General features: G+C 43.1%; 53 protein-coding genes (1 of these 53 only partly in view). 27 read left to right on the top strand and 26 right to left on the bottom strand.

Translation table 11 applies throughout. The features are described from left to right. Positions 1-103 precede the first annotated feature (103 nt). The 3 genes from pdxY to QV280_RS15900 all read right to left on the bottom strand — a co-directional run bounded on the left by pdxY (position 104) and on the right by QV280_RS15900 (position 2,588). On the bottom strand, positions 104-961 hold the full coding sequence (gene pdxY / locus QV280_RS15890; protein ID WP_152820017.1) for a pyridoxal kinase PdxY: 858 nt from the start codon (positions 959-961) through the stop codon (positions 104-106). Positions 962-988: 27 nt separating this feature from the next. Then, complete coding sequence (locus QV280_RS15895) at positions 989-2,098, bottom strand: porin (protein WP_172972791.1); 1,110 nt, start codon at positions 2,096-2,098, stop codon at positions 989-991. A gap of 106 nt (positions 2,099-2,204) precedes the next feature. Further along, on the bottom strand, positions 2,205-2,588 hold the full coding sequence (locus QV280_RS15900) for a Rid family detoxifying hydrolase (protein WP_152820019.1): 384 nt from the start codon (positions 2,586-2,588) through the stop codon (positions 2,205-2,207). Between the two features lie 824 nt (positions 2,589-3,412). On the opposite strand from QV280_RS15900, the gene QV280_RS15905 reads away from it, so the two are divergent. The 3 genes from QV280_RS15905 to QV280_RS15915 all read left to right on the top strand — a co-directional run bounded on the left by QV280_RS15905 (position 3,413) and on the right by QV280_RS15915 (position 6,675). Continuing rightward, entirely contained in the window at positions 3,413-4,567 is a 1,155-nt protein-coding gene (locus tag QV280_RS15905) for a winged helix-turn-helix domain-containing protein (protein ID WP_152820020.1), read from the top strand. Positions 4,568-4,686: 119 nt separating this feature from the next. After that, positions 4,687-5,589, top strand: coding sequence for a LysR family transcriptional regulator (locus QV280_RS15910; RefSeq protein WP_152820021.1), 903 nt, complete (start codon positions 4,687-4,689; stop codon positions 5,587-5,589). Positions 5,590-5,721: 132 nt separating this feature from the next. After that, the gene (locus QV280_RS15915) at positions 5,722-6,675 is read left to right on the top strand and encodes a LysR family transcriptional regulator (protein WP_152820022.1); all 954 of its coding nucleotides are present in this window, start codon (positions 5,722-5,724) and stop codon (positions 6,673-6,675) included. 4 nt (positions 6,676-6,679) lie between these two features. Here QV280_RS15915 and cra read toward each other — a convergent pair whose 3' ends face one another. After that, positions 6,680-7,747, bottom strand: a complete 1,068-nt coding sequence (gene cra / locus QV280_RS15920) for a catabolite repressor/activator (protein WP_367869573.1) — start codon at positions 7,745-7,747, stop codon at positions 6,680-6,682. A 296-nt stretch (positions 7,748-8,043) separates the two neighbouring features. Between cra and fruB the strand changes: the two genes are divergently transcribed. From fruB to fruA, 3 genes are read left to right on the top strand one after another with little or no spacing between them, the layout of a single operon-like run. Further along, positions 8,044-9,177 (top strand): fused PTS fructose transporter subunit IIA/HPr protein, encoded by a 1,134-nt coding sequence (fruB, locus tag QV280_RS15925; RefSeq protein ID WP_152820024.1) that lies wholly within the window; start codon positions 8,044-8,046, stop codon positions 9,175-9,177. Between the two features lie 4 nt (positions 9,178-9,181). Beyond that, entirely contained in the window at positions 9,182-10,138 is a 957-nt protein-coding gene (pfkB, locus tag QV280_RS15930) for a 1-phosphofructokinase (protein ID WP_152820025.1), read from the top strand. 10 nt (positions 10,139-10,148) lie between these two features. Next, on the top strand, positions 10,149-11,879 hold the full coding sequence (gene fruA / locus QV280_RS15935) for a PTS fructose transporter subunit IIBC (protein WP_152820026.1): 1,731 nt from the start codon (positions 10,149-10,151) through the stop codon (positions 11,877-11,879). A gap of 262 nt (positions 11,880-12,141) precedes the next feature. Here fruA and QV280_RS15940 read toward each other — a convergent pair whose 3' ends face one another. The 4 genes from QV280_RS15940 to QV280_RS15955 all read right to left on the bottom strand — a co-directional run bounded on the left by QV280_RS15940 (position 12,142) and on the right by QV280_RS15955 (position 16,808). Next, positions 12,142-13,992, bottom strand: a complete 1,851-nt coding sequence (locus tag QV280_RS15940) for a M3 family metallopeptidase (protein WP_152820027.1) — start codon at positions 13,990-13,992, stop codon at positions 12,142-12,144. 870 nt (positions 13,993-14,862) lie between these two features. Beyond that, complete coding sequence (locus QV280_RS15945) at positions 14,863-15,417, bottom strand: hypothetical protein (protein WP_152820028.1); 555 nt, start codon at positions 15,415-15,417, stop codon at positions 14,863-14,865. Between the two features lie 26 nt (positions 15,418-15,443). After that, on the bottom strand, positions 15,444-16,346 hold the full coding sequence (locus tag QV280_RS15950; protein ID WP_023403047.1) for a LysR substrate-binding domain-containing protein: 903 nt from the start codon (positions 16,344-16,346) through the stop codon (positions 15,444-15,446). A 3-nt stretch (positions 16,347-16,349) separates the two neighbouring features. Further along, a complete protein-coding gene (locus QV280_RS15955; protein ID WP_253912528.1) occupies positions 16,350-16,808 on the bottom strand; it encodes a methyltransferase family protein in 459 nt (152 codons plus the stop codon). Between the two features lie 141 nt (positions 16,809-16,949). Here QV280_RS15955 and QV280_RS15960 point away from each other — a divergent pair, with 141 nt between their 5' ends. The 5 genes from QV280_RS15960 to QV280_RS15980 all read left to right on the top strand — a co-directional run bounded on the left by QV280_RS15960 (position 16,950) and on the right by QV280_RS15980 (position 19,557). Then, positions 16,950-17,669 carry an SDR family oxidoreductase gene (locus QV280_RS15960; protein WP_152820029.1) on the top strand — a complete coding sequence of 240 codons (720 nt, stop codon included), beginning with the start codon at positions 16,950-16,952 and terminating at the stop codon, positions 17,667-17,669. Positions 17,670-17,827: 158 nt separating this feature from the next. After that, complete coding sequence (locus tag QV280_RS15965) at positions 17,828-18,178, top strand: DUF805 domain-containing protein (protein WP_152820030.1); 351 nt, start codon at positions 17,828-17,830, stop codon at positions 18,176-18,178. Positions 18,179-18,816: 638 nt separating this feature from the next. After that, entirely contained in the window at positions 18,817-19,059 is a 243-nt protein-coding gene (locus QV280_RS15970; protein WP_152820031.1) for a type II toxin-antitoxin system Phd/YefM family antitoxin, read from the top strand. A 7-nt stretch (positions 19,060-19,066) separates the two neighbouring features. Beyond that, positions 19,067-19,366, top strand: coding sequence for a type II toxin-antitoxin system RelE/ParE family toxin (locus tag QV280_RS15975; protein WP_023403041.1), 300 nt, complete (start codon positions 19,067-19,069; stop codon positions 19,364-19,366). Between the two features lie 44 nt (positions 19,367-19,410). Then, positions 19,411-19,557 carry a hypothetical protein gene (locus QV280_RS15980; RefSeq protein ID WP_172972792.1) on the top strand — a complete coding sequence of 49 codons (147 nt, stop codon included), beginning with the start codon at positions 19,411-19,413 and terminating at the stop codon, positions 19,555-19,557. A 196-nt stretch (positions 19,558-19,753) separates the two neighbouring features. On the opposite strand, the gene QV280_RS15985 is transcribed toward QV280_RS15980, so the two are convergent. Next, positions 19,754-20,335, bottom strand: a complete 582-nt coding sequence (locus tag QV280_RS15985) for a hypothetical protein (protein ID WP_152820032.1) — start codon at positions 20,333-20,335, stop codon at positions 19,754-19,756. Positions 20,336-20,797: 462 nt separating this feature from the next. Here QV280_RS15985 and QV280_RS15990 point away from each other — a divergent pair, with 462 nt between their 5' ends. Then, positions 20,798-21,097, top strand: a complete 300-nt coding sequence (locus QV280_RS15990) for a hypothetical protein (protein WP_152820033.1) — start codon at positions 20,798-20,800, stop codon at positions 21,095-21,097. Here QV280_RS15990 and QV280_RS15995 read toward each other — a convergent pair. Together QV280_RS15995 and QV280_RS16000 are read right to left on the bottom strand one after the other, a co-directional pair. Then, positions 21,053-22,099 (bottom strand): tetratricopeptide repeat protein, encoded by a 1,047-nt coding sequence (locus QV280_RS15995; RefSeq protein ID WP_152820034.1) that lies wholly within the window; start codon positions 22,097-22,099, stop codon positions 21,053-21,055. The genes QV280_RS15990 and QV280_RS15995 overlap by 45 nt on opposite strands. Continuing rightward, positions 22,099-23,457, bottom strand: a complete 1,359-nt coding sequence (locus QV280_RS16000; protein WP_152820035.1) for an anaerobic sulfatase maturase — start codon at positions 23,455-23,457, stop codon at positions 22,099-22,101. Before QV280_RS16000 ends, QV280_RS15995 begins: the two co-directional genes overlap by 1 nt. A gap of 138 nt (positions 23,458-23,595) precedes the next feature. Between QV280_RS16000 and QV280_RS16005 the strand changes: the two genes are divergently transcribed. The 6 genes from QV280_RS16005 (at position 23,596) to QV280_RS16030 (ending at position 31,721) form a co-directional block, all read left to right on the top strand. Beyond that, positions 23,596-24,381: a formylglycine-generating enzyme family protein gene (locus QV280_RS16005; protein WP_152820036.1), complete on the top strand. Its 786-nt coding sequence runs from the start codon at positions 23,596-23,598 to the stop codon at positions 24,379-24,381. 38 nt (positions 24,382-24,419) lie between these two features. Next, positions 24,420-26,129, top strand: coding sequence for an alkaline phosphatase family protein (locus tag QV280_RS16010; protein ID WP_447026280.1), 1,710 nt, complete (start codon positions 24,420-24,422; stop codon positions 26,127-26,129). 227 nt (positions 26,130-26,356) lie between these two features. Further along, a complete protein-coding gene (locus tag QV280_RS16015; protein ID WP_172972793.1) occupies positions 26,357-29,620 on the top strand; it encodes a S41 family peptidase in 3,264 nt (1,087 codons plus the stop codon). A 279-nt stretch (positions 29,621-29,899) separates the two neighbouring features. Next, positions 29,900-30,127: a hypothetical protein gene (locus QV280_RS16020; RefSeq protein ID WP_240432771.1), complete on the top strand. Its 228-nt coding sequence runs from the start codon at positions 29,900-29,902 to the stop codon at positions 30,125-30,127. A gap of 192 nt (positions 30,128-30,319) precedes the next feature. Beyond that, the gene (locus tag QV280_RS16025; protein ID WP_152820038.1) at positions 30,320-31,042 is read left to right on the top strand and encodes an SDR family NAD(P)-dependent oxidoreductase; all 723 of its coding nucleotides are present in this window, start codon (positions 30,320-30,322) and stop codon (positions 31,040-31,042) included. A 349-nt stretch (positions 31,043-31,391) separates the two neighbouring features. Then, positions 31,392-31,721, top strand: a complete 330-nt coding sequence (locus QV280_RS16030) for a hypothetical protein (protein WP_152820039.1) — start codon at positions 31,392-31,394, stop codon at positions 31,719-31,721. A gap of 70 nt (positions 31,722-31,791) precedes the next feature. Here QV280_RS16030 and QV280_RS16035 read toward each other — a convergent pair whose 3' ends face one another. From QV280_RS16035 to QV280_RS16065, 7 genes are read right to left on the bottom strand one after another with little or no spacing between them, the layout of a single operon-like run. Further along, positions 31,792-32,700 carry a LysR family transcriptional regulator gene (locus tag QV280_RS16035; RefSeq protein ID WP_152820040.1) on the bottom strand — a complete coding sequence of 303 codons (909 nt, stop codon included), beginning with the start codon at positions 32,698-32,700 and terminating at the stop codon, positions 31,792-31,794. 60 nt (positions 32,701-32,760) lie between these two features. Further along, positions 32,761-34,056, bottom strand: a complete 1,296-nt coding sequence (locus QV280_RS16040; RefSeq protein WP_152820041.1) for a BatD family protein — start codon at positions 34,054-34,056, stop codon at positions 32,761-32,763. Continuing rightward, positions 34,046-35,764: a vWA domain-containing protein gene (locus QV280_RS16045; RefSeq protein ID WP_152820042.1), complete on the bottom strand. Its 1,719-nt coding sequence runs from the start codon at positions 35,762-35,764 to the stop codon at positions 34,046-34,048. Before QV280_RS16045 ends, QV280_RS16040 begins: the two co-directional genes overlap by 11 nt. After that, positions 35,757-36,779: a vWA domain-containing protein gene (locus QV280_RS16050; RefSeq protein ID WP_152820043.1), complete on the bottom strand. Its 1,023-nt coding sequence runs from the start codon at positions 36,777-36,779 to the stop codon at positions 35,757-35,759. The genes QV280_RS16045 and QV280_RS16050 overlap by 8 nt, the downstream gene beginning before the upstream one ends. After that, positions 36,772-37,332 (bottom strand): DUF4381 domain-containing protein, encoded by a 561-nt coding sequence (locus tag QV280_RS16055; RefSeq protein WP_152820044.1) that lies wholly within the window; start codon positions 37,330-37,332, stop codon positions 36,772-36,774. The genes QV280_RS16050 and QV280_RS16055 overlap by 8 nt, the downstream gene beginning before the upstream one ends. Next, the gene (locus QV280_RS16060; RefSeq protein WP_152820045.1) at positions 37,329-38,267 is read right to left on the bottom strand and encodes a DUF58 domain-containing protein; all 939 of its coding nucleotides are present in this window, start codon (positions 38,265-38,267) and stop codon (positions 37,329-37,331) included. The genes QV280_RS16055 and QV280_RS16060 overlap by 4 nt, the downstream gene beginning before the upstream one ends. A gap of 15 nt (positions 38,268-38,282) precedes the next feature. Continuing rightward, positions 38,283-39,287, bottom strand: coding sequence for an AAA family ATPase (locus QV280_RS16065; RefSeq protein WP_152820046.1), 1,005 nt, complete (start codon positions 39,285-39,287; stop codon positions 38,283-38,285). A 406-nt stretch (positions 39,288-39,693) separates the two neighbouring features. Between QV280_RS16065 and QV280_RS16070 the strand changes: the two genes are divergently transcribed. Together QV280_RS16070 and QV280_RS16075 are read left to right on the top strand one after the other, a co-directional pair. Further along, positions 39,694-41,262 carry an arylsulfatase gene (locus tag QV280_RS16070; RefSeq protein WP_152820047.1) on the top strand — a complete coding sequence of 523 codons (1,569 nt, stop codon included), beginning with the start codon at positions 39,694-39,696 and terminating at the stop codon, positions 41,260-41,262. Positions 41,263-41,512: 250 nt separating this feature from the next. After that, positions 41,513-42,352 (top strand): hypothetical protein, encoded by an 840-nt coding sequence (locus QV280_RS16075; RefSeq protein ID WP_152820048.1) that lies wholly within the window; start codon positions 41,513-41,515, stop codon positions 42,350-42,352. 268 nt (positions 42,353-42,620) lie between these two features. On the opposite strand, the gene QV280_RS16080 is transcribed toward QV280_RS16075, so the two are convergent. From QV280_RS16080 to nrfB, 5 genes are all read right to left on the bottom strand, one after another. After that, a complete protein-coding gene (locus QV280_RS16080) occupies positions 42,621-43,043 on the bottom strand; it encodes a cytochrome c-type biogenesis protein (protein WP_152820049.1) in 423 nt (140 codons plus the stop codon). Next, positions 43,040-45,073, bottom strand: coding sequence for a heme lyase CcmF/NrfE family subunit (locus tag QV280_RS16085; protein ID WP_253912529.1), 2,034 nt, complete (start codon positions 45,071-45,073; stop codon positions 43,040-43,042). Before QV280_RS16085 ends, QV280_RS16080 begins: the two co-directional genes overlap by 4 nt. Positions 45,074-45,164: 91 nt before the next feature. Continuing rightward, positions 45,165-46,112 (bottom strand): cytochrome c nitrite reductase subunit NrfD, encoded by a 948-nt coding sequence (nrfD, locus tag QV280_RS16090; RefSeq protein ID WP_152820050.1) that lies wholly within the window; start codon positions 46,110-46,112, stop codon positions 45,165-45,167. Position 46,113: 1 nt separating this feature from the next. Then, positions 46,114-46,800: a cytochrome c nitrite reductase Fe-S protein gene (nrfC, locus tag QV280_RS16095; RefSeq protein ID WP_152820051.1), complete on the bottom strand. Its 687-nt coding sequence runs from the start codon at positions 46,798-46,800 to the stop codon at positions 46,114-46,116. Positions 46,801-46,808: 8 nt separating this feature from the next. Continuing rightward, the gene (gene nrfB, locus QV280_RS16100) at positions 46,809-47,393 is read right to left on the bottom strand and encodes a cytochrome c nitrite reductase pentaheme subunit (RefSeq protein ID WP_152820052.1); all 585 of its coding nucleotides are present in this window, start codon (positions 47,391-47,393) and stop codon (positions 46,809-46,811) included. Between the two features lie 490 nt (positions 47,394-47,883). Between nrfB and nrfA the strand changes: the two genes are divergently transcribed. From nrfA to QV280_RS16120, 4 genes are all read left to right on the top strand, one after another. Then, positions 47,884-49,308 carry an ammonia-forming nitrite reductase cytochrome c552 subunit gene (gene nrfA, locus QV280_RS16105; protein ID WP_152820053.1) on the top strand — a complete coding sequence of 475 codons (1,425 nt, stop codon included), beginning with the start codon at positions 47,884-47,886 and terminating at the stop codon, positions 49,306-49,308. A gap of 114 nt (positions 49,309-49,422) precedes the next feature. Further along, entirely contained in the window at positions 49,423-50,058 is a 636-nt protein-coding gene (locus QV280_RS16110) for a TPR domain-containing protein (RefSeq protein WP_152820054.1), read from the top strand. A 213-nt stretch (positions 50,059-50,271) separates the two neighbouring features. Beyond that, on the top strand, positions 50,272-51,633 hold the full coding sequence (locus QV280_RS16115; RefSeq protein WP_367869548.1) for an APC family permease: 1,362 nt from the start codon (positions 50,272-50,274) through the stop codon (positions 51,631-51,633). A 376-nt stretch (positions 51,634-52,009) separates the two neighbouring features. Beyond that, a complete protein-coding gene (locus tag QV280_RS16120) occupies positions 52,010-52,618 on the top strand; it encodes an acetate uptake transporter (RefSeq protein ID WP_023403011.1) in 609 nt (202 codons plus the stop codon). Between the two features lie 160 nt (positions 52,619-52,778). Here QV280_RS16120 and QV280_RS16125 read toward each other — a convergent pair whose 3' ends face one another. Next, on the bottom strand, positions 52,779-53,975 hold the full coding sequence (locus QV280_RS16125; protein ID WP_152820055.1) for a DEAD/DEAH box helicase: 1,197 nt from the start codon (positions 53,973-53,975) through the stop codon (positions 52,779-52,781). 198 nt (positions 53,976-54,173) lie between these two features. After that, entirely contained in the window at positions 54,174-54,953 is a 780-nt protein-coding gene (locus QV280_RS16130; protein WP_152820056.1) for a glutathione S-transferase family protein, read from the bottom strand. 513 nt (positions 54,954-55,466) lie between these two features. On the opposite strand from QV280_RS16130, the gene QV280_RS16135 reads away from it, so the two are divergent. The 3 genes from QV280_RS16135 to QV280_RS16145 all read left to right on the top strand — a co-directional run bounded on the left by QV280_RS16135 (position 55,467) and on the right by QV280_RS16145 (position 57,641). Further along, a complete protein-coding gene (locus QV280_RS16135; RefSeq protein WP_152820057.1) occupies positions 55,467-56,087 on the top strand; it encodes a hypothetical protein in 621 nt (206 codons plus the stop codon). A gap of 335 nt (positions 56,088-56,422) precedes the next feature. Next, the gene (gene ylqF / locus QV280_RS16140) at positions 56,423-57,367 is read left to right on the top strand and encodes a ribosome biogenesis GTPase YlqF (protein WP_023403007.1); all 945 of its coding nucleotides are present in this window, start codon (positions 56,423-56,425) and stop codon (positions 57,365-57,367) included. 112 nt (positions 57,368-57,479) lie between these two features. Continuing rightward, on the top strand, positions 57,480-57,641 hold the full coding sequence (locus QV280_RS16145; protein ID WP_023403006.1) for a hypothetical protein: 162 nt from the start codon (positions 57,480-57,482) through the stop codon (positions 57,639-57,641). Here the strand turns inward: QV280_RS16145 and QV280_RS16150 are convergent. Continuing rightward, positions 57,638-57,671, bottom strand: the final stretch of a protein-coding gene (locus QV280_RS16150; RefSeq protein ID WP_152820058.1) for a CobW family GTP-binding protein. It continues 959 nt past the right edge of the window; the window shows 34 of its 993 coding nt (coding positions 960-993); its start codon lies beyond the right edge, outside the window — the gene reads right to left on this strand; the stop codon is at positions 57,638-57,640. The two genes, QV280_RS16145 and QV280_RS16150, sit on opposite strands and share 4 nt — an antisense overlap.

Consider the following 57,671-nt stretch of genomic DNA (forward strand, 5'->3'; position numbering starts at 1 on the left):
GTTAATAACTTCTTAAAAACTAACACTATTGAAGAGCTATTCGAATGTTCCTATTCGGTGCGAAATAAACGCCACATCTATAGAAACATTGTCGAACTTATGATTAATCACACTCAATCAAATCAAACGATTCACTTGGGGTAATAAACTCATCTTGAGCGGCAATGATTTGCAATTCCCATTCGTCAGCTTGTTTGGTCTGTTTAACCACACCATAAACTGCTTCATTACAATGTTTAAACGCGGCTGTTGGGTGCCAGCCTTTGACTAAGCCGGCAGTGAAAACAGAAGAAATCAAATCACCTGCTCCAACCAATGCTCGTTCAAAATCAAGTTGATGGCGCTGCGCTAAATAGCATTGGCCTTCATAGGCTAACATCATGGAAAACTTGTCGTCAGACACACAATAAATGTGCTTAACCAATACTATTTTTGGTCCCATGGTCAGTGCTTTTTGGCACGCTTTGACCGCATCTGACAAGCTATTGATCTCCATGCCAACAAATTGCCCCAATTCAAACTGATTAGGTACGATTATATCGGCCATTGGCATCAAACGAGTTAACAAGTGTTCTGCAACACCTGATGCAACAATACAGCCTTTTTCTGGCGACCCCATCACAGGATCGCAGACGTAAAGTGCATCAGGATTCGCTAGCTTGGTTTGGGTAACAGCATCGGCTACTGCATTGCACTGCTCAGCACTGCCCTGATAGCCAGTCAGCACCGCTTGGCATTTTTCTAACGCTCCAATATTACTCAACCCTTGCACAACATCACTAATGTCATCAGCAGAAAACACACTCCCCTTCCAACCTTGGGGATACTGCGTGTGATTAGAAAATTGAACCGTATGAATCGGCCAAACTTCTAATCCCATTCTCTGCATTGGGAAAACCGCGCTGCTATTGCCAGCGTGACCAAAAGAAACATGAGATTGTATTGAAAGAACGCCTTGCATTGTTGTTACACCTTACTTAAACCGCAGTTAGAATGCGTAGATAACTGTTAAACCAGATAGAGTATCCTCTTGTTTACCCGCACCTAGATTATCTTCTTCGGTTTTTCTAACTTCGCCTGAGATAATCAGTTGCGGAGTAGCATGATAACTCAAACCTAAAGAATAGATACTACGTTCACCGTCAATATTTACATCGCTATCATCAAAGTCTACGTGAGATAGGTATACATAAGGACGAATGCCGATACCGAAGTAGTAATGAGCGTACATATCGTAACCTAGTGCATCGGCGTATTCGTTCGCTTTACCCGTTGGCGCAGTGCCATCAAAGCCATAGCCTAATAAGTCAGTTTCGTGCGCTTTTTTACCGTCAGTGACAGCGGCAGCAACTTTCAAACCTTTATGAGTATATTTAGCCGCCAATGTGGTTAATTGCTGCGTATCATCGCCGCTAAGCACGGCCGATGCGCCATCCATGTTGTTTTGCATGTAAGTCGCACCGACGCTTAGGCCGAACTCAAAGTCGTAGCTAGCAGCAACAGCAATGTTGCTATCACGCTCCAGCGTATAAGCAACATTATTTACGTTATTAGAACCGTATTGCGCAGAAAGGTTTAAGCCGCTGATGCTTTTACGGTATACCACTAGGTTGTCACCACGTGCCGTTGCTAGGAAACCGCCGTCTTTGCCGTCACTAAATAGTGGCGTTGCATCTGGATCAAACACGATTAGGTTATCCATATAACCTGCAACATCATGGTAAGCCGAATATTGTTTACCGATACGTAGGCTACCGTAGTCTTCATTATTAATGGTGATATAACCTAAACGGTTACGGAATTGGTCGTGCCCTGTATCACCAATCTTATTTGATGGTGGATTAAGCAGTGTATCCCACTCTAATTTCACATCACCAGACCAGCCATTGCCCATTTGACGCTCAATAGCAATTCCGATAGTAGTACGGCTAGTATTAAAGTAATGATCTAAGAAGTGTACTGGCTGCCAGTAATCCGCTAAGAATGCACCAGAGATATCTACTTTATTAACTTCATCTTGGTAAATAGTGGCAGACATTGCATGGCTAGACATTACTAGACCTGCACTCAATAATAATATTTTATTATATTTTTTCATTTTAATTTCCAGAATGTAGGGATTAAAAAACATGACAAAAAGACTCATATGTCCTGCCATGTTTAAATTCACGTTATAAAAAAGAATGGAAGTAAATTAATTATATTTATTTTGTTGCTATTACTTCTATTTCAACTTTTGCATCCATAGGTAGACGAGCTACTTCAACGCAAGAGCGAACAGGAAAATTAGCATTGTGCTTCTCAAAGAATTCACCGTAAGTTTTATTCACTACAGGGAAATCGTTTAAGTCTTTTACAAACACTGTGGTCTTGACAATATTTCGCGCAGTTAAACCTGCCTCTTGGATAATTGCCAGCGCGTTATTTAGTGACTGTAGAGTCTGCTCTGCCACATCCTCTGGCATCACTTTAGTGTCAGGGTTAATCGGCAACTGACCCGAGGTAATAACTAGGTTGCCAAAGTTGACACCTTGCACATAAGGGCCGATCGCCAATGGCGCTTTTTCAGTGTTAATAATATTGGTCATTATTATTTCTCTTATTGTTTTTAGAATAGAAGTTTTTTATTAATACTAACCAGCCATCAATTTATTAAAAATTGATTCAATGATTATGAATTAATATTTTTGATTGTAAAAATAGATCGTTAGAAACTAAGAAAGCTTCTAATCAAAGAAGTTAGGAGTGCATTGATGCAGGAAGAATAGAGATTTTATAGTCGTTGGTGTACCAAGCTAAAGAGCTTGACCATAATTGGTCTAGGTTTTTTAGATTGTTACTCATATCTAATTCCTTAGTTCTCTATAGCTAGTTGACTGATGGCGCAATATTTCCACAAATTAGATTTTAAGTACATTAAACCAAATGATAAATGTGACAATCATCTAGCTAAATAGATGGTTATTTTGTCTTCAATCACAAAGATGAATTTATATAAGGTGCTAAATTAATAAATAATGGCGGTAAATTGGTGTATGTAATGCCTGATAATTTGATCATATCAGGCACTTTATTGCGTTGCTGTTATTTGCCTATAGAGTTATAGCAATCATCATTCTTATGATCTGAAATCGAGATGAGTCATGCTATGAGAAATGAATCGTAGGAAATAGGAATTTACTGCCTACCAGTTTCACCAACCATATCCAAAGTTAAAACAGCGGCGACAACGATTTGCAAGACGCTCCTTTTAAACGGAAATCAAACCAAAATTGAAGATATAGCCTCTTGGATCTTGAGCTTTGATATCCAATCAAGGTGCCCCGTAATATTTCACTGCCCCTCTTTGTTTATAAATTACTTATACTCTCAAAAGACATTCCTTTTCCGTTTTAATATGTGAATGAGGCCAATGGAAACACTCTCACTACATCAAGCCCAGAAATTGGCACTTTTATCGCAGGGATTACTTGCTCAACCGTTATCCGGTGACGCCTACAGCAAATCAGTTCAAGTTGCAGAGCGTTTAAGTTATATCCAGATAGATACCATATCGGTTGTACAACGAGCCCACCATCATGTCCTTTGGAGTCGTAATAGTGACTATCAACCAGATCATTTACAGCAAATGGTCAAAGAAAAGATCGTTTTCGAGTATTGGTCACATGCCGCGTCTTATCTTGCAATGAAAGATTATCGATTCACGTTACCACGTAAACTCGCCATAACATCGGGTAAACAAACACACTGGTTCAAGAAAAACCCGCAAATAATGTCAGAGGTACTTACGCGTATCAAAGACGAAGGGCCGTTGATGGCAAAAGATTTTCAATCCAATTGCAACAAACATACAGGATGGGAAAGTAAGCCAACCAAACAAGCGTTAGAAAACTTGTATATGCAAGGCGATCTGATGATCACCGAGCGGAAAAATTTTCATAAGGTGTACGATCTGACCGAACGAGTGCTTCCTACAGATGTCGACACCTCGATACCAACCTCTAAAGAACATGCACGATTTTTGATCTTAAACTTCCTTAAAGCTCATGGTATTGGCCAACTCAAGGAAATCACCTATCTACTAAAAGGAGTACAAAAAGAGGTCAGCAAAGCCCTAGCTGAATTGAAAGAAGAAGGAGTGATCGTGGAGGTTTTAGTAAAGAATGAACGCTATTTCACGACATCTTCATCTCTTGAGTTATTAAACAATAAGTTGAAACGCAAACAGGCAAAAATCCTGTCACCGTTCGATAACCTTGTCATTCAAAGGGCAAGAGCCAAACATCTGTTTGACTTCGCCTATACTCTTGAATGCTACACCCCTGCTGCAAAAAGGCAGTTTGGTTACTTTTGTCTTCCCGTCCTGTGGGATGGCCGCCTAGTAGCAAGAGCCGATTGCAAGATCAACAAAGCAACATCAACCTTAAATGTCATCAATTTATTTATTGAACCATCATTAAAAAGACATGATGAGTTTATGGAAGCGTTCGCCGCTGAGCTCATCAGATTTGCTGCCTTTAATAATGTTGAACCGGATATGAGCTATCCCATTCATAGATTAAAGTAAGCATTTAGGCCTGATAAATAAGTAAACAAGTTAATAAACAATTTAGTTCAATCACGCCTTGCATCCCCTCAACATTAATTTATGATTTACCTACAAATTCATTATTTAATGTTATTAATATGCTCAACAATAGCTGGCTAAAAACCTTTAAAACCTTGGTGGAAGTGAATCATTTTACGCGCACGGCTGAGGCGCTGTTTATGACCCAACCAGGGGTGACTCAGCATATTCAAAAATTAGAGCAAGCTTGCGGTGCGCCGCTTTTGATCAAAAAAGGCAAAAGCTTTGAGCTGACTGAGCAAGGTAATACTGTGTATGAATATGCTTGCCAATTAATTGAACAGCAGCAGCATCTTCTTACTGCGTTAAAAACCGATGATCCGTATAGCGGCAGTATTAAACTGGCCTGTTCAGGTGCGCTGGCGCAGTGGCTTTATCCTAAGTTCATCACACTGCAATCCCAATACGACCAACTTAGTATCAGTGTTGAATCTGCGCCTAATAAACGAATTTGTGAGCATGTTCAGCAGGGGCATTCTTTGATTGGACTTGTGACTCAAGTGCCAAATCAAGCTGAATTTGAGGTGACTAAAATTGGCACTGAAATTTTATGTTTGGTGTTGCCTAAAAGCTACACGCAAGCACCAATCAATGCCGACGCGTTGCAAGAGCTAGGGCTTGTTGAACACCCAGATGCTGAGCAATATTTAGCGCAGTATTTGCAAGAGTGTGGACACTCAGAGCTGAGTGAACTTTCGTTACCGACTGTAAAGCGCGTGACTTATATCAATCAGTTAAGCCAAATTTTATACCCTGTCGCGCAAGGGATTGGTTTTACCGTTCTGCCTTTAAGCGCTGTGCACTCCTCGCCTTTTTATCCCGATCTCTGTGTTCACCAAGCCAAAACTAATGTGGAAGATGACCTGTATTTGATTTCAAAAAAAGATCGTCCTCTTCCTAGTCGCTATCAACAGTTTATTACGCTTATACAAGAGTCTATTCAACAATCGAAAACATGGTAAATGCTTGGTTCTATTTATAAATACTCTCTGTAAGTGACCTGAAATTAACTAGGCAAATTGTCCAAAACACTTCTATAGTCATATTCATAGATCGTTACCATATGATTAATTACTATGATTTAAGTGGATATCATGAAGACGTTAGAGCAGCAGTTATCACGGTTGGATTTAAACCTTTTAGTCTCTTTAAGTGTGCTATTAAAAGAGAAAAATGTTTCTAGAGCGGCAGAGATGCTGTTTCTCTCTCAACCCGCAATGAGCCGAACCTTAAAACGGTTGCGAGACTTGTTTGACGATCCACTTTTTTATCGTGAATCAGCCGGGTTGCAACCCACAGAAAAAGCCCTGTCCTTGCAAGAGCCGCTCAATGAAATACTGCTGTCCATCAACTCGCTTATTGATAGCACCCAGTTTTCTCCGCAAAGCTGTAATCAAACATTCAGGCTTTCGCTACCGCCACTGATGAGCCGACAATTATCAGTACCACTGATTAGAGAGTTGATGCGTCACGCGCCAAACGCCAGTCTTGTGGAATATTCAGCGTCTCTTGATCCTACTGCGTTACTTAAAGAGCAAGCAGTCGACTTTTCAATCCACATTGAAAAACCCAACAACACCGAAGAATTTCCCAGTGAGCTTATCGGGCATACTCACGCGGTGTTTTATGGCATGCTCGATCACCCGCTAACCTTGCAAGAGAAAGTGACGTTGCAAGATTGCTTAAAGTATCAGTTTGTTGATTTGAACTTAGACATTCGTTCAGTATTTGGCGAGCACAACCCCATCGACACGTATTTAGAAACCAAGGGATTACAGCGAGATGTGGTCTTTAAAAGTGGTCAGCTCAATACGTTAGTCGATGCCATGCAAGACTCAGATAAGCTATTGATATCAACGCATACATTACGCAGCGTTGATAATTTTAAGCAGCGTCTAGCGCCTGTTTATGAGCTGAAAAATGAATCGAAGATGGCGATTAATGTGTATCTTATCGAACACAAACGCACCTTAAATAGCGCCGCTCATCAATGGCTAAAACAGCTCATCATAGATACCTTACAAAACAGGGCTTTTGCCATTGAATAATCGGTTACTTTGGTTGGTTTCGCACTTTTAAGGCTCGTTCAATCAACTCAACGCCCGGTTCATAACGTTTTGCGCTGGCATTTAACGCTAGCGCTAATGCACTGTCCGCTATTTCTTCAAAGCGCTGCGCCATGGCGTTAACTTTGATTGGGATAAAGTCCAATAACCTATTGTCACCAAAAGTGGCGATTTTCAATCGCTTGACCAATTCAGGGTTTGGTAATACCACATCCAACACCCCTTCTAGCAAGGTATAAGAGGTGCAAATAATCGCGTCAGGAACGCAATCATTGTCTACCCACTGCTGGGCTAATAATCTTCCTTCATTTGCTGAGAAGTGCTCTCCGTATGCAAAACTGATTGATACCGAACTGCCTTTAAGGGCCGCTTCAACACCTGACTGGCGGTGTCGTGATACTGGTAAATTTGGCAGTGCACCCACAATGCCAAGACTTGTCACCTCGTCATGCATAATGGATTGAGTGAGTTGTAACGCCGCTTCAAAATCTTCACTGACCACACAGCTGAATACTTCATCATCTAACAAACGGTCTATCGCGATTACTGGCGTGCCCTTGTTCAAAAGCGCCTGATAAAACTCATTCGCTTGAGGCATTGAGGTTGCCACAAACAGCGCGTCAATTCGACGACTCAACAAAGCTTCAGCTAATGCACGCTCAGTCACTGGGTTATCATCAGAGCAACCAATTAAGATCTGATAGCCGGCTTTTCTTGAATTTTGTTCCAGCAATTTTGCCAATTTTGCGTAACTGCTGTTCTCTAGATCCGGAATGATTAAGCCAAACGAACGACTGTTACCCGCACGTAAAGAAGATGCCGCATGATCCGGTTGAAAGTGATGCTCGTCCACAACTGCCATCACTTTGCGCTGCGTCTTCTCGCTAATGCGATATTTTTTCGCTTTACCGTTTATCACGTAGCTTGCTGTGGTTTTTGATACGCCAGCTAGCTTGGCAATTTCTTCTAAGGTCATCTCGATTCCTAGTAAATTGTGCAGTAGATCATAATTATTTAGATTGATCGCTACTTTTATTTGAATGATATGCTGAATCGGTTAATTATTAAAGCTGAAACGGTTAAGCAGATAAAAATAGATGACCAAGGTCACTATTTCGTTGTTAAACAGATTGCCGATTAATCATTAGTCCTGCAATTGAGCAACGACTTTATTGACCACAAAATGAATTGTTCATACAGCGTTGAGTGATAAAACTCTGCTTTTAAAATAGACAAACGCAGACGCCCTAGAAGTAAAGGGCATTTTATTTCTCAATTTGCTGAATCGATTAAGCAGACCACTTAAAGCAACAATTAAGTGAGAGTGAAACCAAATAGGAAGAGGCGAACATGCTCACAATTACGACACAAGACATCACATTGCAGCAAAAAGCAGTTGATAAAAAAACAGCGATTCAAAGCATTGCCAAGAGCCTAGCAGACAAACAACTTGTTGAGTCTGGCTATGTTCAAGGAATGCTCAACCGTGAATCGCAAAACTCGACCTTTTTGGGTAATGGCATTGCTATCCCCCACGGTACCGTAGAGACACGTTCGCTGGTAAAAAGCACCGGCGTTGCAGTGCATCACTTTCCTGACGGAGTGCCATGGGGTGACGGTAATACGGTTTACTTAGCGATTGGCATTGCCGCTAAATCTGATGAACATTTAGGTATTTTAAAGCAGTTAACTAAAGTTCTCTCATCTGATGGCGTGGAAAGTGCCCTGCAAAATGCAGAAACGGCGCAAATGATTGTGGGATTGCTTAATGGTGACGTGCAATTTGATGCCGATTTCAATGAGTCTCTTATCGAGCTTAACTTCCCAGCTAACGATGTATTGCAACTGGCCGCCGTTGCTGGTGGACTACTTAAAAACCAACACTGTGTAAACAACGAGTTCATCGCCGAACTGGTCACTAAGACGCCGACCAACCTAGGTCAAGGTCTATGGTTGTTGTCCAGTGATGTAGGCTGCCAGCGCACTGCTATGTCATTTGTGACGACCGCAAATCATTGCCAGTACCAAGGACAACCCGTGAAAGGTTTAGTGGCGTTTTCTGCCACTAATGCGGCGCATCAACCTATGCTCACTACCTTAATTAATACCGTTGCTTTACAAAGACAAAACGAGCTTTTGCAATCTACTCCACAAGCCTTACTTGCTCTGTTTTCAAGTGACCGTGACGCAGTGGATTCCAGCGAAGCGGCGGCTCAAGCGCAATTTACTATCAAAAATGCACACGGTTTGCACGCAAGACCTGGCGCAATGTTGGTGGCTGAAGCGAAGAAATTCCAATCCGACATCAAAGTGTGCAACTTGGACGGCGAAGCGAAACCGGTCAACGCTAAGAGCCTGATGAAGGTGATTGCGATGGGCGTCAAACATGGCCACAAATTGCAGTTTTCTGCTGATGGTATTGATGCAGAAGCTGCGCTAAAGGCCATCGGAATTGCCATAGAATCTGGTCTTGGTGAAGGATAAGAACATGACTTCGACAACCAACAAAGTAGTTACCGTGACCTTAAACCCTGCGTTAGATCTAACAGGCAGTGTTAAAGGGCTACATTTAGGCCTAGTAAACCTTGTTAAACAAGGTTCGCTACACGCCGCAGGCAAAGGCGTCAACGTCGCTAAAGTACTGAGTGAACTTGGCGCAGAAGTTACGGTAACGGGCTTTTTAGGCAAGGATAACCCAGAGTTATTTAGCCAACTATTTGACGATATCAAAGCCAAAGACGCCTTTATTCGAGTCGATGGCGCAACACGCATTAATGTCAAACTGATTGAAGAAGATGGCAGAGTCAGTGACATCAACTTCCCTGGCGTGACAGTTACGGAAGCTGACATCAAAGCCTTCGAAGAAACCCTGTTTGCGCTAGCCAAAGACCACGACTATTTCGTGATAGCAGGTAGCCTACCCAACGGGATTTCACCACAGCTTTGCGCTTCGTGGATTGAACAACTGCATCAGCTTGGCAAAAAAGTCCTGTTTGATAGCAGCCGCGATGCCCTGCGTGCTGGACTGGACGCTAAGCCTTGGCTTATCAAACCAAACGATGAAGAGCTGGCTGAGTTTGTCGGCCGCTCATTAAGCACCGCCGAACAGTGCCAACAAGCCGCATTAGAGCTTGCCGATAAAGGCATCGATAACATTGTGGTGTCGATGGGTGCAAACGGCGTAATGTGGCTAAAACAAGGGAAATGGTTATTTTCCCAACCACCAAAAATGAACGTTGTTAGCACTGTTGGTGCTGGTGACACATTAGTTGCAGGCCTATGTTGGGGCCATATGCAAAACATGGAAAAAGAACCCTTGTTGCAGTTTGCTACAGGTTTATCCGCTCTTGCCGTCGCCCAAGTTGGAGTCGGTATACCCAGTAAAGAACAATTGCACAGCGTCATCAATCAAGTTGATGTACGACACACTATTATAACTAAATAAGGTCTTCCCTATGAATATTGCAATTATTACCGCCTGCCCAAGTGGAGTTGCGAACAGCATCATCGCTGCAGGACTGTTAGAAAAAGCCGCTCAATCCCTACAGATCAGCGCGAAAATTGAATGCCAATCTAAAGTGGTTGAAGGTTATACGTTAACCCCACAAGATATTGATGGCGCCGATACCATTATCATCGCCACAGACACCCCCATAGATACCTCTCGCTTTGTTGGAAAGAGTGTCTATCAAGGAAGTATTGGCAATGCCGTCAGCAATGCCAGTGAGTTCTTAAATAAAGCGATTCACAATGCAACTACCTTAACCAATGCCGATGTAACAACGGCAAGTGCGCCAAGTGCTTCTGCTAGTAAGAAGATTGTGGCAATCACCGCCTGCCCTACTGGCGTTGCGCATACCTTTATGGCTGCTGAAGCTCTGGAATCAGAAGCGGTTCGTCAGGGCCACCAAATAAAAGTGGAAACACGTGGTTCAGTTGGTGCTAAAAACCAATTGACTGACCAAGAGATCCAAGACGCGGATTTAGTGATTATTGCCGCTGATATTGATGTGCCCCTGGATCGTTTTGATGGCAAATTACTGTATCGCACCAAAACTGGCCCTGCGCTTAAGAAAACCAAGCAAGAAATTGAAAATGCGTTTGCCCAAGCAACTACCTATAAAGCAACGGGCGCAGCAACCTCTAATGAGAGCAACACTGCTAGCAAAGGCGTTTATCAACACTTAATGACTGGTGTATCGCACATGCTACCGGTTGTGGTTGCAGGCGGGCTTATCATTGCGCTTAGCTTCGTGTTTGGTATTGAAGCATTTAAAGAAGAAGGCACACTTGCTGCCTCGTTAATGACCATTGGTGGCGCTTCAGCATTTGCCTTGATGATTCCAGTGCTTGCGGGTTACATCGCCTTCTCCATCGCTGACCGTCCAGGACTTGCTCCAGGTTTAGTAGGAGGCATGTTAGCTAGCTCACTAGGCGCAGGCTTCCTTGGTGGCATTGCGGCCGGTTTCATTGCCGGTTACAGCGCAAAATTTATCGCTGAAAAACTCTCTTTACCACAGTCGATGGAAGCACTTAAACCCATCTTAATCATTCCTTTTGTTGCGACGCTGTTTACTGGTTTAGTGATGATTTACGTGGTCGGTAACCCCGTAGCAGCAACAATGGGCGGCCTTGAGAACTTCCTAAATACTATGGGCGCAGGTAATGCGGTAATGCTAGGTATTTTACTTGGCGCAATGATGTGCTTTGACTTAGGCGGTCCAGTAAACAAAGCAGCGTATGCGTTTGGTGTGGGTCTACTTGCATCACAACAATACGCACCAATGGCGGCAATTATGGCGGCAGGTATGGTACCGGCACTGGGTATGGGTCTGGCGACGTTCTTGGCTAAAAACAAGTTTGAATCCAGTGCTCGTGAAGCAGGTAAAGCCTCTTTTGTATTAGGTTTGTGCTTTATCTCAGAAGGTGCGATTCCATTTGCAGCCAAAGATCCAATGCGTGTTATCCCATCATGTATGATTGGCGGAGCAATTACCGGCGCACTAAGTATGTTGTTTGGCGCAGAGTTACTGGCACCACACGGCGGCTTATTCGTACTGTTAATTCCAAACGCAATTACACCAGTGGTTATGTACTTAGTGGCAATTGCCGCAGGTACACTGGTGACTGGCTTCACTTACGCTTTCTTGAAGAAAAGCGACCAGAAAGTATTAGTGCAAGCGTAATACACTAAAAAGCAAAAGGTCGGAGTCACATAAGTGATTCCGACCTTTTTTATTGTCTGTGTAATACCAATCACACTAAGTAAGTGATCAGAGCTAGCGCAGGAAAAATGCTCGAGAACAAGGCAGAATTTTTCGATAAGTAGTTGTTCTACAATCAAAAATTCTAACGCCGTTATCGAGCATTTTAACAAGCTAGAATGACCAGTTATTTAGTACGATTGGTATAAATGAGGGCGTTAGCTATAACGCCCTATCAACGTCATTAACGTCCGTAAGTCTCTACGATATAGCGTTCAAAATCTTGGCACATTTGCTCATCGCTAAGCTCATTGTTTGCCAATTTTTTATCACCATCCACAATACTAATACGAGCGTCTAAAGCGTGTACGCTTGCACGTTCACGATCCGCTAAACCGGCAATTTTTTGTAGTTCGTTGTCCCACGCTTGCTCAGACGTTAAGTTACATTCATCCGCCAGATATTTGGCATTAAAGCCCTCGCCTGTCAGTTGAACAATGGTCTGATTATGATTGACCGCATTACCTTGACGCCAGTAGTGCTGCTCTAGCAACGGACCAATTTCAGGGTTATCGGTAAGGAAACCAAACTTCTTAGTAAAGTACGCGCGAGTTTGATAAACCGCCATGTGCGCCAATAAGTACCCTTGGTAGGCACAAGCAGATTCATCCGACAATAAGTGCGGGATTGCCATTAGCGGTCGTGGGCTACAGGCCAAACCTTGGATCTTTTGCTCTGTTTCACGAGCAAGGCGAGTCACGTTTTCAGGCGTCAACTCTTGCTCAGAAAGTTGGTATAAAGCACGCTCAAAATACGGCACCACTAAGATGCTACGTTCACTATAAGCGCGAAATGGCTGTTTGCTTTCCACCATCGCTTTAATCACATCATCTGATATGGCTTCGCCCTTCTCGTTAAGCGCGTACAGTTTTAGCCAATCACCGTCCCCTAGTAAGCTGTCACAAAACATGGATTGTGTTTCAGCGTACGCCATTGAAGTAGGCGCAAACTCTTGCGCAAAACACGGTGCGTTCATTTTCACATTCGAGAAATGCGCGGCATGTCCACCTTCGTGGAACAGTGTATTAATGCCGTCATAGCCACTGCCCACTTGATCAGGTTTAGCGTTACTCGTGAAATTCACTTTTGCCGCAACCCATTGCGAATTTTCATCGACAAATGATGGAATTGGACCATGACAGAACCCATTAGGGTATTTACCTTTACGATCCAAAAGATCTAAGGTCAGTTCCGCATTTGCATAGGTGATGTTAAGGCGACCAAACGACTCAATCCAACGACGAAGCGATTGTGAAAATGGCACGTACTGATCCAAATCACGCATTGCATCGCCAGAGAAAGAGAACACAAAGTTATGTGCTTCAACGGCACTATTACCTTTTTCTGCCGCCAACTCCTGCAAACTGCGTAAATTACTGTCACGAGTTCGCTGTTCAAAGTCGTCTAAAATGGCAAACAGCTCGTCGGTCGACATTTGCTCTGTTTTTACAATGGAATAGTCAAAGAAGTTATTAAAGCCTAATGAGCGAGCAAACTTATTGCGCAGCTTAACCAGATCTAAAAATCCATTGTGCAGTAGCCATTGCTCCACATCTAGCAATGCTTGGTGAGACGATTTACGCACCGCTTCATGATCACTGGTACGAATGTTTGCCGCCAATACCGGCAATGAACCTTGTTGTTCGTTACCATCAGCATCGATAAACACTTGAGTGTAGTTTTGTTTTTTCTCAAACAGATCCGATTCAAACTTAATTAAATCGGCTTTTAGTTGACGAGATTCTTCAGTAGGTAAAGCGTGCGCCTTAAAAGTCGCTAACCAGCCTTGCAAACCTTGTTTCACCAACTGCGTTTCTTCACTGTTGTCTAATTGGTTTAATTGCTCAAGCTGGTGCTGAATTTGACTCAATCTTTCAGGATCACTTAGAAACTGGTTCCACTTGGTTTCAGCGGCAGCTGAACCCGCCTGATCGTTTGACGTCCCCATATAAGTTGTCCAAAACAAGTCTTCTTTTTGACGATGCACATTCAGATAATCTCTATTTAAAGAGTTGAGGTAGTTTTGCGGGTTCATAGGTTTCCTTTTGCTTTCTAGCAACAAATCTAATTGATATTGCTTCACAGTATCATTCTAGTCATTTGACTCAAATAATGAAATGGATTGAGTAATGTCTTTTACTGCTACTTATTTTTCAAATTTAACAATAACAAAATTTAAACATCACAATCACTCCACATCTATATGCACCATATATCACAACCTTATGTGACTAATTATTTATCAATGAGTTACATATTTTATGTAACGTAATAAATATAAGATTTCCTCATTATTTAAAGCATTTATAATAGTGACCTATTTCTCAGATAATGAGGGTTTGAAAGTAAATTTGTTGATCAACCTCGCACATACCAACGCCAAAACTCTTTATGTGACTTAGTAGTAAGTTTATTAAATAATATTTAAGGATAATAAACCCATCGAAAATAATTACTCTTAGGAGAGCATGTATGGAAGTGGTTATATACAACTGCGATCAAGAGTGTGAAATTGAAAGGTTTTGTTTATCTCCATATAAAATGGACGCTTTTCTAGAAGAAATACGCTATGAAAATCGATGTGAGCTTACAGATAACAGTGTGCTAGTAAGACTGTACGATGCAGGACGACTCACGCTATCAAAGCGATTGAACTTAACGGATCAACTCACTAGACTTCTCAAGTCCAACAAGACTTTACTTGCCTAATATTGGTAAGTTTTAGCTCGACCGATTGAAAAGAATAGTTGATCTAAATAGTTATTCAAACAGGTATCACAAACGCTATTAATACGCACCTTTCTTCTATTTTCACACCAAGTTAAATAAATGAACTACTCACAAAAAATAAAGCGTCAGACTTTTAGTAGCTGACGCTTTATTTTTATGACATTTATATTAAGCTTTAATTGATATTTTTTGACTGTGGTCTAAAGAATAAATACAGCATCAGCAATACATTCATCACGCCTAAAAAATAAAAATCAAGCAAAGTAACAATTAACGCTACGACCACATATTGCCACACTTTATGCCCGCAGTTTTTCCATCTCGCAATAGATAGCGCACTGATAAACCATATCAGCCCCAGAAAAATAGGGATCAACAAAATCATTGAATAATCCATATCACTCTCGTGTGCGACCATCGCCAGCAGTAATACGCTGACTAAAGCGACAATATAGCTAGCAATCGAATATGCCAGATAAGGAAGCCTTTGTAACTTGTTGGTTCTGAAGAAAAAGATACTACCTATTGTCACATCATGGCTGTCTTTAGCCAGTTTATACAGTTTTTTAAATTGACGGATAGCATCACTCTCAGTGCTTGCCTGCACTACTCGACTGAATATCTCATACCCTTGTTCGGTTAAACTGGTTATCTGATCTACAACATTGTTACCGCCAAGATTGACCGCCCAAATAATCTTTTTTTTGTACAAAATCTGATAACTGTTCACTTCGTCTCCTTAAAAATCAACCTCGCTTATGTCTTTCTCATCTGTTCAAATTTATCGATAATAAATTCAATCAGCTTAATCAAACGCTCAGGTCTAAATTTGTCTTTATGGTAAATCATTGAAAAATCAACGCTAGGTATGTGCCAATCAGAGAACACATGTGACAACATATTCGCTTCAAGCTCTTTTTTACAATACAACACTGGTACTCGAATAATGCCGTTACCACATAGCGCAGCGTTCACTAAAGTTCGTCCATTTTTACATTGCAAATGTCCAGTAACTTGAACATCAACACTATTACCCGTGGATTTATTAACCAAGTGCCAACGATTCACCGAACCCGTTAAACAGCGATGCTGGGTAAGATCTTTGGGGCTTTCAAGTGCGCCATATTTTTTGATATAGCTTGGGCTAGCGATAGTCGCCATCTCTATTTCAAGCAGTTTACGTGCTACGAAACTGGCGTCTGGTAATGAGCCCATACGAAACGCTAAATCAAACTCATCTGCAATCAAATCTATGCGGTGACTGCTAAAGTCTAAGCTGACACTTACTTCAGGATACAAAAGCATAAACTCATTAAGCATGGGAACGAGAATCTCTTCTCCAAGTACGCCACCCACACAATTTATTGCTATGTGTCCTTTCATTTCGTGCACATCATCAATGGCAGCTAGCAACGCCTGATCAATATGTCCTAACGCATGCTGACACTGTTCAAATAACGTTTTTCCTGCGCTGGTTAGCTTTAATGTGCGCGTGGTTCTTAGCAATAAAGTCACGCCTAATTCCGATTCTAACTCGGTCATTTGACGAGAAATATGCGAACGAGACACCTTTAACGCTTCTGCCGCTCGGGTAAAATTCCCCAGCTGTGCAATCAGCACAAATGAGCGAAGTAGCGATAAATTTATGTTATTCAACATAGACTATAACCACCTTCTGACACGTTTGAGGTATGCAGTATAAGATTGCGGAAATTTGTGCATTAACGCACGCTCTTCCGGCTTAATTTGAAATTGAGTAATGTACATAACAAATATCAAACAACCGAATATGCCCGTCCACGATGCTAATAGAGACGCCCAAGCCACCAGCAATATTGCCAGGGATAAATACATTGGATTGCGGCTATATCGATATACGCCGTGTGTGACTAAATTCTGTGTTTTCGAGGGTTGTAGCGGATTCACCGTTGTATTCTCTTTTTTAAAAGAATCGATAGAGACCCAGGCCAGTCCTAAGCTAATCAATACCAACATCACAGCAATCAGCCATGCACACGGATTATCAGTAAAGGAAAAGTCCGCTATGTATCCCGCCAACAAGGCGCATACCAATAGCACAACTGGCGGTGGGATTTTATGGTTCAGCAATGAAATGTCCAAGCGACTTTCTCCGTTTCAAATCCTTATTGTTGCAGTATAGCAACAGTGTTTTAAGTAAAGGGATATATATCAACAATAAGTCCACCGCTAAACTTCTCCTATCGAAATAGATTCGACCAACATGAATTTAGGAGAAACAGCATGAAAAAATTGATCGTGATTACCGGTGCAAGTTCAGGTATAGGTGAAGCCATCGCACGTCGCTTTAGTGAACAAGGTCATCCTTTGTTACTGATAGCCCGTCGCGTTGAAAAACTAAAAGCTCTAGAGCTTCCTAATACACTGTGCGAAAAAGTTGATGTAACCGACCCCAATTCTTTTGTCGCTGCCATTAAAAAAGCTGAGCAACAATTTGGCGCAGTTGAAGGTTTGGTCAATAACGCTGGCACTATGTTACTAGGATCCATTGATACGCAAGATGCCGCAGAATGGAAACGCATGTTTGATGTCAATGTATTAGGGCTACTCAACGGCATGCAAGCGGTACTCGCGCCAATGATCTCAAGAAACAGTGGCACTATCGTTAATATAAGTTCTATCGCAGGCAGAAAAACGTTTCCTAGCCATGCGGCTTATTGCGGCACAAAATTCGCGGTACACGCCATATCCGAAAATGTTCGCGAAGAAGTCGCTGCCGCCAATGTACGAGTAACCACAATTGCACCGGGTGCGGTAGAAACGGAATTGCTTTCTCATACCTCCTCTCAAGAGATAAAAGACGGTTATGATGCATGGAAAGAAGATATGGGAGGCGTACTGGCCGCTGATGACGTGGCTCGCACAGTGTTGTTTGCCTTTCAACAACCGCAAAATGTATGCATTAGAGAAATTGCATTCGCGCCAACCAAACAACAACCATAAATTCATCATTTTTTGATGACAAAGAAGTGAATCCCCCTAAACTCAACGTATCATATCAAAATGTGTTTCTAATTCTTTAGCTTCATCGACTTAGACACACTTTGGTATGTGCTATATTGAGTCAAATTTACAACTCTATCGCTAAAAGGGGTCAATTTATGGGCATTCTCTCGTTTCAAGGACGCGCCAGTCGCAAAACATATTGGTTCATGCTCGTCATCTGTTTCGTGATAAGCGCAGGCATGCGTCTCGCACTTGATAGCAATTTATCTCACCAGAGTCCCGACAGTGTCTCGCCAATCGCATCGTTTGTGACTTTTGTAATCAGTATCTTATTGCTGTGGTGGTCTATCGCAACGCAAGTAAGACGCTTACACGACCTTGATAAAACAGGTTGGTGGGTGCTGGTCAACCTAGTGCCTTTAATTGGTTCACTATTGATGTTGATTTATCTTGGCTTTTTTAAAGGCAGTGACGGACACAACCGTTTTGGTTCAGCGGTCATTTAACTGAATAAATTCCGACACTTATATTCTAGGTTTCTATATAAGTGTCGTTGAACAAGATGAAGTTTGGCCGTCATACTTTGACGAGTTTTGAACGTATTCAATGCCATCTTATTTGTGGTGTTCTTTGCCACGCGAATACTCGGCATACTTTTTGGAAATTAGTTGAGGTATATGAAGTCCTGTTTTCCGAACAAGATACCAATCTACCACAGCTAAAATGACCAATCCTATTATAGTTCCCATCTCAAACCCTCCTTGCACATCGATTCATAACTCTATCAAACCACTGATAAGTTGAGTAAGACAGAAGGCAATTTTTGTTGGGTAGCGACAGTTTTCAAAGAAGTTAGAGTCTATTGAGGGATAAAAGCCTCATTTCTGCTGTATCAACCTAGCTAAACTGCTGACTACAATAGCAAATACGCCACTCGTGTATATGGATATTGAAACTTGTGGTAGTACACATTCTTGGGCAAGAACACCTAACACTGCTGCTATGTGCAAAGAAGCTCATTGTCATTCAACCCTAATGTACAGTTTTGTTACCTTGCACTCCTTAAAAATCGCACGATTTAATTAAATTGCACATTTGATGCGGTACATTATAATCTAACTGTAAACTCAAATGGGAACTAACCATGCATACATTAACAGCGAATGATGCCAAACGAAATTTCGGCGAGCTACTTCTAAACGCACAACGCGAGCCAATAAAAATCAGCAAAAACAGTAAAGATGCTGTCGTTGTCATGTCCATTCGTGACTTTGAAGAGCTAGAAGCCATGAAAGTTGAGTACCTCAAACACTGCTTTGAATCAGCTAAAGAAGACTTGAACAATGGAAACGCAGTTGATGGCGAAAGCTTTCTGAATTCGCTGTAACTAACTTATGCAAAAGAACAAATACAAGCTAAGTAACTTAGCGCAATCTCACTTGCGCAAAGTAAAAAACTACACGGTTGAAAACTTTTCTGAATTACAGTGGATCAGCTACAAAAACACTCTGCTAACTGGGTTTCAAATGCTAGCTGATAACCCCAGTTTAGGAAGAAGCTGTGACGAGATATACCCAAATGGCTTTTACTTCCCGATTGGAAAACACACAGCTTATTTCACCAAAGAAGATGACTTTATCTTAGTCGTGGCTGTCTTAGGTCAATCACAGCTACCCCAGAATCACCTGAAATAACACGACGTTCACCCTAGAGTTATAGCTGGGGTGTTGGTTTATTCATGCAAACTAACATCTTGATAAGCGGCGAAAAATTGATGGCTAAAATGGCGAAGAACAAGCAAAAGCCAACCGTTTTTTGTCCGTTTAAGCAACTTGTTGAACGAAGCCGCACTGCGTGGGAGGGAAGTCGAGCGAGTAAGGCGTAACAGAATAAGGAGAATGCTTGGGCTCTAGCTAAAGGAGGGAATACTTACTCAAAGACAACAAAACATAACCTATTGATAATTAGTGATTCGCAATATATCGCACCTGCACTCACCTTGAGAAAAGTTTCAAGGTGAAGTTTACTTTAAAATCCATCGTACAATTTACATAATAAAGTAGCACCTAGTTGTTAAAAGGTTATTTGACAAAATGCTGTTCAGCTTTTTTAAAATAGGAACGATAAAACTCGACACCATGTTTTGCCAGCTCTACAGGATTAGAACCTTCAATCCCCCTCCCTAAATGGGAGGTAGGTACGCCATAGCTTCTACCTCTATTTTCGATTGGAAGCAAAGTCACCTTTCCTGGAAAGAACTCGATTTTTAAGGGTTGATCTGAATCGATATGAATTTGCCCGTCCTTCATTTCTAGTTTATTTATATGCAACGAATTACCAATAGCGGGATTAATTCCAATTCCCCCTGATTCTTTCGAGGTTATATCCGCAATTGAATGCTCCTCGGCTCCACGCGCGTTAACAAGATAGCTTAACAGTTGATCTTGCCTTCTTAGTTTTTCAGTTCTACCCCGTTCGACCCAGCCTTCGTATTTAGGGGTTCTCTTCAAATGACTGACGAGCTTATTCCATGCACGCTCTAGGTTATGAAGAAAATCCTTCCAGTGATCTTCGTAATCTTCCAGATTTTCGGCGCTAGACATTTTCTCTATGTAGGATTCAGCTTTTTGCAATTGTTCCCATGGCTTATCTATCGGCTGCATGAATTCCTCGGACCATTTAATAATATTAATAACAGGCTAGCTCGTTTTCCTGCTTGCCTAAGTTTCATTCAATCTAGCATAAGCCACTGAAAAATAACGCATAGACTTCACATTTCACATTCTGCCTTTACATAAAAAGCATAAATAAATGGGGTCAGGTCTTGAATTTTGCAAAGAGAAAAATGCTTCCTGCGCTCCTATTACTACAAAAGATAAAACACCCATGATTTTGTGATAGCAAACTTTGGGGCAACAGTTTGCTAAACCAAAAAACAAACTAAGAAAAAACCCAAAAAGTTATCAACTTCATCATCACAAATCCCTCTGCATAGCAGCCACTTTCCAAAGCGTCTGTCTAGTCGCTTTGCTTTTAATCTGGGCATTTCTTAATAATGGAACGAACTATATACATTCGATTAATTTGTATTATTATACCCCGACTAAAATTCAAGGCTCAGCGAAATGAACGAACGTAAACCCGATAGACTCACAGCAATGCATAACCTTATAGAGCAAGCCAAAATCGAATTGCCTCTTTATGAAGATGAGACTTTTGTCTGCGGTACGGGAACCAACTGCGTCGGTTGTCCAAAAAAATTAATGGAGCTAGTGGATACTGAGCTTTCGTATTGGGAGCACTACATCTCAGATGGTACGCCACCAAACTTTGATGATATCCGACGCTTTGGCAAGCTGTGTAAAAACGTAAAACGCGCCTTAGTGCGTAATAACGTCATCCCCGTGATCAATACGACGCATTAATGCACTAGTCACTTCATCGGGTGCTAGGCTTTTTAGCTCTAGCACACACTGTTTTGCACCCACATCAGCATGTCTAATTTTTAAATCGCACACCGCATACAAATGTTGTGGGTTGCGCGAAATGTTGTACGCTTTTTGCAGTGAATATTGCGCTGCTATAGGGTTAAACACTTCGTGCAAAATACCGTTTACATACCAGTAATGCGCATTGGTTTTTGCCAGTGTTGCCGCCTGTTCCATTGCCTGCGCCGCTTGTGGTTTTCTATCTAAGCGTACTAAAGTCAATGCTTTAGAGTAATACAATTGCGGCTGTTGCGGATTGGTATTCAAGGCATCTTGCAACACATTTAATGCCTGAAAATCATTGTGCTCCAAACGGTAAGTTTCTGCGATACCAATCCAAGCTTCAACGTTGTGCTGTGATTGTTCTGTTAATTGAACATAAACCTGCCTCGCTTGTGAATAGCGCTCAACATGCACATACGCTAGCGCCATGCTAATTAACGACTCTTCATCGGAGGCTTGCTCAAGCCTTGCTATCCATTCGTCAAATACGCTCTCAAACTGCTGTTTTTGTAGCGCATTCATTTCGCTATATTCAACCACTAAATTGTGCGCAACGGCCATTCGCACATCCACTACCAGATCGTTCATCAGTGGCGCTAATAGTCGCCAGCGATGTGCAAACGGATAAGGCTCTGTAGCGCTCACCGAAGCCATTCTTATTTCATACGAGGGATCTTTTAGCCCTCTTGCCACAGCAATAAGCGCGCTTTGGCTGGGATGCTGCGCCAGTTGTTGTAGCGCATCAATGCGTGTTGATATTGGATTATTTCTGTCTTGCGCAATATACGAAAGCTGCTGAGCTGACGGATGGCTAGTTTGGTTGTGGCTTGTATCCGCTGTTTCTCCACCAGCACTTAAACGGGCATTAACTGAGAAACTCAGTGCCATAGTCAGTAACAAAACGATTGGACCTACATTGAGATAGTTACGATTCATCAAAACTTAGCCCCAAATGCGTTTTTATTGAACATCTTGTTCTTTATCGGCTTTGGCTGTTGCAGTGCCATAGCCTGACGCATTACCGAATCACTGTATTTACCGTGCGCGACTGGGTAACCCATCACGCGCAATATATGTGCTAAAGAGCGATCCGCATGCTTATAAAACTTATGCCAGCCCGCGCACAAATAGTTAAGGCCGGGCTCACCTTGACGAGTGCGGATAAAGCGGTTTTTAGGACACTCACCAAAACAGGCAAACTGGTAATCGCATTGCTTGCACTGCTCGGTTAAATTACGAGTTTTAGAAAAGCCAAAACGTTGTTGCTGACTCGAAAATGCCATTTCATCTAATTTATCCGTATGCAAGTTACCGATTTTGTATTCAGGGTACACATAGTGATCGCAAGCAAAGACGTCGCCATTTGGCTCCATTGCTAAGCCCTTTCCACAAAATTCACTCAAGGTACAAAGCGGGTTCTTGCGCCCCATCCAAGTTTCAATAAAGGCTTCAAAATATTGCACAAACACTGTGCCGATATCGTGAGTTGCCCATTCATCAAATACGGCGATTAAAAAATTGCCCCACGCTTCATCTGATACGCACCATGATTCCATCACCGAGTTTTTTGCAGCCGGAATCAAGCGTTTATCACCTTGACGAGGTTGATCGTTTGCCGCCCAAGTTTGCGGCGCCGTATCACGAAACGTCTTTTGTTCCACAATAGGTATAAACTGCATTTGCGGCGATTTCACTTCGTCGCGCAAAAAACGGTACACCTCTAGCGGATTACGACTGGTTAGGTTGTTAATGCAAGTGAGCGTGGCAAAACGTACTTCATACTCATGCAGCAGTTTTACCGCTTCCATCACTTGTTTATGAGTGCCGCGCCCTGCTCTATTGGTGCGGTAAGCGTCGTGGTACATCGCAGGGCCATCAATACTTAGCCCGACTAAAAAGTTGTTCGCTTTTAAAAACTGACACCACTTAGCGTTTAACAAGGTGCCGTTGGTTTGCAGATCGTTGGCAATACTCACGCCTTGTGGCTGATACTTTTTCTGCAACTCAACAATTTTTTCAAAATAGGCTAATCCCAATAACGTTGGCTCGCCCCCTTGCCAAGAAAAAATGATTTCAGGGGTATTTTGCGCCTCAATATAGTGTTTGATATACAACTCAAGATCGTCATCACTCATCTGTGGTGAACAACCTTTTTTGTACTGTAAAAGGTCTTGCTTACTTAGGTAGTAGCAATAATTACAATCAATATTACACGCTGCGCCAATCGGTTTTGCCATGACGTGCATTCTTTTAGAAGGGTGACCATTAAACTGTGGGCCTTGAGTCAACAACATATCGATACCGTTATTTTGGTTGCCAAAAACAGCCTAATTTTAACTTTTGGTTATACAAAAGGCTTGTTATTGCGTTTATAACCATTTGGAAAGTCACTCCTTGATAAGCTTATGTTTTGATTTCTAAAGAGACTAAGCATGAACCTGCCTTTGAAAAACTCTTACTCCCTCTTAGCATGGACGCTAGTGTTAACAACGACAGGATGTTCTCTTGTAGAGCCGCACCCTCTTACCGCGCAAATAGAAGCGGATATGGTGCTCGTTGAAGGTGGCACCTTTGTCATGGGCTCAGACTCGCTTTCCGCACACGCGGCAGAAAAGCCGGCACATAGCGTGCGAGTAGATAGCTTTTATATCGCCAAATATGAAGTGACTCAGGCTTTGTTTGAAGAAGTGATGGGACACTCTCGAAGTTTTTTCCAAGACCCGCAAGTGCCAGTGAATAACTTGAGCTGGCAACAAGCGTACTTTTTTGTGCAGCGCTTAAACGAAGTGACTGGGCAAAACTATCGCTTGCCTACCGAAGCGGAATGGGAATTTGCTGCCAAGGGAGGCAATTATTCTAAAGGTTACACTTACAGCGGTTCCAACAACATTGATGAGGTGGCGTGGCATGCAGGCAATGCCAACAATCAAGCGCACCGCGTTGGTCAGAAAAAACCCAACGAGCTTGGGCTGTATGATATGACGGGTAATGTTGGCGAATTTACCATAGATGCCTTTGAAGAAACCTATTACCGCAACTCCCCACAAGATAACCCAAACAACGCCCAACACACTGACATCAAACTTGCCCATAAATCCGTGCGCGGCGGCAGTTTTGCTTATAGTGCTGAGCAATCGGAGAACTTTCGACGAGACTTCGCCAGTCAGTCCATCACCATGTCGGATATGGGATTACGGTTAGTGCGCAGTGCACATTAGTGTGCGTTTTAAAAATCAGGTTTAAATAGGTCATTACTATGAAAAAACAATTAATTGCACTGGGTTTAGGCTTTGCCAGTATGGGGCTATTTAATGCTTTTGCTTATGCGCAAGACACCCAACCTAAACTGGTATTGCAGATCACAGTCGATGGACTGCGCGGAGATCTTCTAGAGCGTTATAAGCACAATTTCACCGATGGCGGCTTTCGTTACCTGATGGATAACGGCGTCTATTACCGCAATGCCCATTATCAACACGCCAATACCGAAACTATTGTCGGTCACGCCTCACTTGCCACCGGTGCGCCTCCTTCGGTGCATGGCATGGTCGGCAATGTTTGGTATGACCGCGCTCAGCAACGCTTGGTGTATAACGTTGAAGATGGCGACTACCAAATGCTTACTCAACAAGCAGGGGTTGATCAATCCACTGAAATTGATCCGACCCAACGCACCGCCAAGCAAGACGGCCGCTCGCCCGCACCAATGCTAGTCTCCACTTTTGGTGATGAGCTGACAATTTCAAACAATGGCCGCTCAAAAGTGTTTGCCGTATCTACTAAAGATCGCGGCGCTATTGCGCTAGCAGGTCACACAGGCAAAGCCTTTTGGTTTTCCAAAGCCACAGCAGAGTTTGTCACCAGCGATTATTACTACACTCGTTATCCGAGCTGGGTCGAGGCGTGGAATAAAAAGAACGTACCCTCACAATATTCAGGTAAGCGTTGGGAGCTCTCTCTGGCAAGGGATAAATACACGCTTGAAGAAGTCTCACAGCAACACAAATTCGATTTGGCCGGTTTTCAAAGAACCTTTCCCCACCCTTATGGGCCAGAAAGTTTCCCTTACTATTCGACCATGCTCACCATCAGCCCAGCAGGCGATGAAATCACCGCAGATTTTGCCAAAACCTTGCTCGAAGAAGAACAACTAGGGCGTCGCAGTGTCACCGATTTTCTAGCGATCAGCTTTTCATCCAATGATTATGTACTGCATCTTTATGGACCATCAAGCCTTGAAGCGGAGGATAACTTGATTCGTTTAGATAGAACCTTGCAGGGATTATTTGCTGAGATAGACAAGCGCGTGGGTTTAGACAAAACCGTGGTTGTATTGTCCGCCGATCATGGCGCGCCTGAAGCCTCTCCTGTGGCCGCTTCACTTGGGTTAAAACAAGCCCAGTATTTTGATAAATCCAATTTACTCACCGACAATCTCAAACAACGACTTGCCACAGAGTTTGCGGTTAATGAAGAGATCATCAGGCTATATACTCAGCCTTATGTGTATTTGAATCACGATTTAATCAAACAAAAATCCATCAACCTTGCGCAATTACAAGCGGTTATTGCCGAGGAAGCGATGAAAATAAAAGGCGTTGCGAGCGCAGTCACCAGTGAAGATATCGCAACAGGGCGATTAGCCGATAGTTATCTCAATACCATGATCAGCAACAATTATCATGCTAACCGCTCCGGTGATGTCTATTTGGTATTCGAGCCAAGAACCTATATTAATGATATGGATGGCTTAACGGTAGCTTCCACTCATGGCTCACCGTGGCGCTATGATACGCATGTGCCTGTCATTTTTGCCGGACATAACATCAGCGCGCAAAAAGTCACCACAGCAATCACCCCTTATGATATTGCGCCCACCTTATCTAACCTATTGGGCATTACCCTACCTAGTGGTGCAACCGGCAATGTGCTCAATGAAGTCACCAATACCGTAAGCAAAAAATAACGGTTTATTCATTTAATACCGATGATTTTATAAGGCTAAATCACATCAAACATAGCTTTGATGAGGTTTAGCCCTATTTATTTTAAAATCACCACGCTCTCAACTATTCTTATTCTTTGCTTAGCAAAGACTTAGCACGGTTATTGAAAGCTAATTTACCGATAATATAACCCAAAGCTAAGGCGCAATTTGCTACCGTTTATCTTTTGTCTAGATGGGAATATTTCGTGTTTAAACGCCTGACTCAAACACTTGGCCTGTTAGCGGTTTCTACTTCGGTGGTTATTGCCGCCCCAGTACAGCAAACTGACACTGCCAATTCTGCAAACTGGTATCGCGATGCCGCAGTATCACCCGATGGTTCACAAATTGTCTTTCGCTATGCAGGGCAACTTTGGCTTGTACCAAGCACTGGAGGAGACGCACTTCCACTAACCAGTGAGTCAGTATTTAGCAGTCATCCGGTATGGTCTCCAAATGGCAAATCTATTGCCTTCAGCTCGAACCGTTTCGGCACTGGTGATGTCTTTACCATGGATGTAAATAGCGGACAATCGCAGCGTTTAACTTATCATCCAGGCAAAGACGTTCCTTACTCTTACAGCTCTGACGGCAGCACAGTTTATTTTGCAAGTCGCCGCATTGGTAACGACAAAGCGAACATGGGCAATGGTCTATTTGGCGCTGGCTTCTACCTATATTCTGTCAATGCCAATGGCGGACGAGAGCACTTAGAGCTAGGCAATGCGGTCAGTAGCTTTGATAGCGCACACACCGCGCAAGGGTTTTTATACACAGATATGCCTTCCATCGAGCAAGAGTGGCGTAAACATCATACCTCAGCATCGGCGCGTGATATCTGGCTATACAAAGGTGGCAAACACCTACAGCTAACCTACTTCAAAGGCGAAGACAGAGACGCACATTGGTCAGCCGATGATAGCGCTATGTACTATTTATCTGAACGTTCAGGCTCATTTAACGTATGGCGCAAAGATATTAACGACCCTTCTGCTAAACCAGAACAACAAACGTTTTTTGATACATTCCCACTGCGTTCATTGTCAGTGAGTAATCAAAACGATCTTGTGTTTAGCTATGATGGCGACATTTGGATTAAACCAAACCAAGACGCGAAAAGTCATAAAGTGGCGATTCATATCCGCAAGCAAGATCTACAAGCAAGCGAGCGTAACGTTAACCTGAAATATCAAGCCACTGAATTTGCCGTGTCTCCATCGGGTAAAGAAGCTGCGATTGTGGCTCGTGGTGATATTTTTGTCGTCTCTATGAGCAGTGGCAGTGTAGTTCGCGTTACGCACACCGGACAACAAGAAAAAGACGTGTCTTTCTCTAATGATGGCAAGTCTCTGTACTACAGCTCTGAGCGCAACGGCAATTGGGATATCTACCGCAGTCAAGTGAATGCGACCGACCAAGGCTTTATTGGTTCGACATCCATAACCGAAACAGCGGTCACGCAAACTCCGCAAGATGAATACCAACCTGTTCTATCACCTGACAACAAAAAAATCGCCTACCGCGTTGATATTAATAACTTAGTTGTTGAAAACCTTGCCGATAAATCGATTATACCGTTGGTTAAATCTACTGAGCTTTATTCGTATGCTAGGAGTGATTGGAGCTACAACTGGTCACCAGACAGCCAATATGTCATATCTCGCACTGGCAGTTTGTTTGGCGCAAACAAAATTGTGATGTTTGATAGCAACAAAAAAGATAGCCGCATCGTGTTGAGCCAAAGTGGTTTTGGTAAGTTCTCGCCCGTTTTCTCAAACGATGGTCAAATTGCTTATTGGCTAACCACAAAAGACGGCGTAACCAAACTAGATGGCTCACCAACACAGCTTGATGTGTATGGTGTTTCTTTAAATAAATTCACAGAGTACAACTGGTTTAAACATCAAGATGCCGTCGCACTCACTGCGACAAGTGACCAAGATAAATCGAAAGACAAAGACGACAGCAAAGCGAAAAAACAAGATGAACAACAAGCAGCAACCGCACCTAAAACTGAGGTGGACGCCAAAGGACTTGCTCAGCGCATACATCGCTTAACACCACTGTCACTTAATTTGGAGTTTGCGGCGTTGTCACCAGACAACAAAGATGTACTGGTCGCTTACAATCAAAAAGAGAACCTTGTGTTTGCCACTTTCTCAGTCGCAACCCAAGAGTTCACACCGTTATTTACTCGTCCTGCAGCGGCTGTATCGCAAATTCAGTTGAGTAATGATGGCAGCTCTTTGATTATGTTAGGCAATGGCACTATCGAAAACTACAGCCTTGCTACTCATCAATCAAAGACTCAAGCTTTTGATCTACAAGCTGAATTTGATTTTGCACAAGAAAGAAATTACATCTTTAACCATGTATGGCGTTTGACTGAACAACGTTTTTACAACGCCAAGTTACACGACGTTGATTGGGCTGGGTTAAAAACCAGTTACGCACGCCATTTGCCGGCGGTTCACACCTATCAAGACTTTGCGATTTTGCTCAGTGAGATGGTCGGTGAATTAAACGCTTCACATACTGGTGCCTCGTTCTACGAACAAGGGCAAGATTGGGAAAAAGTAGGTGCCTTAGGCGTATTTTATGACGACAGTTACCAAGGTGAAGGGGTGCGCGTAGATACAGTGTTAGACAACGGCCCGTCCGATCTACCTAACTCTGCCATTGTGGCAGGTAGCATCATCAAAACCGTTAACGGTACAGCTATCCAAAAATCTGATGATATTTACCCATACTTACGCAACCTTATCGGCAAACCAACTACCCTTGGTGTTGTTAAGCCTGATACAGACAAAGTGGTAAATGTGCAGGTATTCCCTATTGATAATAAACAAGAATTTAAACTCTCTTATCAATACTGGGTCGCTAAAAACGAAAAACTGGCTGATACCCTATCAAAAGGAAAAATTGGCTATGTGCACGTACCGCAAATGGACTCAGACAGTTATAAGCAGTTAGTCGATAAACTGTTTGGCGAAAATCGTGATAAAGATGCAGTAGTAATTGATATCCGATTTAACACTGGTGGTAATCTGCATGACCAAATTGTTGACCTATTATCTGCGGTTCAATACGGCACAGCGGTTAGTCGTGACGGTTATCAAGCAGCAAAATTCCCAATCCGACGTTGGACCAAACCTACGGTACTGTTAGTCAACTCTTACTGTTATTCTGACGCTTCGGTTATGGCACAGCTATATCAAGACAACAAGTTAGGTAAAGTTGTCGGTGATACGGTTCCAGGGACTGGTACTTTCGTAAACTGGCAACACCAGCAAAACCCAATGCTTGTCTATGGCGTGCCACAACTTGGTATGAAAGACAAACACGGTAACTGGTTAGAAAACCAAGAAATAGTGCCTGATGTGATTGTTCATAACTATCCTGACAGCATTGCGAACCAGCGTGATGTTCAGCTAGAGACCGCAGTTAAACAGTTACTTTCCAATAAATAAGCGCTGAATTGACACTTAAATAATCTGCCGCATTGCTTGTACGCTTTGCGGCATTTTTTATCACTCCAAAAACTCATACCAATCACACTAAGTAAGTGATCAGAGCTAGCTTGTTAAAATGACCAGTTATTTAGTACGATTGGTATCACCTGCCCTCACCGAATAACGAATTCACTTACAACTTGAGACGCTAACCTGCATACTGTGGCGCTTGGAGCAAGACTCTTGCCATTTGGGCAATATAGATCAGGAAATATAGACAGGTAAAAGATGCACTACATGAACTTACAACTGGACGACAAAGCACAAGGCATTGCCGCAGATCTGCTCTCTGGCCTCGAAAATAAAAATGGCTTATTCAAAATGACCGCCCGCTTTGCCGCTCTTATCGATAGCAGACTAAATGAAAATGATTATGTGGGCACAGTAACTTGGTTTAGCGAAGATGATTATATTGAACACGATATAGAATACCCGGCGAGTTCATCTGCTGCGCCATCAGCCTAAATTAAGCGATCGAATTCAGTCCGAAGCACGCCGTTATTGCTAGCTTCAATATGACGATTACCTTTGAAAAATACAAAGTAAGTAACACCTTGCCTTTTCGATTGCAGATCAGCATATACTGTTATAAGAATCATAAAATTAGGTTGTGACAAGCAAACCTAAAGTATTAAAAATAATGAGGATATTGACGATATGGATCTGAATTTCAAAGGCAAAAATATTGTAATTACCGGTGGTAGCACTGGCATTGGTGCGACTATGGTAAAAACCTTTCTAGAAGAAGGTGCCAACGTGTACTTTTGTGGTCGCAGCCAAGAAAAACTGGACCTTGCCCTAGAAAATCTAAAAGATTTCAGCAATGTTTTCGCTAAACAACTAGACGTCACTAAAGAAGCCGACTTTAAAGGGTGGATTGCAGAAATTGGTGCTGTTGACGTATTTGTTCCGAACGTCAGCGCATTAAGTGGCAGCTGGGAAGATTCAATCGAAGTTGACCTGCTTGCCACTGTAAAAAATATCGAAGTGGTTATCCCTGCAATGACCAACCCAAATCCAGCCGTCACTTTCATTGGTTCAATTAGCGCCACTATTACAGATTGCACCAGCGCTTACGCGTCAATTAAAGCTGCTCTTACTCAGTATGTTTACTCGCTATCAAAAGAGCACGCAGGAAAAATCCGCTTTAATACTATCGCACCCGGTTCAACCCTCTTTCCTGGCGGCGGTTGGGACGGCTACAGAATCTCAGCACCAACAGAATTTAAAGCCAAAGAAGACGCCCACCCAATGGGCCGCCTAGCAAGCCCACAAGAAGTGGCGAACGCAGTCGTCTTTATCTCTTCTACAAGAGCCAGCTACATCTCTGGCGAAGTATTACACATCGACGGTGGCGAAATAGCAACGGCGCGTTTGTAAGTTATAGCTTGTAGGTTTTAAGCTATTTGCAGAGCCTGTAACTTAGGTTATAGGCTCTCTTCATATTCCCATTGCATCCACCCGAAACAATTATTCCCATCTAAAATAGCTCACTTTAAAAACACAAAAAGAACGAAAAGTAAACTAATTTATTCGCAATCTTACATATTCATACGATTTTTGTGGACTAGTTAACATTCTGGATTTAGGATGCATCATCTTTTTTCGTTGTTCATTATTTAACACCTTTTGTGCATGGTTTATTTGCATAGCTTATGTGCCTAGTTTAGTGCGCAAATAATGAGACACGAATTCATCTTTTATTTTGATTCTGTGGGGGAATACAACAATGGATACATCTAAGCTAACACTGCTAAAAACGACGATTTCTAACGATATTGCCAACGATGAACTGGGTATGGTGAACAAACATGCTTTACTTCGTGGCCAAGCGGGCATTATCGAAAGCTACTTAACACAAAAAGCGCGTAAAATCGCCAGAGCACAAGGTGCTACAGATACAAATGAAGGTATGCTCTCTACGTACAAATCATTTTTAGCTCAATTTGTATCTCAATCAGAATTGCCAAAAGAGTTGTCACAAGTTCCTGCTATTTATCTTGAACAAATGTCATCACTGATCGGCTTTAAAGCGGGAAAAGCTTGGTATAGCCTATAAGCTGTCGCTTAGAAACCTTCTTGGTATTGTAAGGGAAAAACAATACCAAGACGGTTACCGCGCCTTTACTCTAATCATTAAAGATCGATTTAGATACGCTCTGGATTTGAGTTCTTAGCCATTTGTGACCGGCTTCTGCGGTTCGGCTTGGATGCCACAACATACATAAATCTTCTGATATATCTAAAAACGACGTTTCTAACACTTGGATGGGATAATTGCCGCCCACTTGCTTTATCAGTGATGACGGAAATAACGAGATATAGTCGGTACTAGATACCACAGGTAACACTTCCAAAATCCCCGGCGAACGATACACAATTTTTCGCTTACTCAGCTCAGGAAAGTGATCATTTGATAAAAATGAGCTTCTGCTTTGCCAGCGCGATACCGCTATGTGCTCTTCTGCTAAAAACTCTTCAATACTGATACTGTCACTGATCCTTGGATGCCCTTGTCTGACAATCGCACGCACGCTTTCAGTACCTAACTTTTCTATCTTTAAGCTGGTCTTTTCGATTGGGCGCATATCTAGCACCAAATCATAGCGTTGCAGTCTTAAATCTGATTCATGGTCTTCGGTAAACAGCGGATGAACATCCAGATCTATATTGGGTGCTAAACTTTTGATTTTCAAAAGCAGCTCAGGCATCAATCGATACCCTACCAAAGGAATGCAAGCGATAGAAAAAATCCGCTCAGATACCTTAGGATCAAAATCTCTGGTGGCAGTTAATGTAGACGTGAAGTTTTTAAACGACGCCGACAGCGCAGGGTAAATATCAGAGGCAAAGGTAGTGGGCTTAACCCCAGCAGGGCTGCGATGAAACAAAGGATCGTCGTAAATTTCACGCAGACGTTTTAAGGCTTTACTTACCGCAGGTTGGCTCACCCCTAAACGATTAGCCGCTTTGGACATACTGCTTTCTTCATACACAGCGACAAAGAAAGGAATCAAATTAAGCTCAGTGCTTTTCATAGTTTAAAGTTACTCTTGCGTCACTTGTATACCAACCGCCAAGGTTGTTATTAACCGGAGTTAATAACAGCGATTGATGTTGTCTAATTCTGGCAATGCTTTTTGCATGCCTATTTGCCCTATTGTGCGCCTGCGCATTAACGCTATTTTGCACCACACTAGCCATCCTTGAACAAACGAAATTGGCTGAGTTTGGATCTGCTTGGCGACTATCTGCCATTGGCTTGCACTAGATAATTTGCTCATTTGTAACTCACCAGAACAGCGCCTTAAATGCGCGTACAAAGCCGCTCTAATTTCGCCTGAGTCACCGCGATACAACACTTGTGAAAATTGCCAAAACAGAGGCAATGGTCTGGTTTTATAAAATCGTCGCATCGCTATGATTAACATAGAAAAACCAATCAAAAATAACAACAAAATAGCGATGCTATTCTTATAGTAGTTCATCCACGATGTAAGTGTATGTGCGACTTTAAAAGTGCGAGCTTCCACCTGCAGCTTTTCCAATTGTTGCGTGCGAGAATTCCACCACAGTATTGAATACTCAGGTAGCGTCACCTCCCCGCCATGTTGCAATACATACACTTGTTGTTCAGTTCTTTGCGCCTGAAATTGATGGCGATGTTGCGCGTCTAATAACTTGATTGGCTGCGAATACAGTTGGTAATGATCGCTGGCTAAATCATGCTTACGATTAAATATCGGTGGCAGTAGCATAGCCAGAGTATTGTCGGCGGTGATAGTCACAGTGCGGGTAATCGCATCACCGGCTTTTAATTCTGCGCTTGATTGTTGCCACTTTTGCGCAATCTCAACCTGCGGACTGTTGATCCAAGCCGAGCTCTGCGATAACAATCCTGTTGGCAGTTGCGCGTTAAATTTAAGCGGTTTAGTGTACATTTCACGTTGAACATTGCCCCTACTCTGCACCGAGACTTGCGCTTGAACACGTAAAGGCGGCACAACAAAATGCCCTTCTTGCTGTGGATATAAATGAATTTCCCAAAGCTGCACCGACCAAGTACTACCCGCTCGTTTTTCTGCGTAATTTACCGCAAGTTGAGAGGGCTTTTGCACAATGACATTGGCAATTTCTGGCAGGCTCACTTGCGTACCTGCGGTAAACCATCGCGGCGTTGATACTTCAACAAACAGCGTAATGGGCTGATTGACCTGTGCTTGAAGCTCCGTATATGGCGCATTGGCTATGTCGCCCTGCTTTTGTAGCCAACTTTTTAGCTGAATATTAGGCTGAGGCGGCGCACTTTTATTGTCATGACTTTGGGCATAGCCATTCATCGCTAGCAAACATAACAACACTAGCAATACGATATTTAAGCATTTATTGGGCATCACTTCGCTCCTGTGCTTGCTGTGTGCTTCGCTGTATTTGAAACTTAGCGCGCAAAAAAAGCTTGGGATCGGACTCTACCCGTCGTAGCCATTTATCAGCCAACTCTTCACTGCCTAAAATCTCATTAGCATTGAGCGACTCTTTTAGCATCATCTCAGCAACCGCAGTGTCTTCTGCGCCATCACCGGTTTGTGGATTATCTCCCAACTCAATGGAATCCTCCGCCCCATCTGTGGTTCCTGCTTGGCTCGCACTCAGACGGTTTACTTCGTCGACTATGCCTTGCATTACCATTAAATTGTGCTCGATTTGCGAGCGCAATTCAGGCGTTAACGGCCAACGTTTTTCACTTAATAAATAGGCAAACAGGTCACGCGCTTTTAGATATTCCCTTTGCCTTGCGAGCGCAATGCCAGCGTAAAACGCGCCATTGGCGGAGTCTGCATTTAAGAACGCAGAATGAGCTAGCGAATATTCTGCGGCGTAGTAATAGGCAATGCCTTTGCGCATGGGATCTTGAAAATGGGTGGCGGCTTGCAAATAGCGTTGTCGATTAAAGTGCCACTGCCCTTGTTGATCTGTAGTTAGCCAAAGGTTCGTCCATGCGCTAGAGACTTTATCCAGCGTAGTCACTTCTTCAAAAGCACTTCCGCTCTCTGCTTGATGAGCGCTAACAGAATAAACCGGTGCGGCGATAACCGATGCTGAATAGCAAGGTGCTAACACACAGCCAATAACAACCCATTGCACTAGCCAGCCTTTTCTAAACCACAGCAATAAAAGCAAAGCGATAGGAAACAATAAGTAATAGCCCATATCTTGCCACGGCATTGCCGACTCATTATTGAGCTGCATGTGCCTTTGTATTTTTCTCTCTAGCGCTAGCACATCGGTATTATCAATACTGACCACTTCTAAACTTGCACCACTTTGACCAGCTAAGCGTTGCAACGAGCTAAGATCCATTGGGTTGTTGCTTTTTAGCTTTGGATTACCTGTCGCTAAAATCAATAACTGGTGAGGGCTTTGCGTAAAGTACTCAGCCAAACGCACTAAGCTATCTGGCGTAACACCATCACTGATTAACAACACGCTAGCGGGCATTTTCTCCGATAGCTGACTATCAATTTGCTCAATAATGCTATCGGCTCTTTTGCCTTTTACAGGCATTATGTCGGGATCAATAGCCGCCAAAAATGGCGCAAATACCTGACGGTCTTTAGTCAGCGGCATCGCCAAATGTGACGTCCCCGCAAACACCACTAAGCCCGTTTGTCCTCCATCTCTTAGCTCTAGCAAGTCATGAATTTTTTGCTTTGCTCGCGTTAAGCGTGTTGGTGCTAAATCTTCATTTTGCATCGAAGCACTATTGTCTAACGCAATAAGCAGTGAGGCTTTGTCTTCGCCAAATGGCGATGGTGCACGTTGCCAAGTGGGGCCTGCGCAGAGCACGATTGCCAAGCTCATCACCACAGACAAAAATTTAAGTGGCAATTGCTTTCGCCACCCTTGTTGTCCAACAGATAAAGCTTGGATTAAATGCTTAGGCAAAACGGCTTGCCCTTGGCGTTGGGTGTCTAATTTCCAGCGCCAATAAATCACTGTACATAATGGCAACAACGCCAACAGCCATAACGGTCTTATAAAATGGAACTGCGTCAGTATTTGTTGCCAAAACAGTTGCTCAACAAGGGCAAAATCAAACATACTTTTGCTCCTTATTATTCAGCATGCGACGCCACAAGCTAACAGCAAAAGCGCACAGATAAAGCGCAACCACCAGCATGATAGGGTAAGCATGTATGCTAGTTTTCGGTCGATAAGTAGTGCTTTGGTAAAGCTCTGGCTCTAATGCATCAATTTTTTCAGAAGCGAGTGTTAAAGAGTGTCTATCTAACGCTTGGAATGACTCACCTCCAGACTCTAAAGCAATACGCTCAATCGCCGACATATCAAGGGCTTTTTCACCGACCGTTGTTGGGTCGCCAATAGCAATCACATGAATTTTCACCTGCTTGGCTTTAGCCACTTTTGCCGCGTCAATGGGTTCGACAAAACTTCCGGTATCGTTACCATCGGTTAAGACAATGGCGACTTTCTCGCGCGCTTCATTCGCTGTCGCAGGCGTTTGTTCAAACACTTTTATCGCCAAGCCGATTGCGTCTCCCAGATGCGTGCTTGCCCCTGCCATTCCTACTTGAGTTTGCTCGAGTAATGCCAGCCAAACACTTTGGTCGGCGGTAAATGGGGTTTGCACAAATGCCGCATCACCAAACAAAATCAAACCAAGGCGGTCGCCTTGTCGAGATTGCACAAAGTTTTGTAATACCTCTTTTACCGCCTCTAGCCTTGATATTTTTTTGCCGTCTAATGAGGTAAAATCACGCTCCTCCATTGACTGAGATAAGTCGACCACCACCATCACATCACGCCCTAATTGCTGCTTTGTTTGTGGCGCGCCAAGTACGGTCGGTTTCGACATAGCCAAAACTACAAGTGACCAAGACAATACTAAAATACAGCGTTGCCAAAGTGATGGACGCAACTGACTGGCACCTTGGGTTGGGCTCTCACCTAACACCTCTAGCAACAAACCAAAAAACGGCACTTTAATGGCTGATTGTTTGGTGCGATAGGCAGGAATAAAATAGTAGATAAGCAAAGGTGCAGGCAAAGCCAACAGCCAAAGTGGATGCGCCAGTTCGAGATCAAAACTAAACATTTGGTACCTCGCTGTTAACCTCACAGTTACTCTTTGTAAGAAAGGCGTGATGTTCACTGACCCATCTTTGGCAATCTTCTAGCAACAGCAGTAATTCAATCTCACTCAGCACATATTGGCTGTCCATTAAACCGCGCATCCAGTGCGACCATTTAGCTTCAAACTGACGACTATTTTCTGGCAAGTGTGCATCTAACGCCTGTAAAAACGATGCGCCGTATAAACTGGCACCTTGCGGATTTACCACTCGCAGCGCCGCTTTCATCACCGAAAAGAGATCGCAACTTACCTGACGACGAAAAGCCGCTGAATCTTGAATACTGCCGTGACACGCTTTTGCAATACGATTTAGTGTATTCAATGCTTCTCGGCGGTAACGGTTACTGCGCCAGATTTTAAATTGCTTAATCATCCATACACAAAAAACGCCGAGTAACACAAATCCTAAAACCTTCCAGCCTATCGTCTGTGGCAACCAACTCACTGAGGGCGCGACCGCAACTTCTACGATGTCACGCAACATATAACTTTGCGGTGGAGTGTGTAGGCTCATCGTCCCGCCCCCATTTCCCGCTTAAATTGCGCAAGGTGATCGCCTTTTGTGCCCAAGCAAATAAGAGGTAAACCTTTGCTCGTCATTAAGCGCACTAGTTGGCTTTTTTTCATGGCTTGATGCTGCGTTAGACCGCGACTGGCTTTATTGATTTGATTAGTACTGCCAAGATTAAGCTGATGTTGACCATCGCCCAATACCCACGGTGAGGTGCTAGCAGGTAAGCTCTGCTCAAACTCATCAGAAATCATCACGGTAAGCACATCATTATGAATTTGTAGCTGCTTGAGCGCTTCGATATCCATTTGGCTCACGCCATGCCAGTCACTAAGTATGATGACCGTTGAGCCTTTAGTGACACTGCGACGCAAGGCTGTCATAAGATGGGAAAATGAAGCGATGTCGCCATCATGGCAACGCACATTTAAGGCTTGATTGGCGTCCGCAAGATGCTTTAAATGATGTAAAAGATGCGCACGACTGCGCTGAGGTTTGTGCCACTGCGGCCCGCTCGGTGTAGCGATGACAAAGCCTACTCTGTCACCATCTTTTAGCACTCGCCATGCACTCAAAGCCGCAACTTCCGCCGCCACTACCGATTTCATCACCTCAGCAGAGGAGAAAAATAAGCTCGCACGTTGGTCAACGCAGATAATCACGTTGCGATCTTTTTCTTCGGTATAGGCACGCACATGAGGCTTGCCAGTGCGCAAGGTTACTTTCCAATCCAAGTTACGAATGTCATCACCGCGCTGATAATGACGCAGCTCTTCAAAGTTAAGTCCGCGCCCACGAAACAAAGAGTGATGACGCCCTGATAACAAAGTACCAGCGCTCAATTTCGGTAAAAACGACAATGAACCCACCTGCCCTTGCAACTGAACTAGACGCTGATATTGGCAATGAATTCGTTCATCATGGGATACTTGAACCATGTTTACTGCCTCTTGCTAGCCAATCACGACATGATCAAGTAGCTCGTCAATGATCTCAGTGGCACAAATTCCTTCTGCTAGTGCATCAAAACTTGGGGTGTATCTATGGCCCAACACGCTGTGGGCCACCGCGCGAATATCATCAGGTTCAACAAAATTGCGCCCTTGCAGCCACGCGTAAGCTCTAGCGCATTTGTCTAGTGCGATTGAAGCTCTTGGGCTTGCGCCTACTTGGATCCAGCGCGGTAAATGGCTGTTTGGGTATCTTTGGGGATGACGAGTTGCCATGATAAGCGCCACAATATAACGCTCAGCGATGCTTGAGACTTCAACCTTGGCGATTTCTTGGCGAGCCTTAAACACCCATTTAGGATCTATCGCAGGGAGTGGCTCTGCGTTTAAAGGCTCACCCTCATCATCTTGCGTCTCTTCGCTACGCACAAGGCGCATGATATTAAGCTCGGCATCATCGTCTGGGTAATCCACTCGCACTTTTAAAAGAAAACGATCCATTTGCGCTTCTGGCAATGGGTACGTCCCTTCTTGCTCTATTGGATTTTGTGTTGCCAGCACCATAAATAACTCAGGTAATTGATGCGTTTCATCAACAACGGTAATTGTTCCCTCCGCCATCGCTTCTAACAATGCCGCTTGCACCTTGGCTGGAGCACGATTGATTTCATCAGCTAACACGATGCTATTGAAAATTGGGCCTGCTTGAAAGTGCAACTGGGGCTTGGCATTGCCTGAGCCATTCACAACCTCTTGATACACTTCTGTGCCCGTTACATCTGAGGGTAAAAGATCTGGGGTAAATTGAATTCGGCCAAACGAGGTATTTAACGCATCGACCAAAGCTTTGACTGAGCGAGTTTTTGCAGTGCCGGGTAAGCCTTCTAACAGAACATGCCCGTTGGTTAATAAACCTAGCACTAACGATTCAACTACATGCCTCTGCCCAACCACAGACTGTTCTACTCGCGAAATTAGATTGGCAATAGCCTGTTGTGACTGATTCATAATCGACCCTCATACGTTTAATTCACTCATTGTATGCAATTTCACCATAACAAAAGGTTATACAGGAAAGTCGTTATAGCTTATTTCGAAGTCGAACGTTTTAAATAGCCAACAGTAATAACCAATGCGCCATCTCACATTTATCACTTATCAAACTCTTCTAAATAATCAAATAAAAACCACAAATCAAATAGTTAGCAAGTAATTAACTAAAGGTTATAAGGTCTATAAAGCGACAAAGCATTTGCCCAATATTTACTATGCCCCCACAACGCATCGGGTTTATCGCCCTCTTGTAAGTTATTTAACGCAAATACACACAAAGAGCGCCTTAATATTTCCCTTGGCAATTCATGGGGCTGATTCGTTGAATTCCTTTTCCTTAGAAAAAAGCGATGGAGTCTCAATGACTAATCAATTCAGTAAACTGGCTATGTCAGCAGGAATGTTAGCCGTTTCAGCAACCGCTGTAGCCGCCGACAAACCTAATATTCTTGCCATCTTTGGCGATGATATAGGTATATGGAACGTAGGTGCCTACAACCAAGGCATGATGGGCTACAAAACCCCAAACATTGACCGTATTGCCAATGAAGGCGCCTTATTTACCGACCACTATGGTCAGCAATCTTGTACGGCTGGACGAGCTTCGTTCATTACCGGCCAAGAACCGTTTCGTACCGGTTTGCTCACCATTGGCATGCCAGGTTCAACCCACGGCATTCCTGATTGGGCTCCAACCATTGCCGATCTACTAAAAGATCAAGGCTATATGACCGCACAATTTGGTAAAAACCACTTAGGCGATCAAGATCAGCACTTGCCAACTAAACACGGTTTTGATGAGTTCTTTGGTAACTTGTACCACTTAAATGCCGAAGAAGAGCCAGAGACTTACTACTATCCAAAAGACCCAGAGTTTCGTAAAAACTACGGCCCTCGCGGCGTAATTAAATCTTACGCTGACGGTCGCATTGAAGATACTGGCCCTATGACGCGTAAGCGCATGGAAACAGCCGATGAAGAGTTCTTAGATTCTTCTCTCGCCTTTATGGAAAAAGCAGTAAAAGCCGATAAACCATTCTTTATTTGGCATAACACCACTCGCATGCACGTATGGACTCGTCTGCAAGAGAAGTACCAAGGTAAATCAGGCATCAGCATTTATGCCGATGGCATGTTAGAGCACGACGACCATGTGGGCATCTTACTCGACAAGCTAGACGAACTTGGAATAGCCGACAACACCATTGTCATCTACTCAACAGATAACGGCGCAGAAACCGTTTCTTGGCCTGACGGAGGCGCAACGCCATTTCACGGAGAAAAAGGCACCACTTGGGAAGGCGGCATGCGCGTACCACAACTGGTCCGTTGGCCTGGTGTCATTGAAGCCGGTACTCGCTACAACGATATGATGGCGCACCAAGATTGGCTACCAACTATTATGGCAGCTGCTGGCGTACCGGATGTAAAAGAGAAGCTAGCAAAAGGCTACACAGCGAACGGCAAAGAATGGCGCGTCCACATTGACGGCCACAACTTCATGCCTTACTTTGAAGGAAAAGAAGAAAAAGGCCCTCGCGATTCACTGCTGTACTTTAGTGCCAACGGCGAGCTAAACGCTATTCGTTGGGAAGATTGGAAACTGCACTTTGCTACCTTAGAAGGCAACATCACCGATGCAGTGCGCTTTGAATCTAACTGGCCAAAAATCATCCACCTACGTGCCGACCCATTTGAAAAAGCACCACACGAATCAGGCATGTACCTACGTTGGATGGCGGATAACATGTGGTTATTTGTTCCAGTACAAGACGAGCTAGGCAAATTCTTTGCCACCCTAGATCAATACCCTCGTCAACAAGGACAAGTGCTAAACCCTGCCGCAATCAGTCAAACCTCGCTAGGCGTAAAAGCCAAACTTGACCAAATTGACAGCATGCAACAGCAAATTAATCAGATGAAAAAGTAGTTCTTATCTCTTCCTCTAAAGAGAGCCTTTGCTCAGCCTTCGGGCTGAGCTTTTTTGTGTTTGGGGTTTGGGGTTTGGGGTTTGGTTTATTCTGAAAAATTTTTCAAATTACTTCAGTCCCTTTAGTAAAAGTTGTTCATCCATTGTGAGCCCTTATATATACTAAATAGAGTTTCAAATTCAATATATTGATGATTTTCCCTGTCGATATTAGCCATGAAGAACCTAACTATAAAGATAAACCATACCTATGAGTCGTGACGATACAAAAATAGAGCCCGTATCTCTGGAGCAAAGAGCTTTAATAGACAACGTCTTACAAAAAGTCGGTAGAAACGTGCTGCTATACCAGCAACTAGAAGGTCTACTCAAGGCACTATTGTCAATGGGAAGCATTTCCGGCAAACCTAATGAGTTGGAACAACTTAGGAAAGACAAACAAAGAAGTATTGCTAAACAAACTATGGGCGGTGTGGTCCAACAATACGTTGGGGAAATACTCTCAATTGAAGGAGAAGGCACAAACACGACACACAATGAACAAGAAGATTATATCTCAATTTCACGTACACTTGAGGTTTCACCAAAGCACTTTACCACTATTCAACAGAGCTTAAAGAAATTGGTGCTAGAAAGAAATGAGTTGATCCATCATTTCCTACCTTCATTCGACCCTAGCTCCTCAGAAAATTGCATTAATGTTGCTAAAGAACTAGATGCTCAAAGCAAGTATATTCGTGCGGAAATATTCAATACCAGAGAAATGGTTAATACGCTTCTTGATTCGGCACAAACGGTTACGAGTCTATTGAAATCAGATGCCTTTGAAGAGTTATTCAATCAAGCGCATCCCAACGATCCTGTGATTCAAAAGCTAGTGGAATTAGCTGAATCTACCAAAAGCTGGGTACTTTTAAGTGTCGCAGGCTCTGAATTAACGATGCATCATGGGGAAGAATTCAAACGCTTGAAACAGAGCTCCAATCATAAAACCTTAAAAGGTATTATTGAGTCAAATTCCCTGTTTGAAACTCGCTATGAACAGACAATAAATACACAAAAGAAAGTCTATTATAGACTCAAGAAGTAACATGACTAAGAAAGATAAGATGCCTCTGTAAATTTGATTTATAAATTCACCGTCGCTATTTCAAATCAAGTTTATAAATCATCAAATATTCGTTTCAGCTGAGGCTGTAACAGATTCTGTGTAATTGCCATCTAGTCTCTTGTTTGGACTTTATTTCGAGCATTTTTATTTTAACCAACCCGCAAGACAAGTCACGCAAGAGTGATTCGTATGACGCGGTATTTTAGCTATTCGAGTATTTGAAAAACTAAACATAAATCAGCACGAACTACTCTTTACCCCAACGCTGAATATGCCTCACCATAAACCCAAATATTCCGACCGCAAGCAGCAGCGGAATTCCCCACAATAAACCGTTTTTTAAACTCATACTGGGTTGATATAAAACGTGCTCTCCGTATCGCGCTACCATGTACTGTTTGACTTCAGCATCGCTGCTGCCGGCTTTAATCAACTCAAACACTCGTAAACGAATGTCTTTCGCGACCGCTGAGTTGGACTCGATTAAATTTTGATTTTGGCACATTGGGCAGCGCAGTGTTTTGGCTAGATGAATGGCATGCTTTTGCTGAGCGACAGAATCAAACTCAAATAAATCAACGGGATGCGAAATGGATTGATACCCCGATGCCATGCTGACGTTAAGCATGGCTGTTATTAACAAAATCCCAAAACCTAACCGCCATTTCATGCTTGGTACTCCTTGGTTACTTTAGGTTGAGTGAACCATTGCTTTACTAATACGCCTCTTCCAAGTAGCCCTACTCCTGCGACAATGGTCAATACTGCGCCCAACAATATCCAACGGATGAAGGCTTTAAACTGCATTCTGACGGCGTAGTGCTGAGTATCGATTTTTTCGCCTAGAGTAAGATACACATCGCCATCTAAAAATGGGGTTAATGATGGCTCGGTCATATTCATCACTCGCACTGAGTAATAGCGTTTTTCTGGCAATGCGATGTGTGTTTGACCGTTGGGAGCAGTAATTTCGACCACACCTTGTTCGGCAGTATAGTTGCTGGCGATATACAGCTTGGTGTTTTGATAGTGGATTTGATAATCACCAAACTGCACTTGGCTGTTTGGCCCTAACTTTGCAGTGAGCTCATAGGAATAAAAGCTGTTCATGCTAGCGCCAAATGCCAATATAGCGACTCCAATATGCGCCATAGACACCAAATACACTTTGTATTTATACACCTGCTTTCTTACGCGAAAACAGCGCGCAATATGGGTAAAGCTCATCCACATTGCCGCCCATGTGGTTAATAAAGCCCAAGCAGACCAAGAGGCAGAGACATGGCTGTTTCTATGGATATACATCTGCAAAAAGAGCACGCTTAATACGCCGCAAAGGATAAGCGAACCCAACAGAAACTTAACTGGGAATGCGCCCGATTGTGCTTGCCATTTTACTAGCGGGCTAAAGCCCATCACTATCAGCGCCAGTATGGTTAATGGGCCAAACAGTAGATTGAAATACGGCGCGCCGACTGAGATATTGCCTAAGCCAAACAGCTGATAAAGCATGGGATAAAAAGTGCCTAGTAGCACAATTGCTGTGGCTAACACCAATAGATTAATCGACACTAGTATCAAAAAGTTTTTACTGGAAAAACGGGTGATGGCATTGGATTTTACGTAATGTACTCGCGCCACCAGCAAGCCATAAGCACTGATAAATACCAGACTTAAAATAGCCAACAGCGTCAAACCTTTACTCGGGTCAACCGCAAAAGCATGCACTGAGGTTAGCACCCCTGAGCGCACAATAAAGGTGCCTAAAATACTTAAACAGAAAGTGACAATAGCCAATACAAAGGTAAAGACTTTTAACTGGCCTTGCTTGCGACTTGCCATCACTGAGTGCAGTAATGCGGTCGCGGTTAACCACGGCAACAATGAAGCGTTTTCGACTGGGTCCCAAAACCACCACCCGCCCCAACCGAGCTCATAATACGCCCACGCCGCACCTACTAAGATCCCGGCACTTAAAAAGATCCATGCTAATAACGCATGTCGTGTCAGCCTTTCAAACACATCGCCTAGGTTATCGAGTGCCAATAAATAGCCGCATGTAAGCGCTAATACCGAAGCAAATCCGACATAGCCAATGTACAGCAGTGGCGGATGGATAATCAGCCCGATGTCTTGCAACATAGGATTAAGATCTCGCCCTTGCAGTGGCAAAACCTCATTTAAAACAAAAGGGTTGGAAGCAATTAAAGTAAACCAACTAAATATGGCCACCAGCAATAGCATCAACCAACTTGCATGATAATCGCTGTCTTTCGTGTGTCGCCTAGAGACCAACACTGCCCACCCTGCTAGCACCAGTATCCAAAATAACATTGAGCCTTGATGCCCGCCCCAAGTGGCGGCAATTTTAAACGGCAAGGCTAAAGCACTGTTTGAATTGTCGGAGACATAGCTCAGTGAAAAATCATCACAGGCAAAAGCGTAGGCAAGCAAAGAGATAGAAATGGTCGATGCCAAAAAAGAAATCAAGGCAAACGAGCGCACTAAAGACGGCGCCCACATTGAGCGATGCTGTGATGAAGAGTTACCGGATGAGTAATTCGCATGACCCGTGTTATCGGTTTGAAAGACTCGCCACTGCGCAACAGTATAGAGGCCTACAGCAACACCTGCGCTACTGACTATGGCAGTCAGGATCAAACAAAATAAGCCAAGGTTTGCTAGCATGGTCTCACTCATAGAAATAGGCCCAAGCCATTGAAGAAATTCAATTTATACCTATCAGTTATTAGCCAATATTGGGTATTGCTTGGGCATTGATGGTATCGGTTTATATTACCGTCATTTGCCCTGCATACAGCACAAATGTTCTCAGCATTAAGACACCGATCAAACTCAAGGTTGTCACCACTAAAATGAAGCCACGATTATGCTTAGTCGTTGCCGAACTAAAGTAGTTCATCGCCAGTGGCAAGAGCATTCCTATGCCCACAACACCAAACCAGAACCAGTTCGACCAAAAGCCGCCACCAATGGCGTTCCATGCGGCCACCTCATGTTGTCCACCTGCAAAAATAAGCCCAGTAAAAAAGGTCACCAGAACAAATAATTCAAACAACACTACAGGTCGCTCAAAGCTGTGAATCCAAGCCACACTTGGGCTGTAGACACTTTCTTTAAACAGCAAGATGCCAAATAAAAGACACGCCGCAACACCCGAGGACAAACTAGAGAACAAGAACAAAATCGGCAATACAGGGTTATTTAGCATCGGATAGGTTTTAAGTGCCGATAATAAGAACCCGGTATAAGCGGCTAAGGCAATCGCCAAAAAGCCTAGTAACAGCTCCAAGCCATTTTCAAAGCGCTTACACTTGAGTAAAACGCCATCAATAAATTGAAAGCGTCCACCTAAGAAGTTCATGATTTGGCTTCTAAAAATAATGCCAATCCAAACAAACACTACCGCCATATACACTTGGAACAACAACACGCCCATCGACATGACTGACGTTGGGTTGTAGTAAATCATGATTTTCCAAAAATCTAACGGCTTGGTTAGGTGGAATATCAGTATCAATAGCCCAAGGATAATGCCAATTGGCGCAATCCAAGCGATCGCTTTGATGATGCCATTTTGCGCCGCATCACCTTCTATCACTTTGCGTTTTAAATATAATCCGACGATGACAGCGCCCGCCGACATACCCGCTAAAAAGAGATAGATCGCGATGATCCAATCCCACACTAAAGAGTCGAAATGAAATGCACTACTCATGTTACACCTCCCCCTTATCAAACGGCACTTTGTAAAGCTGAGGTTTTGTGCCCAACGTTACTTTGTCACGATATACAGGCTTGTTTTTTATCGCCTGAGAAATCGTGCTGTTTGCATCATTTAAATCACCAAAAACCAGGGCGCTCGTTGGACAGCTTTCAACACAAGCCGGTTGCTTGCCTTGCGCGAGGTTAGTGTCTCGACAAAAGTTACATTTGTCGGCCGCTTTGTTTTCAGGATGAAAGAAACGCACTTGATAAGGACATGCCGCTAAACAATAGCCGCAGCCTACGCATTTATCTTTGTGTACATCCACAATGCCGGTTTTAGGGTCTTTATAAGCCGCGCCCGTAGGACAGACATACACGCAAGGGGCGTTTTCACAATGCTGACAGGAGTTTCGGGTAAAGCGATACTCGACATCAGGAAATTCACCCATCGGTTCAGAACGATGGATATCTAAGCGACTGACACCTTCTGGTACTTTATTCACTTCTCGGCAGGCGTCACTACAAGCGGTGCAACCGATACAGGCATTTTCATCGTGCAGCATGCCATACTTAATGGCCGCTTCTTCTTCACCGCTGGCAAATGAGCGACGGCTTGATAATGCCGCGGTACCCGCTACGCCAGTAGTAAAGATGACGACACCCGCGCCGGTTATGAAGTTTCTTCTAGAACAACTCATATCATCTCCTACTCTTTGGCTTTGTGGTTGAAGTCTGAATGACAGTCCACACACATACCAACGATTGCCTTATGGTCATGTGACAGCACCTTGGCATCGGTTCCATGAACCGTGTGGCAGTTTGAACAGGTGAGATTCTTAGCGTGTACGTCGTGCGTCCAGTCGGCTTTACGCAAACGTTCCGGCGTATGACAATCAGTACAAGCTGCGTTAGCTTCTAGAATCAGTTCTGGTGGTAGCTGATGCTTATCTGTCCCAGCGCGAGACTGTGCATCAGAATATTTGACGACGGTAGAGGCACCGTCTCTGTGATCCGGTCCTATGTTGCTATGACAATCGGTACAATTTACTTCTTTACCGACTTTATCAATAACGTTTTGCCCATGAGATTCAGCTAAAGTGTGTTTAGAATCCTTGTGACATTGAGTACATTTGTAGTCTTTGTCGCGAGTGAACTCTACTTTAAAGCGTTCGGATGTCGCTGAATGGTTCTGGACACCATCATTGGCCAAAGCATTAATAGAATAACCAAATAGGCACAATGCGATTAGAGCTTTAAGCATAGTGGCTATGGTCAATTTAATATTGCCCATTGTATCCTTTCCTTAAATCGAAATATTTTTCTTATAAATATAATTCGACCATCAATTAACAACTCTCAGCCCAATTCATTTCAGGCTAAGTGCAATCAATTCTTATTTAGGATAAGCCACAACGCTTTATTTAATAATAGCCTTCAATCGCACCCTTCCCTAGTCCAATTGTTCATATTAGTGACCCACCCCTTATTTATTGTTTTTTATATATTTGTGAGAAAACCCAGATAATTCATTAATTTACAAATAGCAATTAATCTCATCTAGAAGCATGAATTCAGAATATTATATAAGTGTGAGTGCGATCTATAGCCATTTTTGATTAGGATCAACTTAGTTATGCTTGGCTAATATGAAATCAATCTTTTCATTTATACTGCGACTGTTGGCCGAATTAATGCATATTTTTTAATAAGGTCACCACCTCCAATTCTTTTTAGGAACCTGCCCCACAACGCAATTCATAAAATGAAAGTTTGGAGACAATATGGCGAACAAAAAATGGAAACTCGGTGTGTTAGCGCCCATAGCTTTGTTGGGGTTAATCACCCTCAATGCTTACGCGTCAACAGAACAAGAGCAGCGCTTTGATCCGCGTAATGCGGCATTTGAACAGGCTCATCCTGATCAATATCAAAGCTGGAAAGCCACCAGTGAAAGTGAAGAAATTGACGATGCTCTAGCAGGAGACCCAAACATGGTGATCTTGTGGGCAGGCTATGGCTTTGCTAAAGATTACAATAAAGCGCGTGGTCACTTTTATGCGGTGGAAGATCTCAGAGAAACCTTGCGTACTGGCGGCCCAACGGACGGAGAGTCTGGCCCTATGCCGATGGCATGTTGGAGCTGTAAAAGCCCTGACGTAGCGCGTTTAATTGATGAAGAAGGTGAAGACGGTTATTTTGCCGGCAAATGGGCTCGTTTAGGCGCAGAAGTGGTTAACCCTATTGGCTGTTCTGACTGTCACAATACCAAAAGTGATAAGTTCAAAAATGGTGAGCCTGAACTGGCCTTAACGCGTCCTTATACAGAACGTGCGTTTAAAGCCATCGGCAAACCTTTTGAAGAGCAATCACGCTTAGATCAGCAAGCCGGTGTGTGCGCGCAATGTCACGTTGAATACTACTTTGATAAAAACGCCAACAATGCAGTTAAGTTCCCATGGGATATGGGCACCACCGTGGGTGAGATGGAAGTGTATTTCGACGCTATCGATTTTGCTGACTGGACGCACGGCGTCTCTAAAGCGCCAATGCTGAAAGCACAGCATCCAGGTTATGAAACGTGGCGAGACGGTATTCACGGTAAAAACAATGTCGTGTGTGTTGACTGTCATATGCCTAAAGTAGAAAACGAAGACGGCACTGTGTATACCGACCATAAGATTGGTAACCCATTTGATCGCTTTGAAGATACGTGTGCAAACTGTCATACCCAGAGCAAAGATCAGCTACAAAACATTGTGTCTACTCGCAAAGCTCAAGTATTAAGCATGAAGCTAACCGCTGAGAAACAAATTGTAGCGGCGCACTTTGAAGCGAAAGCGGCATGGGATGCAGGCGCAACTGAAGAAGAGATGAAGCCTATCTTAATGGATATTCGTCATGCTCAATGGCGTTGGGATTACGCTATCGCATCACACGGCGTTCATATGCATGCTCCTGAAGTGGCGCTAGAAGTGCTTGGTACTGCGGTGGATAAAGCGGCTGATGCTCGAACTAAAGTGATTCGTTTACTAGCGAAGAAAGGCATTACTGACCCAATTCAAATTCCAGACATTTCTACCAAAGAAAAAGCGCAAGCGGTACTTGGTATGGATATGGAAGGAATGAAAGCGGAAAAAGAGCATTTCTTAAAAACGCTTGTGCCACAATGGGACGAAGAAGCGAAAAAACGCGAAGCAACTTACTAAGTTGTTGTATTGATAGACTAGGCTCCGACTCCTCGGAGCCTTTTCATACCTAGCACCGTCATTTGATGCCCTGAAATTAAGAGTTCAGACATCGCTATTAATAGGAGGGATCCAATGCTAATCACATATCTGGCGTTTATCGGTTTGGCATTGCTCACCATCGCTATCCTTTATACTGTATTGCGCACCGCGCGCCCTCAGCAAGCCAATTTGAAGCTGTCTGTTATGAGCAGTGTTTTGTTGTTTGCTTGTACTTTCGCTGTGTGGGCATTGATGAACGATCCTGCGCCAAGCGTGCCAGTCGCCAAACAAATGCCGACTCTTGAGGAATTATTAGCAGAGAAACAACAGCAACTCACTTCATCGCCGAATGATCAACAGGCGTGGTTTGAGCTTGGACAGATGTATATGGCGCAATATGAATTTGATTCCGCTAGCACCTGTTTTGACTATGCCATCAGACTGTCTACAACGCCTTATGCCAGTCAATTTGCAGCCCTTGCTAGCGCACTTTACTATCAGCACTCGCAAACCATCACCCCAAATGTACAGCGTCTGCTCGACATGACCTTAGAAATGGAACCTTTTAACGAAACCGCGTTACAGCTTATTGCATCTGATCACTTCCTTAGCGCTCGCTATTCACAAGCCATTGCTCATTGGACGATGATTTTAGATTCCAATCACTTAGGCGTAGACAGAGCCAAGGTTATCCGCCAAATTCAACAAGCCCAATCCTTTATTCGCTAGTTTTTTGCCAACTTACTCGCACGCACCATAAATGCAATCTAAGATTTAAACCAATAAAGAGATACCTTAGCTTCTATATGCTAACGCCGAAGGTATTGTGGTACGCATTTTTATTTAAATAATTTAGACTGCACGCCTTATAACAATTTTAATTATATTCTCGTCCGAAATGCGTTCGAGTATTTTGCTAGGTATTGATAGAGGTAATTTAAAGTGCACGAAAAGTTACAGCCTAAATACGGTTTAGGCACAGCAGTGTCACTGGTTGTCGGTATAGTAGTAGGTATTGGCATCTTCTTTAAAACAGGCCCTGTTTTAAGTGCGACAGGTGGCAATGGTACTTACGCTGTTATCGCTTGGATTTTGGCGGCATTACTGACCACAATAGCGGCAGTTGTCATCTCCGAAATCGCGTCTATGGGTTCTAAAACCGGTGGATTGATGTCATTTAGTGAAACGGCATGGGGCGAACGCTTCGGCTTTTTCGTTGGATGGGTGCAAACTGTACTTTATATCCCACTGATTCTGTCAGTTATTCTTTACTACTCAACTATCTTTACTTGTGCATTCTTGCAAGTTGAACCGACTACGCCACTATTAGCTGGTCTAGCGGCACTTTATTTTGTCGTCTTTGCCGGTGCGAACCTTTTAGCTGAATCGCTAGGTGGCTTGCTACAACGTATTTCAACCATCATCAAATTGATCCCTCTACTGTCTATCGCAGTATTTGGTTTGTTCTATCAAGGTGATGTTGTGACTGCGTCTGCTGATGCTGTTGCCTCTGTAACAACAGTTGGTTTTGGCGCGGCTATTGCAGCAGCATTGATTCCGGTTTTATTTGCCCTTGATGGTTGGATATACGTTACAACTATTGCGCATGAAATCAAAAATCCACAACGTAACTTACCGCTTGCCATGGTTGGTGGCTTAGCCATCATCGGAATTGTATATGTAACCTTCACTTTAGGTTTGCTTTCTGTTTCTCAAGGCCCTGCGTACGTAAACGGTGAAATGGGTGTGTCTCAAGTCGCCAATCTACTGTTTGGTGAAAGCCTAGGTAGAACTTTATCGTTATTCATTGTTATTTCTGCATTGGGCGGCTTTAACGGTTTGATGCTGTTAGGTATGCGTATGCCATATTCTTTGGCTATGCGTCGTAACTTTAAAGGCTCTCAAGCTTTGCTTTCTGTATCGCCAAAAACCAACTTACCTGTACGCTCTGGCGTAACCATGCTTGTGCTACTTGCGATCTATATGACGGTTGGGTTTGTATTTGTTGGCACTGGAGTTAATAAAGACATTTTTGATTTGTACGGTGACTTGCCAATCGCAATCGTGTGGATCATCTACGCATTGCTATTTATTGGTGTTTGGAGACTGCGCTTTACTCAACCAAAAGCAAACCGACTTGTTCGTGTGCCAGCCCTGCCTCTATTTGTAATACTTGCTATTTGTGGTACGGGTTATGCGTTATATGGCTTTATTCCTAGCCATGCAACGTCGTTCTTGTTGTCATGTGTGATTGCTTGTATTGGCTTCGTGCTATATGAGAAGTCAACGCCACGCAATAACTGATCTTTAATTTAGATTTCACTTTAAAGGGAATTCGTTGATAACGGATTCCCTTTTTTTATAATGCTTTTCTTCATCTCTTTCTGCCTTATACCAATCGTACTAAATAACTGGTCATTCTAGCTTGTTAAAATGCTCGATAACGGCGTTAGAATTTTTGATTGTAGAATAACTACTTATCGAAAAATTCTGCCTTGTTCTCAAGCATTTTTCCTGCGCTAGTTCTGATCACTTACTTAGTGTGATTGGTATTATTTCTTTACCCTTCAAGCTCGCCATATATGCAAACTTAGTTTTCATATACAGTGTTTGCGAATTAGATTCACTACTTTAAAATTCACGGCTAATTTTTACGCACTATTTTGAATAAGGTAATAATATGTCAAACAAATTGGCCAATCCTGCTCCACTTGGACTCATGGGCTTCGGGATGACCACCGTCTTGCTTAATATCCACAATGCAGGTTTCTTTCCTATGGATTCTATGATCCTAGCGATGGGTATCTTCTATGGTGGCTTAGGCCAAGTAATTGTTGGCATTATGTGCTTTAAACGTGGCGATACTTTTGGAACAACTGCATTCACTTCGTACGGTCTTTTCTGGCTGACTCTAGTAGGCCTTGTTGTCATGCCGGGTATGGGTCAAGCGGCAAGCCCTGCGGGTTTCATGGCTTGGTACCTAATTCTTTGGGGCGTATTTACTGGCTTCATGTTTATTGGTTCACTACGTTACCCTGTTGCTAAGCAAGTTATCTTTGGTTCTCTAACGATCCTATTCTTCCTACTTGCAGCACACGAAATGACAGGCAACCACACTCTTGGCTTTATCGCTGGTATTGAAGGCATCTTCTGTGGCGCATCTGCAATCTACTTTGCAATGGCTCAACTGCTAAACGCTGAATACGGCCGTGTTATCTTGCCTGTAGGTCGCCCTACTCTTTCAGCAACTGTTGCTGCTGAAGCGCCTGCTAAACAAGTAGCTGCGTAATATAAAACCCAACGGGCACGAGTTGTCTGCATTTGAGTTTTGTACATCAGATAATAAAAAGCTCTATAAGGTTTCCCTTATAGAGCTTTTTTAATGTTCATTATTATGGTTTAACTAAACAAAATTATAAAAATTATAACGGGTATCTAGCCTACGATTGCTATTGATCCTTTGGCTCGCGTTTATGTTTTGGCACGTAATTAAGGATGGATATTGGCACTTCCTTACGCGGCGCAAAACCTTCAATTTCACGTCTTTCGATTAAATGCCCGAGACGGCTTTCAATCATGCATAGATTCTTAAAGTTATCTTTTGAGACAAATGAGATAGCTTCACCATTTTTATCAGCACGACCAGTACGACCTATGCGGTGCACATACTCATCAGCGGGGAAAGGTAAGTCGTAGTTAATAACTCTTGGTAGATCGTGAATGTCGATACCGCGAGCACCCACACCGGTGGCAATCATGTATTGAATTTTACCGGCTTTAAAGTCTTCAAGCAGTTGCGCGCGAATATGTTGGCTACGTCCACTATGGAATGCTTCGGCATGAATACCACGCTTTTCCAACTGCGCTGCAAGCTTGGCTGCACCATTCTTGGTTTCAATGAAAATTAGTGCTTGTTCCCACTTATTTTCATTGATCATATGGGCAAGTAACGCTGATTTTTTATCTTTATCAACGGTCACTAGCCACTGCTCGATGTTTGACTTAGAGGCGCTGTGCTTACCGATAGAAATTTCGACCGCACCATCAATGGCACTTTTTGCTAAGTCACGAACAGGATTCGACAATGTTGCAGAAAAGAGCAAGTTTTGAATGTCTTGCGGTAAACGAGCGATGATCTTGTTGATATCTTCAATAAAGCCCATATCCAACATGCGATCGGCTTCATCAAGAACCAGTACTTCAACCTCTTCAAAGTACACCGCTTTTTGACCATACAGATCGATCAAACGCCCCGGTGTAGAAACCAACACATCCACACCATCAACTAAGCCTTGCTTCTGCGGTTGATAATCAACCCCACCGTACATCGCCATGGAGGTTAGCTTGGTTTCACCAGCGTATTCTTTTATTTTTTCATCAACTTGAATAGCAAGTTCACGTGTTGGCACCACAATAAGCGCACGAATACGTTTTTTACGTTGCGTTTCACCTTTACTCAGCATCTCCAAAATAGGCAACACAAAACTGGCTGTTTTACCCGTACCCGTTTGAGCCGCCGCAATAAGGTTTTTCCCTTCCAACACAATTGGAATTGCTTTTTGTTGGATATCAGTAGGTTTATCGTAACCTACCTTTTTAATCGCATCGAGAATTGGAGCACTCAAACCCAGCTTGGAAAATGACATAGATGACCTAATAGAAACAATAAATTGAGAGCGATATTACCACACCCCACTTGCGGGGTCAGGTCTTGAAATTTGCACTCAATTTGAGTCAGCCAAAACTAACGTAAAAATGGAGTGAATTATCACTTATTCAGAACACTTTTAGCGATCTTCTCTAAAAAGAGTTTATTGAGTACAAAATCTAGAGACGTGCAAATTTCAAGACCTGACCCCGCTAGGTAAAACCAACCATTGCTTCACTGCACGTTCAAAACTAGGTCGTTGGATAATTGCATTTTTCCATTGCTCTAAGTTTGGGTAGTTTTCAAAGGGATAATTAGCGGCTTTTAATACTACGAGTTGGGGTATCCACGTAATATCGGCTAAAGAAAAATTCTCACCCACTAGCCACTGGTGATCGCTTAAACGCTTATCCATTTTGGAAAAACATTGATCAATAATTGCTGTAGCCTGCGCTTTTTCTTGCTCAGAAAATCCGTTGTGTGAATTGAAACGTTCATGAAAAGCCAACAAAGCGCTGTCAAAAGTCTGCTTCTCACGGTAATCCGCCATTTCTTGCTCATTACGCTTCATGCCCTGCGGATTTTTAACATTGCTGTACATGTAGGTTTTAATAGAAAGATGATTATCTCGCGCCAAATACATCCATTCATACATTTGTTGCAAATCACACTCATTGCTTGGACGTAAAGAGTTTGGCGTAAACTTCTGATCGATGTAATCAATAATGTCGGCAGAATCGATGATCACCACACCATCATCAACCAAGGTCGGTACCACACCATTAGGGTTAATACCAAAATATTCGGCGGTTAGGTTTTCACCTTTTTGCAAATCAAGAGCATGACTTTCCCATTCTATCCCTTTCTCTTCTAAAGCAATTCTTACCCGCATCGCACAGTTTGAAAACCCCGTGTGATAGAGATGTAATCCCTTCAATGTTTCTACTGATTTATTGGTTGGTTTAACTATTGGCATAGAGCACCTTACATACAAGTTGATAATATCAATTATAATATCCATATAGTTGTTATTGTCAACCTTAAAGTGAGCAAGTGCGGGGTCAGGTCTTGAAATTTGCACCCTTTGACAACGACGAACGACGACAAGCCCAACTCTAAGGTAAGAGAAGCGTCACATGAAGAGCGATTGCGCTAACATTTTGATTAGTTAGAGAGCGCTAGTTTGAAAACAATCATCTGCAAATTTCAAGACCTGACCCCGCTTTTCATATGAATCTCTGTGGTTATACGGGTACTTTTTGGTGGTTTTTTGTGCTGGTTTTTTAAAATGTTCGCGCGACATTTTCTATTAGCTCATTAGATGCAAGCTACTGATAAGAAAGTATTTATTAACCATACAACAATTATGGAAATTATTTTTGCAATCCAATACTGCTGTCTAAATTGAACTTTTTAAAATTTTATTGTGATAATGGTCACAAGGTTATGAAAACCAACGTAATGTAATTACAATAAATCTAGGAATGACATGAATAAAGTTAAAGCTTTGGTTGCAGCGGGTGTGCTGTTGACGTCGGTTACTGCTTATGCGAACCCAGGTACGCCTGTAAACACAAAACCACGTAGCTATGAGAATCACTCAGACTTCAAACTTGGTGTGGGTTTTGACCAAGGCTTTGGTATCAACGCTGAGCTATACGATACTATCGATGCGTTCATTGGTAATGACGGTGTTTCGGCTGATTACCAAGTCGTAAAAGACAAGCGTTTTGCACCTAACTTACCTTTCACCTACTACGTAGCGGTAGGCGGTTTCTATGACTTTAATAAAACATGGCATGGCGACCATGGTCACTGGGTTTCTCATCCATATGCTTCAGCTCATAACTACTGTGATAGCTTTGATAAAAATGGTAATTGTCACCATTGGCACAATGGTTACCGTGATGAAGGTAACGGCTACTACGGTTATTGGGAAGAAAATGAAAGCAACCACTTCAACGACTACGGTATCCGTGTACCTCTAGGCCTTGATTGGCAGTTTGCTCCGCAGTGGGATGGCTTTGCGTCATTGGCACCGCGTGTAAACATCCCTGATAGCTTCCACTTTGGTGTGGATGCGGCGCTGGGTGTACGTTACGCATTCTAATTGATTCAATCTCGAGTGTTGAACTGAACCTAGTTTAAACGCCAAAACGAGATTGATAATTAAGATTAAACCTATCTATAAAGGCAGTGATGATTTAGTCACTGCCTTTATGTTTATAAATAGTACTAGAAACCACAATTTCCCTTTTTACACTTTTGGCAAACAAAATACCAACTTGCATAATTAAGTCATTGGTATTATTTCCGCTAAACCGGCATAAATGCTATGATCATGCCATTAAAGTGACCACGGCTAGGGCTATTGTGTTCTGTACGCATCAGTACCTCACCCACAACCCTCCTGCCAAGCATCAAATCAAAAGGTATATTTTTCAAATGGTTAATAACACTATTCAGTGGTTCCCTGGGCACATGCATAAGGCGAGCAAAGAAATTGAAGAAGTAATTCCTCAAATCGATGTCATTATTGAAGTCTTAGATGCACGTATACCTTATTCTTCAGAGAACCCTGTTATCTCTAAATTACGAGGTGACAAACCATGTGTGAAAGTACTAAACAAACGAGATTTATCCGATCCCGAGTTAACTCAGCGTTGGATTGACCATTTTGAACTGCAAGATGGTGTAAAAGCGATGGCGGTTACCACTGAAAACCCGCAAGAAATCCATAAGATCATGGAAATGTGTCGCAAGCTTGCACCGCACCGTGAAGCTATGGGTAAAAATATTCGCACTATGATTATGGGGATCCCTAACGTAGGTAAATCTACAATAATCAATACCTTAGCAGGCCGTACCATTGCTCAAACGGGTAACCAACCTGCGGTCACTCGTCGCCAGCAACGCATTAACTTGCAAAATGGCGTCATTCTTTCTGATACTCCTGGAATTTTATGGCCGAAAGTAGAAAACCCGCATAGCGGTTTCCGTTTAGCAGCAACCGGTGCGATTAAAGATACGGCGATGGAATATGACGAAGTGGCTTTTTACACCGTTGAGTATTTAGCACAGCAATATCCTGAACGTCTTAAAGAACGTTACCAACTTGAAGAGTTGCCAGAAACAGAAATCGAGCTTATGGAAGCGATTGGTCGCAAACGAGGCGCATTGCGCTCTGGTGGCCGAGTGGATCTGCATAAAGCATCAGAAATACTGCTGCACGAACTGCGCCAAGGTATTTTGGGTCAAGTGACTCTAGAGTTGCCAGAAATGATCAGTGAAGAGTTAGTCGAAGTAGAAATCGAAACCGCTCGCAAAGAAGAAGCCAAAGCGAAGAAGAAGCTAGAGCGACGTAAACGTTACTTACGTAATAAGCGTTAATCAACAAACATCACTTCCGTCAAAACATAACTGAACCAAAAATAGGTAAATCGCGTCTATTCGACTATATTTTATACAATAATGGAGTAGTTTCTTCAACGGAGGAAGGAACATGATTAGACGCTATTTAGCCCCTGTTTTAGTACTTGCTTTGTTAATTGCTGCCGTATTTGGCGAAGAAGTCTGGCAATTTATCAGTGTTGACCCCATCGGCAGTTTACAAGATGGGGCGCAAGACATCATTAAAGCATTTAACGACTTTATATCAGGTTAATCGCACACGTTCGCAGGTAAGCCCGCGATA

This window comes from Vibrio sp. B1Z05, assembly GCF_052955985.1.

Bases quoted from the DNA above. Each gene is read 5' to 3' on its own strand.
- pdxY (WP_152820017.1), bottom strand. From the start codon at position 961: ATGCAAGGCGTTCTTTCAATACAATCTCATGTTTCTTTTGGTCACGCT.
- QV280_RS15895 (WP_172972791.1), bottom strand. From the start codon at position 2,098: ATGAAAAAATATAATAAAATATTATTATTGAGTGCAGGTCTAGTAATG.
- QV280_RS15900 (WP_152820019.1), bottom strand. From the start codon at position 2,588: ATGACCAATATTATTAACACTGAAAAAGCGCCATTGGCGATCGGCCCT.
- QV280_RS15905 (WP_152820020.1), top strand. From the start codon at position 3,413: ATGGAAACACTCTCACTACATCAAGCCCAGAAATTGGCACTTTTATCG.
- QV280_RS15910 (WP_152820021.1), top strand. From the start codon at position 4,687: ATGCTCAACAATAGCTGGCTAAAAACCTTTAAAACCTTGGTGGAAGTG.
- QV280_RS15915 (WP_152820022.1), top strand. From the start codon at position 5,722: ATGAAGACGTTAGAGCAGCAGTTATCACGGTTGGATTTAAACCTTTTA.
- fruB (WP_152820024.1), top strand. From the start codon at position 8,044: ATGCTCACAATTACGACACAAGACATCACATTGCAGCAAAAAGCAGTT.
- pfkB (WP_152820025.1), top strand. From the start codon at position 9,182: ATGACTTCGACAACCAACAAAGTAGTTACCGTGACCTTAAACCCTGCG.
- fruA (WP_152820026.1), top strand. From the start codon at position 10,149: ATGAATATTGCAATTATTACCGCCTGCCCAAGTGGAGTTGCGAACAGC.
- QV280_RS15940 (WP_152820027.1), bottom strand. From the start codon at position 13,992: ATGAACCCGCAAAACTACCTCAACTCTTTAAATAGAGATTATCTGAAT.
- QV280_RS15950 (WP_023403047.1), bottom strand. From the start codon at position 16,346: ATGTTGAATAACATAAATTTATCGCTACTTCGCTCATTTGTGCTGATT.
- QV280_RS15960 (WP_152820029.1), top strand. From the start codon at position 16,950: ATGAAAAAATTGATCGTGATTACCGGTGCAAGTTCAGGTATAGGTGAA.
- QV280_RS15965 (WP_152820030.1), top strand. From the start codon at position 17,828: ATGGGCATTCTCTCGTTTCAAGGACGCGCCAGTCGCAAAACATATTGG.
- QV280_RS15970 (WP_152820031.1), top strand. From the start codon at position 18,817: ATGCATACATTAACAGCGAATGATGCCAAACGAAATTTCGGCGAGCTA.
- QV280_RS15975 (WP_023403041.1), top strand. From the start codon at position 19,067: ATGCAAAAGAACAAATACAAGCTAAGTAACTTAGCGCAATCTCACTTG.
- QV280_RS15980 (WP_172972792.1), top strand. From the start codon at position 19,411: ATGCAAACTAACATCTTGATAAGCGGCGAAAAATTGATGGCTAAAATG.
- QV280_RS15985 (WP_152820032.1), bottom strand. From the start codon at position 20,335: ATGCAGCCGATAGATAAGCCATGGGAACAATTGCAAAAAGCTGAATCC.
- QV280_RS15990 (WP_152820033.1), top strand. From the start codon at position 20,798: ATGAACGAACGTAAACCCGATAGACTCACAGCAATGCATAACCTTATA.
- QV280_RS15995 (WP_152820034.1), bottom strand. From the start codon at position 22,099: ATGAATCGTAACTATCTCAATGTAGGTCCAATCGTTTTGTTACTGACT.
- QV280_RS16000 (WP_152820035.1), bottom strand. From the start codon at position 23,457: ATGTTGTTGACTCAAGGCCCACAGTTTAATGGTCACCCTTCTAAAAGA.
- QV280_RS16005 (WP_152820036.1), top strand. From the start codon at position 23,596: ATGAACCTGCCTTTGAAAAACTCTTACTCCCTCTTAGCATGGACGCTA.
- QV280_RS16010 (WP_447026280.1), top strand. From the start codon at position 24,420: ATGAAAAAACAATTAATTGCACTGGGTTTAGGCTTTGCCAGTATGGGG.
- QV280_RS16020 (WP_240432771.1), top strand. From the start codon at position 29,900: ATGAACTTACAACTGGACGACAAAGCACAAGGCATTGCCGCAGATCTG.
- QV280_RS16025 (WP_152820038.1), top strand. From the start codon at position 30,320: ATGGATCTGAATTTCAAAGGCAAAAATATTGTAATTACCGGTGGTAGC.
- QV280_RS16030 (WP_152820039.1), top strand. From the start codon at position 31,392: ATGGATACATCTAAGCTAACACTGCTAAAAACGACGATTTCTAACGAT.
- QV280_RS16035 (WP_152820040.1), bottom strand. From the start codon at position 32,700: ATGAAAAGCACTGAGCTTAATTTGATTCCTTTCTTTGTCGCTGTGTAT.
- QV280_RS16040 (WP_152820041.1), bottom strand. From the start codon at position 34,056: ATGCCCAATAAATGCTTAAATATCGTATTGCTAGTGTTGTTATGTTTG.
- QV280_RS16045 (WP_152820042.1), bottom strand. From the start codon at position 35,764: ATGTTTGATTTTGCCCTTGTTGAGCAACTGTTTTGGCAACAAATACTG.
- QV280_RS16050 (WP_152820043.1), bottom strand. From the start codon at position 36,779: ATGTTTAGTTTTGATCTCGAACTGGCGCATCCACTTTGGCTGTTGGCT.
- QV280_RS16055 (WP_152820044.1), bottom strand. From the start codon at position 37,332: ATGAGCCTACACACTCCACCGCAAAGTTATATGTTGCGTGACATCGTA.
- QV280_RS16060 (WP_152820045.1), bottom strand. From the start codon at position 38,267: ATGGTTCAAGTATCCCATGATGAACGAATTCATTGCCAATATCAGCGT.
- QV280_RS16065 (WP_152820046.1), bottom strand. From the start codon at position 39,287: ATGAATCAGTCACAACAGGCTATTGCCAATCTAATTTCGCGAGTAGAA.
- QV280_RS16070 (WP_152820047.1), top strand. From the start codon at position 39,694: ATGACTAATCAATTCAGTAAACTGGCTATGTCAGCAGGAATGTTAGCC.
- QV280_RS16075 (WP_152820048.1), top strand. From the start codon at position 41,513: ATGAGTCGTGACGATACAAAAATAGAGCCCGTATCTCTGGAGCAAAGA.
- QV280_RS16080 (WP_152820049.1), bottom strand. From the start codon at position 43,043: ATGAAATGGCGGTTAGGTTTTGGGATTTTGTTAATAACAGCCATGCTT.
- QV280_RS16085 (WP_253912529.1), bottom strand. From the start codon at position 45,073: ATGAGTGAGACCATGCTAGCAAACCTTGGCTTATTTTGTTTGATCCTG.
- nrfD (WP_152820050.1), bottom strand. From the start codon at position 46,112: ATGAGTAGTGCATTTCATTTCGACTCTTTAGTGTGGGATTGGATCATC.
- nrfC (WP_152820051.1), bottom strand. From the start codon at position 46,800: ATGAGTTGTTCTAGAAGAAACTTCATAACCGGCGCGGGTGTCGTCATC.
- nrfB (WP_152820052.1), bottom strand. From the start codon at position 47,393: ATGGGCAATATTAAATTGACCATAGCCACTATGCTTAAAGCTCTAATC.
- nrfA (WP_152820053.1), top strand. From the start codon at position 47,884: ATGGCGAACAAAAAATGGAAACTCGGTGTGTTAGCGCCCATAGCTTTG.
- QV280_RS16110 (WP_152820054.1), top strand. From the start codon at position 49,423: ATGCTAATCACATATCTGGCGTTTATCGGTTTGGCATTGCTCACCATC.
- QV280_RS16120 (WP_023403011.1), top strand. From the start codon at position 52,010: ATGTCAAACAAATTGGCCAATCCTGCTCCACTTGGACTCATGGGCTTC.
- QV280_RS16125 (WP_152820055.1), bottom strand. From the start codon at position 53,975: ATGTCATTTTCCAAGCTGGGTTTGAGTGCTCCAATTCTCGATGCGATT.
- QV280_RS16130 (WP_152820056.1), bottom strand. From the start codon at position 54,953: ATGCCAATAGTTAAACCAACCAATAAATCAGTAGAAACATTGAAGGGA.
- QV280_RS16135 (WP_152820057.1), top strand. From the start codon at position 55,467: ATGAATAAAGTTAAAGCTTTGGTTGCAGCGGGTGTGCTGTTGACGTCG.
- ylqF (WP_023403007.1), top strand. From the start codon at position 56,423: ATGGTTAATAACACTATTCAGTGGTTCCCTGGGCACATGCATAAGGCG.
- QV280_RS16145 (WP_023403006.1), top strand. From the start codon at position 57,480: ATGATTAGACGCTATTTAGCCCCTGTTTTAGTACTTGCTTTGTTAATT.